This window comes from Nocardioides astragali (assembly GCF_024436375.1).
Lineage (GTDB): Bacteria > Actinomycetota > Actinomycetes > Propionibacteriales > Nocardioidaceae > Nocardioides > Nocardioides astragali.
In genome coordinates this window covers 168,395-224,450 of the sequence record NZ_JAFMZM010000002.1, presented here as the reverse complement: position 1 = coordinate 224,450, position 56,056 = coordinate 168,395, and the positions used below count along the sequence as shown (strand labels likewise).

Genomic DNA, 56,056 nt, shown 5'->3' with positions numbered 1-56,056 from the left:
GCACGGACCCGCCAGTTCCTCCGTGCTGTGGTGGACCGACAGTGACCGAGACCGTGTGGGGAGCCGTAGCACAAGGGATCGTCATGACGATCCAACTGACCGTAGCGGGATTCGCGATCGGGGCGGTGCTCGGTGTTCCCATCCTTGCGCTGCGGATGTCACCCCTAGCGTCTCTGCGCTGGTCAGCACGAGCCTTCATCGAGGTGACGCGAGGCGTCCCGATGATCGTGTGGCTCTTCTTGATCTACAACGGTCCTACCCAGTTCGACCCAGCGCTGGGCAGCGTATTCACCTCTTGGGTGTCGGCTGTGGCGGCATTCGGCCTGGTGTCCGCGGCTTACATGGCGGAGATCTATCGCGGCTCCCTACGGGCGATCAAGCAAGGCCAGTACGAGGCGAGTCGGGCACTCGGCATGTCCTCGGTGGACACGGCTACTCGAGTCATCGGCCCTCAGATGATCAGAGTCGCTGTGCCGGCATCAGCCACCTACGCGATCGGATTGTTGAAGGACTCGTCCCTCGCCTCCACGATCGGAGTCTTTGAGATCACCTACTACGCGAACACGGTGGCCAGCACTTCGTCGTCGGCGACGCCGTACTTCGTAGCCGGAGCGTATTACGTCGCGCTGACTCTTCCCTCCGCTTGGGGGGCCCGACGGCTAGAGGCCCGCCTCCGTCGAGGAGTTGCCCGATGAGCACCCTGTGGAGCGACCTCGTCACGTACGCCGATCCCCTCATGGAAGGTCTGTGGGTCAGTCTGCAGCTCACCTTCATGACCCTCGGCCTGGGTCTACCCGGCGGATTGGTGCTCGCCATAGCTGCCGCGTCGCGGTCACGGGCGATCGGGATGGTCGCTACGACTCTTGTCGAACTGGGGCGAGGCACGCCGGTGTTGGTACTTCTGCTGTTGGTCTACAACGGCATCCCGCTTACCTTGCCAGCCTTCGTCGCTGCCTTCATCGCTCTCGCAATCAGCACTGCTGCGTACAGCAGCGAAATCATTCGTGGTGGTTTGCAGGCAGTTCCGGAGGACGAGGTGGAGGCAGGTCAGGCACTGGGCATGAGCAGAGCGCACGTGCTTCGTGACGTCATAGTTCCACAAGGGCTCAGGATTGCCATGCCCCCTCTGGTCGGCTTTTGCATCATCATGTTTCAAGCGACTTCACTGGCATATGTCATAGCCGTCCGCGAGTTGACAGCTCAAGCGAAGTCGATCGCGAACGAGACCTTTCATTACTTCAATCTCTTTCTCTTGGCCGGGGCGCTGTATGCCGCTCTCAGCATCTCCGCCAGCGTGCTGAACCAACGCGCGGAGAAGAGGTTGAACCGCCATGCATGACAGCCGATACAAACAATTGGAGACGCAATGAGAGACCGAATCATTCTAAGAACCAGCGCAGCGGTCTTCGGACTGGCCGCACTCACAGCATGCGGGTCATCGCCGGGCTCGAGCGCTGGTTCGGGAGGGGGATCATGCACCCCGGCCCACGAGGGACTGACGACGGTGGTAGACGGCACGCTCACCACGGCCACCTACAACTTCCCCCCCTTCGTCCAGGTGGACGGCACCAACGTGGGTGGCCTCGAGGGAGAGCTGCTCTCTCGAATCGCAGAGATGGAGTGTCTCAGCCTCACGGGGAAGCCGCTCGATACCGGTTCGGTGATCCCGGCGACGCAAACGGGCCGCGTCGACATCGCCTCGGGGAACTGGTGGTGCACCCAAGAGCGCGCCGACGTCATGTCGTTGTCGAATCCCGTCTATATGGATCAGTTCGGCGTCATCTCGACTGACGGGACCGACACCTTCGACGAGCTCCAGGGCAAGGCGCTCGGCAGCGTTGACGGCTACAACTGGAACGAGGACCTCAAGGCTATCTACGGGTCCGACCTGCGCCTCTACCCCAACCCGACAGCCATGTACAACGATCTCAAGTCTGGTCGAATCGATGCTGCCGTCGACTCCTCGGGGTCCGCGGCGTACGCAAATGAGCAGCAGGGCAGCCCGTGGGAAGTGGCCGTGCCGGCGCCTGACGAACGAGTGGTCTCGAGCCTCGAGCCACCGCAGGTGTGCTTCCCGATGTCCGCCGAGAACGAGGCGCTGGTTCAAGCCGTGAACGACAACCTCGAATCGATGCGCGAAGACGGCACCATCGCCGAGCTGCTCGAGAAACATGGGTTGGATCCGTCAGCGTCCGAGGTGGGCGATCTGCGTTTGATCGGGTGATAGGCCGGGGGCACGCTCGGCCCGGTAGGACTACCGGGTCGAGCGTGTTCCCGTCGCCCGACCGGCTCCGACATCACCGGCGCTCGCTCCCGGATGACGCATCAGCCCCTTGATTGAGCCTTGCCACGCCTTAGCGGCTCGCCGACCCCGCCCTCACAGAAAGACCCGCTATGAGCGAACAGACGCGTGACCCAATGGAACATTTCGACGATGGTCGCATGCGTCAAGAGCGACTTGAGCGCGCCCAGTCAGGCCTCCGCACGCACGGGCTCGCTGCCGCACTCCTGTTCGATCCGAACAACGTCAGGTACGCGGGGTCCATCGGTGTAGCGGTTGTCGAGAACTTGCACGTGCCCTCCCGCTGGCTGTTGCTGCCCGCAGATGGCGTCCCGATCCTCTGGGAGTACGAGGATGCCTTCCATCTCGCCGAGGACCGGTACGTGGGCGAGGTGCGCCGGGCACCGGGTTGGACGTTCTTCGGTTCTGGAACGAACTCAGCCGACAACGCCAAGGTCTTTGCGCTCGAGATCGCCGATGCGCTCCGAGAGTTCGGCCTCAAGGGCGAGCGGCTCGGCGTCGACAGGACCAGCGCCGTCGCATTCTTGGCGCTCCAAGAGTGCGGCCTCGTCGTTGCAGACGCGCAGGGCGCCATCGAGGAGGCGCGTGCGATCAAGACCGAGGACGAACTACGCCTGCTGCGACGTAATGCGGATGCGTGCGATCGCGCGGTGCTCGCCATGCGCGAGCGAATCAAACCGGGCATCACGGAGAACGAACTATGGGGCGGCTACATGGGTGACGCGCTCGCTGCGGGTGCTGAGTACGCCGAGACAAGACTTCTAGCGTCCGGGCCGCGCACCAACCCGTGGATGCAAGAGGCCTCGGACCGAGTCGTGGAGCCCGGGGACCTCGTCGCCATGGATACCGACCTCGTGGGTGCCGACGGCTACCTGACCGACTACTCGCGCACGTACTTGTGCGGAGACGTACGGCCCACTGCCGAACAGCGCCACCTCTACCAGGTGGCCTACGATTTCGTCCACGAGTCGATGGGCACGATCCGACCAGGTGCTTCGTTTCGCGAGCTCGGCGAGGAGCTCGCGGGCCGGATGCCAGCGCGGTACAGGCAGCAGCACTACCCCTTCATCGCGCACGGATCTGGTCTGGCCGACGAATGGCCAGCCATCAAGTTCGACAATCACCACGATGGCGAGGTCTGTGCCGGCATGTCACTCAGCGTGGAAGCCTACGTTGGGGCAGTGGGCGGGCAGCACGGAGTCAAGCTCGAGGAGCAGATCATTGTCACCGACGGTGGCGCGGAAGTCATCTCACGAGCGCCTCATGAGGAGCGACTGCTCGGATAGTCCGTGTTAGCTTCTCGGCACGTTCGCCACCTCCGCATTGGCCCGTGTCCAACGACTGGGAGTGGTTCGGCCTCCTGCGCCCTGGTCCGCCAGTAGGCGGTCTGCGCAAGGAACGTCGCTGGGCCATCACCAGCGAGTCGTCAAGATGGCCTCAGCGCCGATGACCAAGCTGCCCGCGGCCGGCATCGAGCACCGTCTCACCGGCGCGGTTTCGTACTTCGACGCAGCCGCCCGGCTAGGGCGTGACGATCTCGAGGTGAGTGCCTTGTTGCGTGTTGTCTCGGGCGACCGGCACCTAGCTTGATCTCTTGACGGCAACGCAGGGGTCAGACAGACAGCCCGCGATGGCGAGTTTCATGAAGCAAGCTCGCGGCTCTTCCCGGACAAGGTCGGCGTACACCGCGCGTTCACCGCCACCGATCGGACATCACACCCCCGCCCTCTCGCCTCAGTCCCGTCGCGACCACCGCGATCGCTGACCGGCGTAGCGCCCAACGCGCTCACCAAGTCCCTCGCACCCCATGCACTTCCGGTCCGGGTTTCGGCGGACGAAACCTGGTGAGGTCTCGCTGGTGGCCCTGATGACGGGCCGCCGCCCAACGTCCGAGGCGCCGGAGCTGTCCGATCGGCGCTCGCTCGAGTTGCTTATCCCCGCCTGTCGACAAGCGACGACGGCTAGCGCCGAGACACCACGGAGGAGAACCCGCCATGAAGGACGACACCGATAGTTCAGCGCAACCGACGCTCTGGGGAGAGGCGCCCGAGCCCCGGGCCACGGGCGCCCGCTCACGGGGTGCCGCCCGTCCGCATCGTGCGGCTGCTGAAGCCGGCGAGCTGTGGACGGTCGAGGAGGTCGCCGACTACCTCGGCGTCCCGAAGCAGACCGTCTACTGCTGGCGCACCAGCGGTTACGGGCCGGCCGGTTTCCGGGTCGGCAAGCATGTGCGCTGGCGGGCGTCGACGGTGATCGCGTGGACGCTCGAGCTCGAGCGTCAGGGGTGACCGAGCAACACGAGCCCGTGCGGTCGTGCCCGCGATGCGGTGATGTCATCGTCGACGTCCTGCCGAGGTTGCCGGGTCGACCGCGGCGGTGGTGCTCGGCGAAGTGCCGCCGATCAGCATCCGAAGAGCGACGAGCCGCGGCGGCCGGCGCGATCGCCACGCGCTACGTCCAGGTCGAGGTCTCTCTCGACGACCACGTGCAAGCGGTGCTGGCGTCGCCGGCCGCGTGCCGGCGCGTCCTGCGGGACCTGCGCGAGAGGTCTGACGCCGGACAGCTCGGCGATGCGCGGTGGAGTCCCGTGGCCGAGGAGCTTCAGCGCACCCGTGTGCAATCCCGTCCCACCGTTCGGTGGGGTGCGCGGTGACGGTCACCCGACACGAGCAAGCAGCCCCCGTGTGTCCGTCCCGGCAGCTAGCGTGATCAGTCTCGGAGGTTCATATGGCCAGCATCAGCTCGACACGCGCCGCTGACGGCAGTCCTCGCTACGTCGTCAACTACCGCGATCCCGAAGACCGCCAGCGGCGGAAGTCCTTCCGCAAGAAGGCGGACGCGGAGGCGTTTCGCAACACCGTTGAGGCGGACAAGCTTCGCGGCACTTACCTCGACGTCAACGCGGGCCGCGTGACCTTCCGCGACTTCTCCGGCGACTGGCTCGCGAGCAGGACCTTCGACCACACGACCTACGAGGCGACCGACCTGCGGCTTCGGGTCCACGTCCTGCCGGTCATTGGTCACCTCCAGCTGAGGCAGATCAAGCCGTCGACCATCCAGGGTCTGATTCGGACAATGGATCTCTCGGACACCTACCGCCGCGTCATCCTGGCCAACATCTCGGCGATCCTTGGCGCCGCGGTCGACGACAACTTGATCGCGAAGAACCCGTGCAACGCGGGCTCGGTCAGGCGGCCGTCCGTGGTGCGCCGCAGAGTGGTGCCTTGGCCGGCGGAGCAGATCAGTGCGATGCACGATGCCCTCCCGGAACGTTATCGGCTCGCGGTCACGCTGGGCTCCGGCTTGGGACTGCGCCAGGGCGAGATCTTCGCCCTCTCCCCCGCCGACTTCGACTTCCTCGCGGGCACGGTCGAGGTCCAGCGTCAGGTGCGGATCCTCGCCGGCAACAAGCTGGTCTTCGCTCCGCCGAAGGGTCGCAAGACGCGGACCGTCCCCCTGCCGTCGAGCGTCGCAGCCGAGGTCAACTCTCACCTGGCCCAGTTCCCGCCGGTGCGCGTGAGCCTGCCGTGGCTGACGCCGGGAAACGTGGAACGCGTAGACGTTCCGCTCCTGCTGACGACACGCGAGAGATCAGCGCTCAACCGCAACTACTTCAACAGCAGGCTGTGGCGGCCCGCGCAGAAGCGAGCCAACGTTGAGCCGAACCGTGACAACGGCTGCCACGCCCTGCGGCACTGGTACGCGTCGGTCCTGCTCGACGCGGGTGAGTCGATTCGAGCCGTCTCGGAGTACCTCGGCCACAGCGACCCCGGCTTCACGCTGCGCACCTACACGCACCTGATGCCGAGCAGCTCCGAACGCACCCGCGACGCCGTCGACGCTGCCTTCGCAACAGCACGGGACAGCATCAGCAACGTCGGCTAACGACCACAAGCGGACGCACACCGGTCGCTTGTTACACGCTCGGTACATGGAGCCTCTCAGCCGCAGAGTTTTCCCAGTTCGGAGGGGCGCGTAAGCGTCTACTACGACATCTGAGTCACGTTTGGCGCTGACCTGCGGGTTCACCCCTCATCAGGCGTCTGACCTGCGAAACGTCCCTGGACAACTCCGTTGTCCAGGGACGTTTTCAGTTGCCGTGTGACATCGAAGTGACATGAAAGGGCCTGAGCGCGGTTCCCGTGTGCAGGTGCCGGAAGGCTGACACCACGTGACTCTCGGCCCTGTCCAGAGCGTCGGCGCGGCGTCATCGTGAAGGCATGACCGTAGGACGTCCCAAGATCGGGATGGAAGAACGGACCTCGCGTCGGAGGGTCAGCTCACCCGCCTTCACTGTGGTGGCGGCGGGTCTGCTTGCCGTGCTGGCGGCGTACGCCTTCTCACTCCTGACTGGTTCGCTGAGCGAGTCAGTGGTGATGCCTGTCGGCGCAGCAACCTTCGTGTTGGGAGTGCTCCTGTGTGCGTGGGCACCCCACCGGCTTGGGCTGGGCCCCGGAAGGACCCACAAGCACGTGGTTCTTGTCGTCGTGAGCATCCTGGCAGTGGCAACAGTCGTCGGTGCCTTCCGGATGACCGGATCGACCGCGCCGTACGACGCGACCGTGGGCGAGTTCGTTCTCGTGCCGGTCGGCGAGGAGCTGCTCTTCCGCGGCTTCCTGCTCGGCGCACTGCTGGAGCTGTTCCGCCGTCGCCACGTGGGTTCTCACTCCCCCGCGTGGGCGGTCCTGATCAGCGCCGCCGCGTTCGGCATCGGTCATCTCGGAAACCTCGGATACGTCGACACCGCCTTCGTGATCCTGCAGGTCTTCGTCGCCTTCATCTTCGGCGTCGTCGCCGGGCACGTGCGCGTGCGCACAGAGAGCATCGTGGGTCCCGTACTGATGCACGCGACGATGAACGTCGTCGCGGTGATGTGAGGTTCCGGCGTGCCGTGCGGTACGTGCCCCGTCACCCGAACGCACTGAACTTGCGTCGCCGATCGGGGCGTCATGGGGACGAGATGGGCACTACGGCCACCGGGCACCTGGCGTGTTCCACGACTCTGGTCGCGATCGAGCTGTGCCTGATACGGGACAACGCGCCGTCCTCGTGCCTTCCCACGACGAGCAGGTCCATTCGGGAGCCCTCACGGACCAGGCAGTCCGCTGGATGACCCTGGGCCCAGGCGTACCTCACTCGCACGTCTGGGAACTCCTCGCTCAGGCCCGCCACCTCCTCTGCCACCAGCGGGCGCTGCCTCTCGATGTCGATGGGGCGGTCCGACGGGTAGACCCCCGATGCTTGCGGGCCCCACGACGAGTGCTGCACCGTCAGCGGCAGGCGACGAAGGGATGCCTGTCGGAAGGCGAATCGGAGCACCTCACCCAACCCGCGCGCGCCGTCAACCCCGACCAGCACGCCCTGCCTCGCCCGCATTCCATCGGCTGGTCGATAGATGACCAACGGGCATCGAGCACCACGAGCGAGCGTGACTCCGACTGACCCCAGCACCAGGCTGCCGACCGGTCCCCGTCCGTGAGAGCCGAGCACCAGCATGGCTGCGGCCCCGGACAGCCCCACGAGCAGGTGCCGCGGATCCGTGATCTCGAGCGCCGTGTGCACCTCGACGCCGCTGTCGCGCTCTTCCACCTTCGCCCGTGCGGCCCCGAGCAGCTCGTGTCCGCGAGCGCGGCGTACGTCAGCTCCGACCTGGTAGTCGAGGCCGGTCCGATCGAGCCATCCCTCCTCCTCGTGCGACACGGCGTGCGCCAGCACCAAGGGTCGGTGTTCGACAGCAGCCTGGTCGACGGCCCACTCGAGGGCGTGCGCTGCTGAAGGAGAGCCGTCTACCCCGACGACGATCGAGCTCGGACGAACGCTGGCCGTGTCCATGACTTCTACTGTCCCCCTACTGGCGTTGACCCTCGACGTACGGGGGCAACCATGGGTGAAGGAGGGGGCCAGACACGGAGATCCTCAGGTGGGATCTGCTCGGGAGCCAGACAGGTTTGGACAGCCGGAGCACGTGGTCGGGCAGGGAGTCATCTCCATGTCCGCGTCGCGCCCACCGCCTAGGAGGTTGCTCCCTGAGCCACCGTCCACGACGTCCCGGCCAAGACCGCCAGAGCCAGGGCAAGAGCCACGCCCCGACTCTTGCGTGTCGCACGGTCGTCACTCCGCCATTCCCTTGCATCCTGTGCGCCAGTCTCAACCGGCGTGGTTGCCGGCAACGGGCTTGGCCCGGGGCTGCTCGCCCTCTCGGCTGAGCTCGCGGTACTGCTCGGCGGCCAGGTAGCGCCGCATCGCAGCGGTGATCGCGGTGGCAGACGAGGTCGACGGTCGGGCGGCGACAGCGTCTCGCGCCTCGCTCGTGGCTCGTCCCTTGTCGTTCGACGGCTCTCTCATTTCGTCATCCTCCTGAGGCCGGCATTTGTCACGCCCTTGCGAGGTGACGAGGATCCGGAGCCGTTTGACACGGTACGGGAGTCTTGGCCGGTGCCGGGGCGTGCCCAGCGCGTGCTGCCATCGTTCCTGTCATGCGGACCCTCGCCGCCTCTACCTCCAGCAAACGCCCCTGGCCAGTTGATGCACAGGGCCGACCTGCCCCGGGTTCGACAGGCCTAGGTCCCGGGTCAAGTCCGGAGGATCTGTGTTCGGGACGCGTTCTGTCTGTCGGTCGAAGGTGTGCCCGTCGTCGGCGCGAGGTCACTCATGCTGGGCGCGCACCACTCGGTTCGAGGACGCTCCCCCACTGGACGTGCTGATCCACCCGGGGGTCGTGTGCTCTCGGAGCGCATCGCGTCCTGGACTTGCACCCGCGACGACAGGGCCGACGGCACACGACGCTATTGACGTCGTCCTCGAAGGCGACGCCGTGCGGCAGCTGGACGAGGGAACGGTCTGCGGCAAGGTCGCCATCACCGTGTGCCCCCGCCCCCGCGGCTCGCTCTGCGTCACGCAGCGTCAGGGTGGTTCAGACGAGATCGCGGAATGCGACGACGACCAGCGTCGTACTGATGGTGATCGCCAGGAGCCACCAACCGCTGAAGAACAGCGCGAAGAGCGCCAGGGACAGGGCGCCGCCGCCGAGCCCCACGACCGACCACCAGTCCTGGTGGCTCAGCAGCCCCGCACCGCTCGCGGCGATGAGGAGTCCAGCCACGACAGCGAGCGCCACGGACACTGCGCGCGCTTCACCGAGCAGCCAGGAGCGGCTGGTGTCCATGGGCGCGGCAGCGCTGGGACGAGGCGTCCAGATGACGATCGTGAGAAGCCCGTGTGCGACCAGGAGGACGCCGAACGCCGTTCGCCACATCGCGACCCCCTCATGCGGGGACGTGCGTCACGGACGACGCGCGGGTGGGCGCCGTGGGGGCACCCCGTTCGGCTCGGAGGAGGAGGACGAAGGCGACCAGCATCAGCGGCGCCCATATCCACAGCACCCCGCCGAATGCGAGCTGTCCGACGTGGAACCCGATGACGGCGACGAGCCCGATCTGTGTCCTACGCCCGCCGCTCAGGATCAGGGCCCCCGCGGTCGCCTCGGCCACGATCAGCAGGGTGATGAAGAACTCCGTGTTGGGAACCACGAGCGATTCCCAGGTGTCCCGGACGAACGTGAACGGAGACGTGTCCGCGAAGCCTGCGTAGTAGTCCGTCCCCAGCACGAGGTAGAGCGCGTTCACCCCTGCGCCGAAGACGACGAGGAGGATGCCGAGGGCCCATCGGCCCACGAGCATGGCACGCGGACTCCGGCCGGCACGCAGGGCGGCGACGAACGCCACGCCGCCCAGGACGAGCCACATGATCTTCTCCATGCCTTCCTCCCTCATCTCGCCTCAGGGCTCGCCACCCGCGGCATGTCGCTGCTCACCTGGGCCGCTGGTGGTCGACGCGCCCGTCGGGCACGGCAGTAGCCATCCAGGTGGCGAAGTGTGACGGATCCCGGCGCTCGACCTCGTCGAGCAGCTTGCTGCGCTCTTCCAGTAGCGCCAGCCGTCGCGACATAGGCAGGTCAGCGCGGGTCACCTCGGCCGTCGTCCACTCCCAACGACGAAGCAGATCGCACGTGGCGGGCATCTCTGGAGGACCGCTCGTGCGATGCGAGGACCGCCTCAGGAGGTACGAACGGACCGATCCTAGGACGGCAGGAGAGGTCACGAGGATGACCGAGCCGATCAGGGCGCCAGTGCGCCCCAAGGTGGCCACCAAGGCGTCTGCGGCCACGGCGCCGAACCCCGCCCACATCACGCCACGTCGTGCCCAGAGCCACCGGTCGGCGCGCCCTTCGGCGATGACAAGGGCAAAGAGGCCCCCCAACAAGGCCATCACCAACCCCATCGCCGCCATCCGCAACCATCCGTACGCGATGGCGTCGAACAGTGCGGCGGGCGAGATGATCACGGCTGCTGTCGTTGCCCACAGGTAGCGGTAGAGCCTCATGGTGCCTCCTCCGGCACGAGTCTCGGCTCCTCTTGGAGGAAGCCAGACTTCCTATCCATCCACCTCCACGATGGCTTGGTCCGCTGCCCGGTAACAGAGGCAACCGACCGAGCCGGGCAGGGCCCGACGACCCTGTTGGGAAGGACCTTCTGCCCTGTGCGAGAGATGCATCCGCGCGACACATCGTGAGGCACGCGGTCGCGGCGCGCGCGGCGAGCTCTCGTCCCTCTACCAGACGGGAAAGCGGACCGGGGCGTCCTGCTGGTCACCTCCCGTGTGCAGAGCGGCCGGCACGACACGCGGCCGCACGACGCGCTCACCGAGCCCCCGGCAACGGCATCAACGACGCCCCGGCGCTGGCGGCGGCCGACGTGGGGCTGGCGATGTGGTCGGGCACCGACGTGGCCACGGTGCCCGTCGACGTCACCCGCTGCACGTCGAGATGGCCCAGGACCAGCAGGAGAAGGGGCAGTACAAGCCTGCCGTCGACCTTGCTGGGAACGTCGTGGACACCCAGACGGCCGAGATCGAGAAGATGAAGTCGCTCCTCGGCTCCTGAGGCCACGAGCCTCTGCGCCTCGATCCAGACCACCGAGCAGGGCGGTCACCCCCGATCGGCGACCGCCCTTCGCTGCCGGCGGCGCCTTGGACCGACCGTGAACCTGCGGAGGTGATGCCGAGGACCTCAGAGGGGCGGAGGCACGACAGCGACGCAGCAGGGCGCTGTCTCGACGAGCCTCGTGGTCACATCGGGGTCGAGGACTCGGAGCACTGATCGTCTGACGTGGGTGCCCACCACGACGGTGTCCATGTGGGCCGCCGCATGCGCGAGCGCCTCGCCTGGGAGTCCCCGTTCCAGCCGGAGTGACACCTCGACGGACGGGTGGCGGCGACCGAACTGCTGCGCAACGGCGTTCAGCTGTGCCCAGAGAACCTCGTGACCGGGCTCGTCCGCGGAGATGCTTCCGACAGATGGACCGTCGGCGAACGTGCGGACGAGAGTCAGCGGCATCTCTCTGAGGGCGGCTTGGCGATAGGCCCAGTCGACGGCTGGTTCCGAGTGCCGTACGCCGTCGGTGCCGACCAGGATTCCGCGACCGCCGGCGTCGGCCTCGTGAGGACGGCGTACGACGACGGGGCACCTGGCGTGCTGCGCCAGAGCGACCCCGACAGAGCCCAGCAACAGGCTCTTGACCGGTCCGCGCCCACGAGATCCGACGACCAGGAGGTACGCGTGCTCGGAGACGTCGAGGAGCACCGTGCGTGGATCCCCCCGTACGACCCCTGACCGGATCTGAGGCAGATGGTGTCGCTCCTCGACCACAGCGCAGGCCTGCGCCACGACGTGGAACCCATCAGCAGGCACGGCGGTCGCGAGGGTCTCGGAGGCGATGCCTGTCGCGATGTTCCTGTCGGGGGCAGCATGGATGATGGTCAGTGGCCGACGGGTGAGGACCGCTTGGTCCGCGGCCCAGTGGAGCGCAGCGACGCTGGCAGCTGATCCATCGACGGCCACCACCACTGCGCCCGCTGCCTGCTCCCGGACACCCATGTCGTCCACTGTGTGCGCGGCCTCCACCGGGCACAAGGTCTGGGTCCCGCCGCACTGTCGCGGCGCCTGCGCGCAGAAGGGGCTCTCCGCCCCTTCGGGCTATCCGTCTACTCGGATGCGATGGCGCGCAGGATGTCGACCTTGCTGGCACGCCGAGCGGGTCCGATCGCGGCGAGCACGCCCACGGCGGCAGCGATCACGAGGTAGGTGAGGAGCGACAGCGTGGGCACGGCAAGCGTGGAGACTCCCTCGGCGACCAGGGACCGGCTCAAGGCGATGCCGGTGACGAGGCCGAGCGCGATGCCCGTGACGGCTCCCAGCAGCGAGATCAGGACGGACTCGCGGCGTACGACCGTCCTCACCTGCCGGCGGGTCCCACCCACCGCCCGCAGGAGGCCGAGCTCGCGCGTCCGCTCGACGACGGAGAGCACCAGCGTGTTCACGATGCCGAGGATCGCCACCACGATGGCCAGCAGCAGCATCGCTGTCACGATGCCCAGCAGCTGGTCGACCGAGTCCTGTGCCTTCTGCGTGATGTCCGACGGGTCGTTGACGGTGACGTTGGGGTAGTCGACGAGCGCTGCCTCGATCGCGGCCTTGGCCTGGGCGGGGTCTGTGCCTGACGTGCTGTTCATCAGGATCGCGCCGTCGAGCGGCGCGGTCACGTTGGCCGTGAAGTCGGGGATCGTCATCAGGTAGTTGGTGTTGATCAGACTGCCCTTGTTGAACGTGCCGCCGATGGTGAGGGCGATGTCCCCGGTCTCCGGGAACGTGACGGTGACCGTGTCGCCGACACGGACGCCGAGGTCCTCAGCGGCAGTTGTGCTGATCAAGATGCTCCCCGGCTCGAGCGCATCGAGGCTCCCGCCCTGGATGCCGAGGTCGATGACGCGATCCAGCCCGTCGGTGTCCATCGCGGTCACCAAGGCGGACCGGCCGTCGACCTGCGCAGCACTCTCGCGGAGCTCCACGACGTCAGCCACGTCCTTTCGGGCACGCAGGACGTCCGCGACGGAGGGACTGATCCCCAGCCCGGCTCCAGCCGGCTCGAGGATGAGGTCCGACCGGTTGCCGCCACTGACGGCCTCCGAGACCGACTCCTTGAGCGACGTCGCGGTCACCGTCACCGCGGCCACCACCGTCAGGCCGATGGTGAGTGCGAGCGCAGACGCCGCAGCGCGCCGCGAGTTGCGGGCGATGTTGCGGGCCGCCAACCGCCAGCCCCCGCCCCGCGGTCCGTGGTCGGCGAGGCGCGCCATCCCCCGCGTCAGCGTCGGACCGGCAACGACCAGCCCCACGAAGGTGATCAAGGTGGCGAACACGGTCGCCCACCGTTGGTTGCCGACGACCGCGCAGACGGCGAGCGCCGCGATGCCGGCGCCGATGACGCCCCATCCGGCAAGACGCCGAGCACGCGAGACCGGGCCACCGGCCGGCACGGCGTTGCGCAGGGCCTCCATGGGAGACACCCTCGTGGCCGCCCACGCCGGAGCGATCGCGGCGACCAGGGTGACCAGCAACCCGACGGCCAGCGCAGCCATCACCGTTCGAGGCTCCACGGCGGGCGACGTGGTCGGCATCTCCACGCCGATCAGCTCGAGCAGCGAGCGGATGCCTGCCGCCAGCGCGACCCCGAGCGCCAACCCGATGGCACCCGACACCAGACCGATGGCGGCCGCCTCGAGGAGGACACCCTTCAGCACCTGGCGCCGGGTCGCTCCCACTGCGCGGAGCAGCGCGACCTCCCGCCGGCGCTGGGCGACCAGCACGTTGAACGTGTTCCAGATGACGAAGGAGCCGACCACGACGGAGACGCCGGCGAACACGAGCATGATCGTGGTGAAGGCGCCCATCGAGTCGCGCACGGACGCCGTGCCGTCCTCGGCCACCTGCTCGCCCGTCAGCACCTCGACATCCTCGGGGAGGATCTCCGCGACCCGGTCGCGCAGCTCGCTCGCCGACACGCCGCCCTCGGCCATGACGTCCACCTCGTCGACGACACCGACCTTGCCGAGCACCTTCTGTGCCGTGGGGAGGTCGAAACCCGCGAGCGTGGCACCCAGCAGGCTGTCGGTCTCGCCGAAGCCGATGATCCCCACCAGCCAGAACGACCGCCGACCATCCCTGAGCACGACGTCGACCGAGTCACCGATCTCGTAGCCGGCCTGCTTGACGGTGCGGGCGTCGAGCGCCATCTCGTGGATCCCGGACGGCGTACGGCCCTTGCGGAAGGTGGCCGCTCCGGCCAGACGGGGGTCGTCGGTCAGGCTCGTTCCCAGCGTAGGAGCACCACCGGGCTGCATCGGCTCACCGTCCTCGTCCAGGACGAGCGCGAAGCCGAAGACCGATCCCTCTGCCACGGCGACCCCCGGAACCTCGCCCACCTTCGCCACCAGGCTCTCGTCGAGCGGGCGGACCTGTCCGCCAGTCGCCGCGAGGTCGGCGGCGTAGGCGGCCTCGGACCTCACCACGACGTCGGTGCCGGACGTCAGGCCGGCGTAGAGCTCGCCGAAGGCCTTCACCATCGTGTCGGAGAGCACGAACGTGCCTGACACGAAGGTGACACCGACGGTGACGGCCATGATCGTCAGGAAGAGGCGCAGCTTGCTGACCAGCAGGTTGCGGAGCGAGACCCTGAGCATCGTCAGCCACCCAGCCGACCCATGATGGCGAGGACGCGTTCCTTGCTCGGGTCGTCCAGCTCGTCGACGATGGCACCGTCAGCCAGGAACACGACGCGGTCGGCGTACGCCGCGGCCCCGGGATCGTGGGTCACCATCACGACCGTCTGCCCGAGGTCGTCGACGACGGACCGGAGGAATCGCAGCAGCTCGGTGCTGGCCCTCGAGTCGAGCGCACCCGTCGGCTCGTCGGCGAAGACCACGTCGGGCTGGGAGATCAGTGCGCGCGCCACAGCGACGCGCTGCTGCTGACCACCGGACAGCTCGGACGGCCGGTGCGCCATTCGGTCGGCGATGTTGAGCTTCGTGACGACTGTCTCCAGCCAGGCGGGATCCGGGTCGCGCCCGGCCAGGTCGGCCGGCAGCGTGATGTTCTCCTCGGCAGTGAGCGTGGATAACAGGTTGAAGGACTGGAAGACGAAGCCGAGGCGGTCGCGTCGCAGGATGGTTCGCTGCTTCTCCGTCAGAGAGGCCAGGTCGGTCCCGCCGATGAGTGCCTGACCGCTGGTCAAGGTGTCGAGGCCGGCCAGGCAGTGCATGAGCGTTGACTTGCCGGACCCTGAGGGACCCATGATGGCGGTGAACCGGCCCGGCGGGAGCTCGAGGCTGACGTCGTCGAGGGCAGTCACTGCGGTGTCGCCCGAGCCATAGATCTTGCAGGCGTGGCGGGTGCTGGCGGCCAGCTCCGTGCGACCGCTGCTCACCTCGGTGAGGGCAGCCGGGAGCGCCGATCGGACTGATTCCGTGGTCATGCCTCAACCCTGCCGCCCGAGCAGGCCGGTGCGCAGAGGCGAAGTCCCCTCTCCCGCGGGACCAACGACGCCCCTCGCCGTCAGTCGAGCAGGACGCGTTCTCCGTACGACGGGACGACCGCCAGCCACCCCAGCTCGGCGGAGATCCTCGAGGCGAGCGCATCGGCTGAAGCGGGCTCACCGTGGACGACGTAGACGGTGCTGGGCGGACGGGGGGCTCGGCTCAGCCATTGGATGGTCTCGTCGGCGTCGGAGTGCACCGAGAAGTCCGGTACGTCGACGATCTCGGCGCGCACGGGGACGTAGCGGCCGTGGATCTTCACCTGCCGTGCACCCTCCAGGAGCTGGCGCCCGCGTGTCCCGTCCGCCTGGAAGCCGGTGATGACGACCGTGTTGCGACGATCCGGCAGCTGGTGAGCGAGGTGGTGGACGACTCGTCCACCCGTGGCCATCCCGGACGCGGAGATGATGATGCTGGGGGTACGCGGCCTGTTGAGCCGTTCGGAGGCCGCTACGTCGCGCGCGGCCTGGACCCCGCGTACGCCCAGCCCGGCCATCAGGTCACGTGCCTCCCTGCGGAACTGGGAGCCGCCGCGAGCGGCGGCGCTCCGGTACACGTCGAGGGCCGCCAGCGCCATGGGGCTGTCGACGAAGACAGGGATGTCAGGGATGGATCCCTGCTCCCTGAGGCGCCTGAGCTCCAACAGGACCAGCTCGGTGCGGTCGACCGCGAACGCCGGGATCAGCACGCTGCCTCGCCGCTCCACCGTTCGACAGATGGCGTCGGCGAGCAGCTGGGGATCCGCCGGAGGGTGCCTGCGGTCTCCGTACGTCGACTCGACCACGATGGTGTCGGACGGGGGCGGATCGGCGGGCGGTCGCAGCAGAGGGTGGTGCGCACGCCCGAGATCGCCGCTGAAGAGCACCCGGTGCTCCCCCATCTGAACGCCGATCGTCGCCGAGCCGAGGATGTGGCCCGCAGGTCGGAAGGTGGCGGCGACGCCGGGGGCGAGCTCCACCGCCCTGTCGAAGTCTGCGCAGGTCATTAGACCGAGAGCCCGCTCCACGTCCTTGTTGTCGTAGAGCGGAAGAGCGGGGTCATGCCGCGAGAAGCCCGCGTCGTTGGCATACCGCGCATCCTCCTCCTGCAGGTGCGCGCTGTCCCTGAGGACGATGGCCGACAGATCGGCGGTCTCGCGAGTGCACGACACCCGCCCGGAGAAGCCGTCGCGCGCCAATCGAGGCAGGTAGCCCGTGTGGTCCAGGTGGGCGTGGGTCAGGAGCACGTGGTCGAGCGTGTGAGGATCCACCGGGAACGGGTCCCAGTTGCGTCGTCGGAGGGACTTGAGCCCCTGGTAGAGGCCGGCGTCCACGAGCACCCGGCATGCCGGACCGTCCAGGAGGAACCGGCTCCCCGTGACTGTCCCCACCGCCCCCAGGAACGTCATCACCGGGCGCTCGTGGCGTCTGGGCTGTCCCACAGCCTGGTTGACCATCACGGACCTCCTCGTCCACTTCACTCCTGAGTCTCGGCCTCGGGGAGGTATGCCGTCAGAGGCCCTTGGGCCGACGCCGACAGGCACAAGGTCCCCGCTCGGAGGGCCGATCGACTGCTGCGGTCCGCCCCAGGGGACGCGCATCATGACGAGCAGACGTCCGGTGCTGGGCACGCGGGCCACCACGACCATCGAAGACGACCATCGAAGCGAGGAGACACCATGCACACGCGAACCTGGCACGTCGCGATCAACCTGTTCGAGGAGGAGGGGCGTACCCGCGCCGAGGCTGTCCTTCGCACTGACGTCGGCCCTGAGCTGCGCCACGAGGGACTGGCCCGACGCCACCCCGGTGATCGCGACGTCCCCGAGATCGGCGACGAGCTCGCGGTGTGCCGCGCCCTGTCGGGGCTCGGTCACGACCTCCTGGATGCAGCGCTCGCCGACATCGCCGCGAACGACCCCTCCGGCAGTTGAGCGTCCTCGGACGCCACCCAGAGGTCAGGTCTGGGGAGACAGCTCGTCGGCGACGAGTCCCCAGTCCTCGGTCTCGTGGGACGTACGGACCGGAACGACCATGACGGGGCTCTTCGCCTCGCGTAGCACCGTACGTGCCACAGATCCCAGGTGCTCGAGGAGGCGGCCGTGTCCGGCGTGCCGGCCGACGACGACGAGTGACGCGACCTGGGAGTCGTCGACGAGCACCTGCGCGGGCCACTGGTGTCGCACCTCCAGCTCGACTGACACGGTCGGATGACTGTCGCGGAAGCCGCTCGTTGCTGCTTGGAGCTCCTGCCTCTGGCCGTCCCGCCACGCGGTGGCCACCCGGTCGGTGATGATGTCGTCGTAGGCGGCGTCGAGATGCCAGGCGTGCACGACCCGGACGGGCGCGCCGGTGGCCGCGGCCCAGTCGAAGGCCGCTTCGAGCAGCTGGCGGGGGGCGCCTCCCTCGTGCACGCCGACCACCACCTCGCCCCCTGCCTTGTCAGGCTCCCACCCGGTAGGCACCGAGACCACCGGGCAGTCGCTGTGCGATGCGACGCCGTTGGCGGTCGAACCGACGAACAGGCGGCCCAACCAGTGGGAGTCCCGATGCTGGAGGACGATCAAGCGGGCTTCCCGGCTGAGCTCCACCAGCACGTGCTTCGGCGCGCCGACGAGTGCTGCAGTCCGGAACGCCGGGGAGCCGCCGGTCAGCTCCTCGAACTCCTGCTCCACTTCCTTGACGACCCACTCGGCGACGTCCCGCGCCTCCGCGTAGGTGATCAGGACACTGGGCGGAGGGGGCGGCAGCTCCGCACCGAACGCGTGCACGAGGACGACCTCCACGTTCTCGCGTCGAGCGCACTCGGCAGCGAAGAGCAGGGCCGCAGTCTCTCGTCCTGGCCCGGTGACGCCGACGACGATGGCGCCTTGAGCGATGATGTCCATGGTGACCTCCTCCTGCGTGGCGGCAGTCGCTGCCGATTCCACAATCCGCTCTCGAGCGTCCTCGGCCTAGGGTCGGAGGTCCCGGGACAGGTGGGACCGGTCGGCACTCGGCACCACGGCGAACACGCCCGTTGCATGCTCCGGCGTCAGCGGCCGGTCGTCTCCGCGCACGTGGTCGGCCTGCTGAGACCCCGCGCCAGTCGCGTTCGACCGTCCGATGCCCATCAGCACCGCACCGGTGACGGCACCGAGCCAGCCCAGCGCCAAGTCCCACACCGTGTCTGCGTAGGCCGTGCCGGCCTCGCCGGACCTGGCCAGGAAGGCGTAGTACTCCCACACCTCCCACCCCAAGGACAGGGTCATCGCCGAGGCGACGGCGAGCACGACCCGACGGGCAACCGTGGCCCCGCCGGCTCCACAGACGAGCACCACTGCGATGCCCAGCACGCCCGTGTTGAAGGCGTGCATGAAGTCGTCGAACCAGGAGACCTGGTCGTACAGGTCCAGCCGGTTCCCAAGGATGTCGGAGAAGGCGGGGAGGGTGACCAGCAGGTCCGTGGTCCACGGATACCGGCCCTGCTGGCGCCACAGCTGTGCCGCCGGCACCACCAAAGCCAGCAACGGGTAGGTCATCGCCCGTGTCCCGGGTGACTTCCCCTCGAGGTTGCCCCACGCGGGGTCGAGGCCGACCTGGACGACTGCCAGGAGCAGCAGCACCTTGGCCGCCAGATCCAGGACGGCCACCCAGGGCAGGACGCGAAGGGCCTCGCGCTCGCCGCGTTGGCCGCCGCGTGCGCCTGCCTGTGCCACGGGGGCACCTCCTGTCGGGGCGCTGCAAGGGGCTCATTCCAGCCTCTGCCTCGATCCTCTCGAACGGACGCCGCGACGCGTAGGGACGAAGGTCAGTGCCGACACAAGACCTAGGACCACCGAGACGTGACGCCCGCCTGCAGCGGAACGGCGCACGCAAGAGCACTCTGGAGGCACAAGACGCCGCATGGACCCGCGGCGTGCTGCGGAGATGGAGGAGGCGGAGATGGTCACCAAGAGCTGGGACCTGCAGGTACGCCTCCAGGAGCGCGACGGCGTCGTGCGGGCCGAGGCAGTCCTTCGGACCGACAGTGGCCGCGAGCTGCGCCACGAGGGGACCGCCCGACCGCAGCCGCACAACCCTTCTTCACCAGAGCTCGCCGAGGACATTGCGGTCTTCCGCGCCTTGACGGGCCTTGCCTATGACCTTCTCGATCGCTCACCGACGGTCAGCCCGCGCGGGACGACGCACCGACGTGCCCGTCCGTCGGCACGGATACCGTCAGCACCCCCGCGGCGTAGGACGCCTGCAGGTCGTCTCCCGTGCACCCCTTCGGGGGCGGCAGGCGACGGTGGAGGAACCTACCCGGAGCTCACCCTGGTACTCGCAAGTACTCGCAAGCCGTCCCTCAGGACGGGAGACGGCGTGCGGCCAGAACGGCAGCTTGGGTGCGGCTCTGCACGCCGAGCTTGCCCAGCAGTGCTGACACGTAGTTCTTCACGGTCTTCTCCGTGAGCGACAGGCGTGTGGAGATCTGCCGGTTCGTCAGGCCCTCCGCGACGAGTCGCAGGATCTGCTCCTCCTTGGGTGTGAGCCGCTGTGCCAGTGGGTCCTTGAGCGAGCCGGTTCTCAGACGGTCCAGAACCCGGGCCGTCACTGCCGGGTCCAGCATGGACTGACCCGCGGCAACGCGGCGCACCGCCGTGACGAGATCGCCACCGCGCACCTGCTTGAGCACATAGCCAGCGGCGCCCGCCATGATCGCGGCGAACAGGGCCTCGTCATCGTCGTAGGTGGTCAGGACGAGCGCGGCGATGGCGGGATCGACCGACCGGATCTGGCGGCACACCTCGATCCCGGACCCGTCTGGCAACCGGCCATCCAGGATGGCCACCTGGGTGCGCAACGGAGGTATACGTGCCACCGCATCGGCGGCGAGTCCTGCCTCACCGACGATCTCGATGTCCTCCTCCTCCTCGAGGAGATTCCGAATGCCTCGCCGGACGAGCTCGTGGTCGTCCAGGAGGAAGACCCTGATGGGGTCTTCCCCGGTCGACGAGCGTGGAGGCATCTCCCACATGTCTGTCACGCTACGCCGGACTGCGGTCGAACGTCCGGGCACACGTCCCCGTCACCCCCGGGTCATTCGGCCCCTTTTCTGGTCGTGGCAGCACGAGGACGTGGCACCGGCGGTGCGCTCCGGTCGTGACCCGGCCGGGCGCGTGGCAGTGGGTCGCCGTGACGGCGGGCGAGCCACTCCCTCGTCCTGAGCTCCGCCTCGCGGGCCACGTGGTCTGGCGGGCACCCGTTGAGGAGAGCTGTGCATACCGATCGGGAGAAGGAGCGCAGGACGGAACCAGCCGGCAGCTCGCTCCACTCCTCCACCAAGCGCGCTGCAGCGTCGCGCAGAGCCCGATTCGTCTCCGTTCCGGGATGAGTCATGTCGCAGCCCCGGGAGCCTGCCAGCAGCCGGACATGCACTACTCCTGACCCATGGCTGGCACGGACGACCGGGCGATCGAGGCCTGTCCCGGCGACGGCGAGCTCGGTTCAGGTCTTGGCGGGACGCCTCCATCCTGCTCCGACCCGCGCATCTCTCCCGCTTTGGGCGCTGGTGCTCATCGGTCTCACTCCTGTGTGATGAGTGCGTCGTGGTTCTCCGGAGGACCCAGGTGTCCTGCCAACCCCCCCCCGGTGGAAAAGACCGGCACGGCGTACGGCCGGCAACGCCTCCCTGACAGGACACCCGGGTGGCTTCGACCCCGGTGCATGCTCCATAGCAGTCGAGCCCTATGGGCGAGCCAAGGGACGAAGGTCCCGAGACAGCAAGAACCATCGTCCCGGGTCCGGCCCAGAGCTCGTACCGCTCAGGCGAGCCAGGTGACGAGTGCAGAGATTGCGTTGATGAGGACGAACCCCGCGGCCACGATGAGTGCCACCGTCGTGGGGAGACGGCCCCTGCCGTCTCCCAGCCGCATCGCCCGCATCCCGAAGTAGGTCGCCGCCGCGGCTGGAAGGACGAACACGAGCAGGGCCGGAGTGGCGGCGATGAGAGCGGCCCACCACGGTGCCTGCTCCTCGCCGCCGACGGGGTAGCCGAGCGCGGAGATGAGCCCCTCGCCGACGAGGAACGCCAGCGCGAAGCTCGGCACGAACCCCAGGAGTGACCACCAGGCGCGGCGGGTGGACGCGCCGGCGAGTGGGACTGGGTGGTGGGTGGCAGTCATGACAACCTCCTGAGTGACGACATGGCCGGAGCCGGTCCTGGGTGACCGGCTCCGGCATCGAACTGTTCGCGACGGTGGTCAGACCGACACGAACCCCTGGACGAGGCCGATGACAGCCACGATGGACACCAGCGCGACGACGGCAACCATGGCTTTCTCGACGGTCCCGGTGAAGACGGACCTGCCGCTCTCCTTGCGGGCCCAGACGAAGAGCGAGGTGCCGATCAGGTAGAACAGGCCGGCGATGAGGACGTACTGCCAGCCGCCGGCGTAGACCAGCCACACGGCATACGCGAGGCTCAGCACACCGATGGTGAGGTCGCGCGTACGTCCGTGCCCTCCGGCGTAGCTCTCCCCCGTCACCGCCAGCTTGAGCTGGTAGGCCGCCGACCACAGGTAGGGCAGCAGGATCAGCGAGGTGGCCAGGTAGACGAGGTCCGTGTACGTGTTCTCGTTGACCAATGTCCACAGCAGCAGGGCTTGGACGCAGACGTTGGTGAGCCACAGCGCCGTGGCCGGAGCACCGTGTCGGTTCTCCTTGGCCAAGGCCGCCGGAAGCACGTGGTCCAGCGCCGGAAGGCGCAGGATCTCGACCGCCAGCAGCACCCAGGCGAGCAAGGCCCCCAACAGCGAGATGACCAGCCCGGCAGAGATGAACCCGGCACCCCATTCGCCGACCTCGTTCTCGAGGAGTCCGGCCATGGAGGGGTCGGACAACCCGGCGATGTCGGCCTGTGCCATCAGGCCGTAGGACAGCAGGTTGACGGCGAGCAGGAGGCCGAGCACGACGAGGAAGCCGAGGACGGTCGCCCGTCCGACGTCTCTGCGACTGCGGGCCCGTTGCGAGTAGACCGCCGCACCCTCGATGCCGATGAACACCCAGACGGTGACCAGCATCATGTTCTTGACCTGGTCCATCGTCCCACCGAGTCCGGCGTCGGCACCCCAGAAGTCCGTCGTGAAGAGGCCCGCGCGGAAGCCGACTGCGGCGATCGCGATGAAGGTCAGGATCGGCACGACCTTGGCCACGGTCACGACCGCGTTGGCGAAAGCGGCGTTGCGGACACCGCTGAGCGTCAGCGCGTGCACGACCCACAGGAGCACCGAGGCGCCCGCGATCGCAGCAACGGTGGTCCCGCCCTCGAAGCTGGGGAACCAGTAGCCCAGGGTGGACATCAGCAGCACGAGGTAGGCCACGTTGCCGACCCAGGCGCTGATCCAGTAGCCCCAGGCCGAGGTGAAGCCGACGTACTCGCCGAAACCTTCCTTGGCGTAGCCGTAGACACCGCCGTCGACCTCCGGCTTGCGCTGCGCCAGCGACTGGAAGACGAACGCCAGCATCAGCATGCCGACGCCGGTGATGACCCAGCCGATCAGCAAGGGACCGGCAGCAGCGCTGCCGGCCATCTGGGAGGGAAGGGCGAAGATGCCGCTTCCGATCATCGAGCCCACGACCAGTGCGGTCAGTGCGGGCAGAGCAAGTCCTACCCGAGGACCTGCGGGCGCGTCGTCAGGGGCTCGGACCGCTCGGGTGCGGTCCATCGCCAGCTTCATCTTGTGCCTCCTTGGCTCACGAGGAGACGACATCTCCTCCCTCCCGACTCTCGTCCGCCGACAACCCGCGGGTCAGGGCCGCTGGTCCGGCCGACGTGAGTCCTTCGGCCCGCGCCACCACGCCGGCACCACGGCCATCAGCCCAGTGACCCGGGACCTTCGGCACTCTTGCCCGGCACCTCGAGGCGTGAGGCTGGAGACGTCCCTCACGGAAGGAGAGGTCATGACGCTTCACGTGGACTCCGAGGTGGGCCGGATGAGGCAGGCGATCCTGCACCGACCCGACCTCGAGCTGAAGCGGCTCACCCCCACGAACCACGACGACTACTTGTTCGACGACGTGTTGTGGGTCCAGCGCGCGAAGCAGGAGCACGACGCGTTCGCCGAGGCGCTGCGCGACCAAGGGGTGCAGGTGCACCTGCTCGACCAGCTACTGACCCAGACCCTGGCGATCCCGGACGCGAAGAAGTACGTGCTCGAGGAGTCCTTCGACGAACGCGTCTACGGCCCGATGGCCCTCGACAGCCTCCACCGGGCGTTCGCCGCCATGGACGACGTCGAGCTCACGACGTACCTGATCGGGGGCATGACCAAGCGCGAGCTGCTCGAGCGGGTTCCCGAGCCGTCGTCGGTGGTGGTGCAGGCGCTGGGCCTCGACGACCTCCTGCTCCCACCACTGCCCAACCATCTCTTCACCCGCGACACCTCCGCCTGGATCTATGACGGTGTCTCGGTCAACGCGATGCGCAAGCGAGCCCGGATGCGCGAGACCATCCACTACGAGGCGATCTACCGGTGGCACCCCCACTTCGCCGAATCGGCCCATCAGGTGTGGGCGGACGGCAGGGCCAACGGCGCGGGCACCACCGAGGGCGGAGACATCCTCGTCCTCGGCCGCCGGGCCGTCCTGATCGGGATGAGTGAGCGTACGACGCCCCAAGGTGTCGAGCGACTGGCCAGACGTCTGTTCCGCGCCGGCAGCGCGCACACGATCGTCGCCCTGTCCATGCCGAAGGCCCGCGCCTTCATGCACCTCGACACCGTGATGACCATGGTCGACCGGGACACGTTCACCAAGTACGACGGCCTCGGGATGCTCCCGGCGTACACGATCGAGCCCGGCGACGACGAGCACGAGCTCAAGGTGACCGCACATCGTCCGGAGGACATGCACCAGGCCATCGCGGAAGCGATGGGGCTCCCGTCGATCAACATCCTCACCGCCACCCAGGACGTGCAGTCCGCCGAGCGTGAGCAGTGGGACGACGGCTGCAACGTCCTCGCCGTCCGGCCCGGGGTCGTCGTCGCCTACGAGCGCAACGTCACCACCAACACCTACCTCCGCAAGAACGGCGTGGAGGTCATCACCATCCAGGGCAACGAGCTCGGGCGGGGCCGCGGAGGCCCTCGCTGCATGACCTGTCCGATCGAACGAGAAGGGATCTGAGCACCATGGCGTTCAACCTGAGGAACCGCAGCTTCGTCAAGGAGCTGGACTTCACCCCCAAGGAATGGAAGTTCCTGCTGGACCTCGCGGCCGAGCTGAAGGTCGCCAAGTACGCCGGCTCAGAGCAGCCGCGGCTCACCCGCAAGAACATCGCGCTCATCTTCGAGAAGACCTCGACCCGCACGCGGTGTGCGTTCGAGGTGGCGGCGTTCGACCAGGGAGCACGAGTCACCTACCTCGATCCGGCCGGGTCCCAGATCGGACACAAGGAGTCGATGGAGGACACCGCCCGCGTCCTGGGTCGCATGTACGACGGCATCGAGTACCGGGGATCGGCACAGGCCAACGTCGAGACGCTCGCCACCTACGCCGGCGTGCCCGTGTGGAACGGCCTGACGGACGAGTGGCACCCGACGCAGATGCTCTGCGACATGCTCACGATGCGCGAGCACTCCGGCAAGCACGACGAGGACATCGCCTTCGCCTACCTCGGTGACGCCCGCAACAACGTCGGCAACTCGCTCCTCGTGGCGGGAGCGATGATGGGCATGGACGTGCGGATCGTCGCCCCGAAGTCGCTGTGGAACCACTCCGAGGTCATCGCCGACGCACACCGCATCGCTGAAGAGACTGGCGCCCGCATCCAGCACACCGAGGACGTCGAGAACGGGGTAGCCGGTGTCGACTTCCTCTACACCGACGTCTGGGTGTCCATGGGCGAGCCCAAGGAGACATGGGCCGAACGCATCAACCTGCTCAAGCCCTACCAGGTCACCATGGACGTCGTGAAGGCCACGGGCAATCCCAAGGTCAAGTTCATGCACTGCCTGCCCGGTTTCCACGACCGCCACACGAAGGTCGGCGAAGACCTGTTCCAGGAGACCGGCATGGACGCCCTCGAGGTCACCGACGAGGTGTTCGAGTCCCGCCACTCCATCGTGTTCGACCAGGCCGAGAACCGCATGCACACCATCAAGGCGGTGCTCGTCGCCACGCTAGGAGGCTGACGTGCGCATCGTGGTGGCCCTGGGAGGCAACGCCCTCCTGCAACGGGGCCAGAAACCGGACGCCGAGCTGCAGGAACGGAACGTGGACCGCGCGGTCGCGGCGCTGGCGCCCATCGCACGTGAGCACGAGCTGGTGCTCACCCACGGCAACGGACCGCAGGTCGGAGTGCTGGCGCTGCAGAGCGCCTCGGACCCGCACCTGACCACGCCCTACCCGTTCGACGTCCTCGGGGCGCAGACACAGGGGATGATCGGCTACTGGCTCCTGCAGTCGATGCAGAACCACCTTCCCGGGCGGCAGGTGGCCGCCATCATCAACCAGACCCTGGTAGAGGCAGCGGACCCGGCCTTCGACGATCCCACCAAGTTCGTCGGGGAGGTGTACACGCAGGAAGAGGCCCAGCGTCTGGCGGCCGAGCGCGGCTGGGCGGTCAAGGCCGACGGCACGGGCTGGCGTCGGGTCGTCGGGTCCCCACGCCCCCAGCGCGTGGTCGAGACCAGGCTGATCCGCCTGCTGCTGGAGAGCGGCGCGGTCGTCGTGTGCGCCGGCGGCGGAGGCGTGCCAGTCATCCGCGACGAGAGCGGCCGGCTCCGCGGGGTCGAGGCGGTCGTGGACAAGGACCTCACCAGCTCGGTCCTCGCCGAGGCCCTGGACGCCGACATGCTGCTGGTGCTCACCGACGTGCCGGCCGTGATGACGGACTACGGCACGCCCCAGCAGGCGCCGATCACCCGGGCCACACCCGCCGGGCTGCGCAGCCACGGCTTCCCCTCCGGCTCGATGGGCCCCAAGGTCGAGGCGGTCTGCCGCTTCGTGGAGCTGACCGGCGGCGCAGCTGCGATCGGGTCGCTCCAGGACGCCGCCGCGATCCTGCGGGGCGAGGCCGGAACCGTGGTCACCGCCTCGGGGAGCTACCCGGATCCGCCGGCCGAGGGGTCGTAGCGCACATCTCCGCGTACGTCCAAGGACCCACGACGAGGGCCTTTGGGCCCTGCCGGGCGCGCCCGTGCGGTGGACAGGATGGAGGTGGAGGTGAGGGTGATGTTCACCATCAGAAGTCTGGGCGGTATCGCCCTGCTCCTTGCAGGGAGCACATGGTTGTGGATGACCCCGGCGTTCGCTGGGAAGGGAGTGTCCACCTCGGGAACGTTGTGGACCACCACGAGGGTCCTGTCCCTCGTGACGGTGGCCATGTTCTGCCTCGCGACGTGGGGTCTGTTCGCCCGGTACGAGCGGTGGGAAGCCGTGGCGCTCGGATCAGCTGCTGTGGGGCTGGTCGCGGTGATCGTCTACTGGCTCGCCGCCCGGGGTGGCGGAGAACCGGTGGGGACGGCGACGTGGAATGCCTTCGTGCACGTCCTCATGGTCGTCGGCATCATGGTGCTGCTCCTCGTGCCCACGCTCGAGCGCTGGGTCGATCGTCACGTGATGGGTGCCTGAGCCACGGTCGTTGGAGCTCAACTGCTGCCCGGTGACACGAATGGGTCATGCGCCTGCGGGAGCTGACGGGCAACATGGACCTATGTTCGAGGTTCGCCTGGCTCCCGTGGGTCTGGATCGCCTTGCCCAGCTCCTGGCGTCCGAACGGGCGCGCCGGCTGGAAGCCGCCGCACTTCGGGCGCAGGAGCAGCTGCGCGGCCGCGTCGTGTGGAACGTCAATGCGACGGCGACAGGGGGCGGCGTCGCCGAGATGCTGCAGGTGCTGGTGGCCTACGGACGCGGCGCCGGCGTCGACACGCGCTGGCTGGTGCTGGACGGGGATCCGGAGTTCTTCACCATCACCAAGAGGCTCCACAACTTCCTGCACGGCTCGTCCGGCGACGAAGGGAGCCTCGATGACCGTGCACGGAGCCACTACGAGCAGGTGCTGGCTCGCAACCTCGACGAGCTCCTCCAGCGTGTCCACCCGCAGGACATCGTGATCCTCCACGACCCGCAGACTGCCGGACTCGTGCCTGGCCTCGTGGCTGCCGGCGCACACGTCGCCTGGCGTTGTCACATCGGACGCGACACCGCGAACGAGCTGCATGACCTGGGCTGGGCATTCCTGCGGCCGTACATCATGGCGGCCCACGCGTTCATCTTCTCCCGGCGCGAGTACGTGCCCGCATGGGTGCGTGATGACCTGGTGTGGGTCGTACCTCCATCACTGGACCCGTTCAGCGCTAAGAACGCGGACCTGGACCCTGAGGTCGTGAGCACCACCTTGCACGTAGCCGGCCTCGTGAGCACGTCGTCTCCCACGTCCGTCACGGAGTTCGACCGGCGGCGGGAAGGCCATGGACGCGTGCGCCACCGTGACAGCCTGATCATCGATGGTCCACCCGTCCCCGGGGATGCGCGGGTCGTCCTGCAGGTGAGCCGATGGGACCGCCTCAAGGACATGGAAGGGGTGCTCCGAGGCTTCGCCGACAACCTGTCGGGACTCCCTGACGACGCTCATCTCGTCCTCGCGGGGCCAGACGTGACAGGCGTGACGGACGACCCTGAAGGCGGCGAGGTCCTGGCTTCCTGCCTCGAGCTGAGGGTGTCGATGGACACGTCCATCCGACGCCGGATACACCTGACCGCCCTGCCCATGGACGACGTCGACGAGAACGCTCACCTCGTCAACGCGCTGCAAAGACATGCATCGGTCGTGGTGCAGAAGAGCCTGGTCGAGGGATTCGGGCTCACGGTCACGGAGCCGATGTGGAAGAGCCGCCCCGTTGTCGCGTCCGCGGTCGGCGGCATCCAGGACCAGATCGACCACGGAGTCAACGGTCTCCTCCTCGATGACCCCTACGACCTCGACGGCATGGTGAAGGGCGTCGACACCTTGCTGCGCGACCCCGAGACGGCGCAGCAACTGGGAGAGCGTGCGCACCGAACGGTGCTGGACCGCTTCCTGGGCGACCGCCACCTCCTGCAGTACGGCGAGCTGTTCGCCAGCATGATCGAGGCGTGAGAGCCCACTCCGCGCGGCGGTGCCGTTGAGCCCCTACTTGAGCAGGGTGCCGGCCGCCTCCAGCGTGAGATCGGGCGTCAGGCGCACGTGGCCGGGCGGGACGATCCGGACCGGGCAATGGCTGTGCATCAGCACGCTCCTCGCCGTCGCACCGAGGTGAACGCTGGGGGGAGCACCGTGCGCACGACGGACGAGGACGACCTCGTCGGCCTCGGCGGACGCTTCCACCAGCGAATGGGCCGGCTGGTCGTGCGCCGTGCGGAGCTCCACGTCGACGTCGGGACACTGCGTCCGCCAGGCCGACAGCATCTCCTCGATCTCGCGGCCAACGCGCGAGTCCCAGTCCTCGTAGGCCCTGGGGTTGGCGATGAGGTCCTCGTAGCCGGCCGGCATCTTCCACGCGTGCAGCACCACGAGGCGGCTTCCTCGCTGATGGGCGACCGAGAAGGCCTCGGCGAGCAGCTCGTCGGACTGTTGGCGATGCTTGACCCCGACCAGCACGACGCCCTTGGGCTCATCCGGCCGCCACGTCTCTGGCACCGAGACTGTGGGAACTGGTGCACTGGCGGCAACAAGCGTCGACACGTTCCCTGTGAGGAGACGTGCGACCACGGAGCGACGATCACTGCCCACGACCACAGCTTGTGCATGGCGCTGCGCCGTCAGGGTCGCCACGATGCCACCCTTCCGGACGAACGCCTTGACCGGTACGGCATCGAACGGCTCGAGCTGATCCATCACCGAGCGCAGGACGGACCGTCCCGCCTCCATGAGGTCCTCGGGCGGCAGCGCATACCCGGGCGTCATCGGTATGTAGGTGGGAACCACGTGGACGATCTCTACGCCCACGCCGCAGCGAGCAGCCTCGCCGCGGGCGTACCGCACGGCATTGACGCTGGCAGCTGTCCCATCCACGCCCACGACCACGGCGTGCGTCGAGCGGGTGGCGCTCCTCGTGTTCGTCATCGTCCTGACCTCCTGGCTCGAAGCCGTACCTCTCGCTTCTCCATCGTGGTCGCGGTGGCGGCGCCGGGGCAGGGCACAAGGAACCTCGCGGCCGGGACCAACGGCCCCAGAGCTCGGCCCTCTCGGACGAGGCAAGGGCTTTCACTCCCCTACTCAGGCACAAAGTCCCTGTCAGCAAGCGCGGGTCCGATCGACCATGGACACATGACGCCAGGTCAGCAAGCCCCCGCGCTCGACGTGCTCACGTCGGACGGCCGACCGGCACGCATCCGCGCGGTGGCGGACACTGACCGGGACGGGCTTCTCGTCCTTCACGAGGAGATGGACGCCGAGACGCAGCGGCTTCGGTTCTTCACGGTCAGCAAGACCGCAGGCCGTCACTACGTCGACCACGTGCTGGCGCACGATCCAACGACGATCGCGAGCCTGGTGGCCACGGTCTCCGGGGACATCGTGGGCCTGGCCACCGCCGAACGAATGTCTGACGACACGGCCGAGGTCGCTCTGCTCGTGGCCCGTTCTGAGCGGGGACATGGACTCGGCACGCTGCTCCTCGAGAACCTGGCTGCCGCGTGTCGGCAGCTGGGGATCCGGCGGTTCGTCGCGGACGTCCTGCCGGAGAACAGCAGGATGTCCCAGGTGTTGCGCGATGCCGGCTACACGATCGAGCGCAACATCGAACCCGGCGTCATGACGTACGAGCTGAGCACCGAGGCCTCGGAGACGGCCCGCCGTGCCACCGAGACGCGCAGGCGCCTCGCCGAGGCCCGTTCACTGGAACGCGTCGGGCTCACAACCGCGCTGATCGACCCTCTCAGGATGAGGAGGTGTCGACGATGACCGGACGACCCGCCGGATCGACATCGCTCGCCGTCCTCGCGTCCGTGGGGGGCATCCTGGTGGCAGCCGCGACCTGGTCAGCGCTCACCGGCGAGGCCGAGCTTGCCCTCGACCTCGGCGCAGGTGGCGCTGCGGTCGCCGTGCTGACGGTGCTCCTCGCCGCGGTACGCCGTCCTCCGGACATCGACGTGGGGGTCGTCGCCGGAGAGCTCACGGTGCGATTTCACCGCTGGGACGTGCTGTGGAGCCTGCGTCGCGAGGTGCGAATCCCACTCGAGCAGATACGCAGCGTCAGGGTCTGTCGACCGGAGAGCCTGTTGCGCGGTTGGTGGCACCGGCGTCTAGGCACCGTGGTCCCCGGGATCATCAAGGCGGGCTGGTTCGGCGGCGCTGGCGGGCGCGAGCTGTGGGACGTCCGCACAGGAGCCGAGGTGATCGACGTGTGCCTGGCGGCAACCCGGCCCATGTCGCGACTGGTCCTCCAGGTTCGGGACCCGGACGCTCTGGCACGAACACTGACCGCGGCTCTCTCGGTCGTCCGCATCCGCGAGCTGGACGTTCTCATGGGTGAAGCCCGGCTTGGCGAGCACGAGCGATGAAGGGCACGCCCATCCTGACAACGGCACCTCATCTGAAGGCCGACCAGCAAGCCAGCCATCCCAGCGGTCGGGGCCACGTCGCGCGACGGTGGGCTGGACGGCTCCTCGCCTCGGCCCTTGGTCTGCTCTTGCTCGCAGTAGGCGTGGGACTTGGCCCACGCCACTACGCCGAGCAAGGCATCAGCTCCCTGGCCGTGACGGGCTTCGTCCTCATGGTCCTGGGAGTCGCCCTCTCGGGATGGAGCGCTTGGCGCATCCTCCGGTCGGCTCGGCGCAGGTGGTGGGTGGCCGTCGTCGCGCTGTTGTCCCTCGCCACCTACCTGATCCTCTGGACCCTGGGTCAGGCGGTCGCCGCGTCGTACGCCCCACGCCCGACTTTGGGCGAGCAGACCCCGGCCGACGTCGGGGTGTCCTACCGCGACGTCACCTTCTCCAGCAGCGACGGGGTGGAGCTGGCCGGATGGTATGTCCCGACCCGGGACGGCGCTGCCGTCGCCCTCATGCACGGCGCCGGGTCCACGCGCTCGGCAGTGCTGGCACATGCGGCGGTGCTGGCCAAGCATGGCTACGGCGTCCTGCTCTTCGACGCGCGCGGGCACGGCGAGAGCGCCGGCAGAGGCATGGACTTCGGGTGGTACGGCGAGGCCGACGCCGCGGGCGCCGTCGACTTCCTCACGAGGGAGCCCGGGGTCGATCCACGACGCATCGGGCTCGTCGGCATGTCGATGGGAGGTGAGCAGGCGATCGGCGCTGCCGGTGAGGACGACCGCGTGGCCGCGGTGGTGGCCGAAGGGGCCACCAACAGGGTGGCGGACGACAAGGAGTATCTGGCTGCGTACGGTGTGCGGGGGGAGGCACAGCAGCGGATCGACGTCGTCACCTACTGGTTGACCGCTCTGTTGAGCGACGCGCCCGAACCGGCGCCACTACGCGAGTCGATCTCGATCGCAACCACCCGTCCGGACCCCACGGCCTTCCTGCTCATCACGGCTAGCCAGGAACCCGATGAAGCCTTGGCAGCCGACCACATGCAAGGACCGGCCGACGACCTCGTCACGGCCTGGTCCGTGCCCGGCGCGGGCCACACCCGAGGACTGAGGGAAGCACCGGCCGACTGGGAGGATCGAGTGGTGACGTTCCTCGATGACGCACTCGAGGGAGAACGCTGAGGAGCGCACTCGATCTCCCTGGCTTGCCGAGTCAGCTCGCTCATGGACGTGCGGCGGGTTCGTACACGGTCGACCACCAGTGCCGCCCGCGAGTCGGTGAGCGCCGCCAACCCTGTCTGACGAGCTCCGCGTCCAGCTCTGCCAGCCGATCATGCGCCACGTCCGACCAAGCGTTGGGCTCAGTCTCGTTGTCCAGGTCCTGGAACCGCATGACGGGAAACGTCGCCCCGACGCAGACGTGAGCCTGACGATCATCCGGTGCTCCGCGGGGCCGCGCGACGAAGCGGAACTGAGCGCTCCCGAACGTGCCGGTGAGCGTGTTGGCGAGCGCGGCCAGCCATGAGTGCTGGCCCAGCTCCTCGAGATGGATCTCCACTGTCGTGCGTGCGTCGATGCTGTCGACACCCGCCGAGTCGCTACGAGTCATCACATCTCCTTCCTCTGTCGAGGCAGTCCGGGCGACAGCACGACCGTGGCTCGCCTTCGTGTCTCTGTCGTCAGCCTGACGCCCCGTGGTGAGGGACGGCAGGGTCGATCGGTCTGTTCAGGAGGACTGAAGGTCCTCAAGCCCCTGCGGCCGGACTAGGGTGCGAAGCGATCGTGATGAAGGAGGCTTCATGACCGCCCGGCCGGTGCTCGTCCTGAACGCGGGGTCGTCGTCCCTCAAGTACCAGGTGGTCCGTCCGGACACAGGCCGGTCGCTGACCCGAGGGCACGTGGAGCGTCTCGGTTCGGATGAGTTCGCAGAGGCGCTGCGCACGCTCAGCGAGGAGCTCGCGAGAGAGGGCATCGACCAGACGTCGCTGGCAGCGGTCGGCCACCGTGTGGTCCACGGTGGGCAGCAGTACGTGTCCGCAACGCTGGTGGACGACGACGTGCTGGCGGGCCTGGAGGAGCTGGTGCCCCTGGCGCCGCTGCACAACCCGCCGGCCATCGCCGGCATCCGTCAGGCCATGGCGGCGTACCCCGGGCTGCCGCAGGTGGCGGTCTTCGACACGGCGTTCTTCGCGGACCTTCCCCCGGCCGCGGCGACGTACGCCATCGACGCCGAGCTCGCGCACCGACTCGGCATCCGGCGCTACGGCATGCACGGCATCAGCCACGAGTACGTCGCCCAGGCGGCCGCCGACTTCCTCGGACGGCCCCTCGGCAATCTCGACCAGGTGATCCTGCACCTGGGCAACGGCGCCTCCGCCACGGCTGTGCGCGCCGGCCGATCGGTGGAGACGTCGATGGGCCTCACGCCGCTGGAGGGCCTGGTGATGGGGACCCGCGCCGGCGACCTCGACCCCGGGGTGCTCCTCCACCTGATGCGCGTGGGCGACCTGGACCTTGATGAGCTGGACGACCTGCTGAACCACCGTTCGGGACTGCTTGGGCTCAGCGGGATCCAGGACTTCCGGGACCTCGTCACGGCCGTCGACGGCGGTGACGCGTCGGCGCGGACTGCGTACGACGTGTACTGCCACCGCCTGCGCAAGTACGTCGGCGCCTACCTCGCGGTGCTCGGCGGTGCCGACGTCATCACGTTCACCGCAGGCACCGGGGAGAACGTCGCCCGGGTGCGGCGCGACGTGCTGGCCGGTCTCGACCGCCTGGGGATCAACATCGACCCCGAGCGCAACGACGTACGCGGGGGCCCGGCCCGCATCTCGACGGACGACTCCCCTGTCACTGTGCTGGTGGTCCCCACCGACGAGGAGCTCTCGATCGCCCGCCAGGTGGCTGCCCTGCTCTCCTGAGGGCTCGCTCAGTTGTGGTCGGCCGCGGTGTCTGGTTGCGCGGTGGTCGACGGCGAGGAGGTGCGCTCCGGACTGGCCTCTGCCGACCACGCCCAGTCACGGACCTCGGGGAGGTCCTCACCGTGCTCGCGGGTCCAGGCGCGAGCCCGGCGGCGGGTGTCCACCATCTGCTGCCGCAGGCCCGCAGCCCGTTGACCCAGGCCGGGGACACGGTCGATCACGTCCATGACGAGGTGGTAGCGGTCGAGGTCGTTCATCATCACCATGTCGAACGGCGTGGTGGTCGTGCCTTCCTCCTTGTAGCCACGCACGTGGATGTTCGCGTGGTTGGTGCGTCGATAGGTCAGCCGGTGGATCAGCCACGGATAGCCGTGGTAGGCGAAGATCACCGGCTTGTCGGCAGTGAACACAGTGTCGAAGTCCCGCGCTGACAGCCCGTGCGGGTGCTCCGTCTCGTCCTGTAGCCGCATCAGGTCGACCACGTTGACGAACCGCACCCCGAGCTCGGGCAGGTGCTCGCGGAGCATCGACGCCGCTGCGAGCGCCTCGATCGTCGGCACGTCCCCCGCGCAGGCGATGACGACGTCGGGGTCCCCGTCGGTCGTCGAAGCCCAGTCCCAGATCCCCAGCCCGCGGGCACAGTGCAGATCGGCGGCCTCGGCGTCCAGCCAGTCGAACGTCGGCTGCTTGCCCGCCACCACGACGTTGACGTAGTGCGTGCTGTCGAGGCAGTGACGCATCGTCGACAGGAGCGTGTTGGTGTCCGGTGGCAGGTAGACGCGCACCACCTCCGCCCGCTTGTTGACGACGTGGTCGATGAAGCCCGGGTCCTGGTGCGAGAACCCGTTGTGGTCCTGGCGCCACACGTGCGAGGTGAGCAGGTAGTTCAACGACGGGATCGGGGGACGCCACTCGATCGTTCGCGTGGTCTTGAGCCACTTGGCGTGCTGGTTGACCATCGAGTCGACGAGGTGGATGAAAGCCTCGTAGCAGCTGAAGAGCCCGTGTCGACCGGTGAGGAGGTAGCCCTCCAGCCACCCCTGGCACGTGTGCTCCGACAGCATCTCGACCACCCGGCCCTGGCGTGCCAGGTGCTCGTCGACCTCGAGGAGCTCGCCGGCGAAGACCTTGTCGGTCACCTCGTAGACGGCGTCCAGACGGTTGGACGCCGTCTCGTCCGGGCCGAAGATGCGGAAGTTGTCCGGGTTCTCGCGCACCACGTCGACCAGGTAGTGACCCAGCACCCGGGTCGCCTCGTGCACCGAGACCCCCGGGGACTCCACCTCGACCGCATGGGTGCGGAAATCGGGCAGCCGGAGCGGACGCCGCAGCAGGCCGCCGTTGGCGTGCGGGTTGGCGCTCATCCGGCGCTCCCCGTGCGGCGCCAGCTCTCGCAGCTCCGGGACCAGCCGTCCGGCGTCGTCGAAGAGCTCGTCCGGCCGGTAGGACCTGAGCCAGGTCTCGAGCAGCTCCCGGTGCTCGTCGTTCTCCCGCGTGCCGGAGAGTGGCACCTGGTGCGCGCGCCAGGTCCCCTCGACCTGGACCCCGTCGACCACGCCCGGTCCCGTCCACCCCTTCGGGGTGACGAGCAGGACCATCGGCCATGGTCGCCGCTCGAGGTCGCCGTCCTCCCGCGCGGCGGACTGGATCTCGCGGATCCGGTCGTGCCCCTGGTCGAGCGCGGCGGCGAGCTGTCGGTGCACATCGTCGGGATCGTCACCCTCCACCGTCAGCACCTCGTGGCCGTAGCCCCTGAGCAGGTCGAGGAGCTCCTCGCGCGGGATCCGCGCCGGGATCGTGGGGTTGGCGATCTTGTAGCCGTTGAGGTGCAGGATGGGCAGCACTGCGCCGTCGTTGACCGGGTCAACGAACTTGTTGGCGTGCCACGACGTCGCCAGTGGACCGGTCTCGAACTCACCGTCGCCGACCACGGCTGCGACCACGAGGTCAGGGTTGTCCATCGCCGCGCCGTAGGCGTGGGACAGCACGTAACCCAGCTCTCCGCCCTCGTGGATCGAGCCGGGTGTCTCCGGCGCCACGTGGCTCGGCACCCCGCCAGGGAAGGAGAACTGGCGGAACAGCTCCTGCATGCCTCTCGCGTCGTCCCCCACGTGGGGGTAGACCTCGCTGTAGGTGCCCTCCAGCCACGCGTTGGCCACGGCGGCCGGCCCTCCGTGGCCGGGCCCGGCCAGGAAGATCGCGTCGACGTCACGCTCGCGGATCAGCCGGTTGAGGTGCGTCCACAGCAGGTTGAGACCTGGAGTGGTCCCCCAGTGACCGAGGAGACGCGGCTTGATGTCCTCGCGCTCCAGCGGCCGCTCCAGCAGGGGGTTGTCCATCAGGTAGATCTGGCCGACAGACAGGTAGTTCGCGGCCCTCCACCATGCGTCGAGTGCGGCGACCTGGTCGTCCGTGAGCCGTTCGTCCACCATCGGTGCTCCTCCGCTCGTCATCAGACGGCGGCGGACGCCGCCGTTCGTCACGCTACGCGCCCTGAACAGGAGCCGGTCAGATCTCCTCGGGCACCATCTCGATCGCCCCGCACGGACACTCGGCGACACAGATGCCGCAGCCCTTGCAGTAGTCGAGATCGATGGCGTAGCTGCCGGGCATGCCGAGGCTGACCACCGCGTTGTCGGGGCAGACCGCGACACAGTTGTCGCACGACAGGCACGTGCCGCACGACATGCAGCGGCGCGCCTCGTAGAGCGCGTTGTCGACATCGAGCCCCTCCACGACCTCCTCGAACGTCGACTGCCGGCGGACGAGCTCCAACCGCGGCCGATGGGCGCGCGGCGCATCCTCGTAGTACCAGGTGTTGAGCATGTCGAAGGCCGCGAGCTCCCGTGGCGGCTCGGGCGCGGGGGCCAGGCCGGCGAGCCAGACATCGATGCGCTCGGCCGCCACGCGACCGTGCCCGATGGCGACGGTCACCGAGCGGTCACCCGGCGTCACGTCGCCGGCGGCGAAGATCCCCGGCTGCCCGGTCATCATCGTGGGGCTCGTGTGCACCACGCCACGGGCGAGGTCCACCTGCTCGATCCCGGTGAGCAGTGACAAGTCCGACTCCTGACCGAGGGCGAGCACGACCGAGTCCGCCGCCAGCACCTCGGTGCGTCCGGTGGGTTGCGGGAACCCTGTCTCGTCGAGCTCCATCTGCTCAACGACGATCGAGGACTCCTCGACCTCGCCGATGGTGGACAGCCAGCGGAACCGGACGCCCTCCTCCTCGGCCTCCTGAACCTCGCTCTCGTGCGCTGGCATCCTCTCCCGCGTCCTGCGGTAGACAACGAGCGCGTCGGCGGCGCCGAGCCTCCTCGCCGTCCTCGCTGCGTCGATGGCGGTGTTCCCGCCTCCGTAGACCGCCACCCGGCGACCCAGCAGGGGTCGCTCCCCCGCCTCGATGCCATGGAGCACGGTGACGGCGTCGAGCACGTGAGCGGCAGAGCCGGCCGGGATGTAGGCCCGCCGGCCCACCTGGGCCCCGATCGCCACCAGGACGGCGTCGAAGTGCTCCGCCGCCATCGTCCCGGCGAGGTCGTCGACACGGACGCCGAGCTCCAGGCGTACGCCCAGGTCGAGGATGCGCTGCACCTCCGCGTCCAGCACCGACCGGGGCAACCGATAGCGCGGGATCCCCCAGCGCATCATCCCGCCGGGCCGGGACTCGGCCTCCCTGACAGTCACGTCGTGCCCGAGCCGGACCAGGTGGTAGGCGGCCGAGAGCCCGGCGGGGCCTGCACCGACGACCAGCACCCGGCGTCCCGTGGGAGCGGCGACAGCTGGCAACGACCAGCCCAGCTCGATAGCCCGGTCGCCCAGGAACCGTTCGACCGAGTTGATGCCCACGGACTCGTCGAGCTGCCCCCGGTTGCAGCTCGTCTCGCACGGGTGGTAGCAGACCCGGCCCATCACGGCCGGGAACGGGTTGGTCTCGACGATGCGGCGCCAGGCGCGCTCGTAGCCGGCGTCGCCCTCCTCGGCGTCGTACAGCCAGTCGCGCACCGCCTCCCCCGCGGGGCAGGCGTTGCCGCAGGGCGCCTGGCGGGTCACGTACGTCGCCCGCTCGGTGCGCCACGAGCCCGTGAGGTCCGACCTGCTGGAGCCGGGCCCGAGGGTGATCGCGAAGGGCAGCTGGGGCTCAGCCATGGGGAACCACCTCATTCTCGGCCGCAAGGCCGTACCTGACGATGTTGCGGTCGGCGCCCGCCTGGATGCGGGCGACCACGTCGGGACGTCCGGGCTCGCCGAACAGGTGCGCGAAGCGCCCCTGGAGAGTGAGGTAATCCTCCACCGGGACCCGCTGCCGGATCGGGGTGGTCGCCGTGACTACCCCGTGCTCGGCCTCGAACACCGGGAACAGGCCGCTCTGCGTGGCCAGCCGGGCCAGTCGGATCGTGTCCTTGGACGCCGACGCCCACCCGAGCGGGCAGGGCACCAGCACGTGCAGGTAGCGCGCGCCGTGCACCGACATCGCCTTCTCCACCTTGCGCTCGAGGTCGCGCAGGTCCGCCACCGTGGCGGTGGCCACGTAGGGGATCTCGTGCGCCATGGCGATCCGCGGGAGGTCCTTGCCCTGTCCGAAGACGTTGCCCGGCTCGACCCCCACTGGCTTGGTGGTGGCGGTGCGCGCGGCGGGCGGTGTCGCCCCCGAGCGCTGGACCCCGGTGTTCATGTAGCCCTGGTTGTCGTAGCAGACGAAGAGCACGTCGTCGTTGCGCTCGAACATGCCGGACAGGCACCCGAGGCCGATGTCGACCGTGCCGCCGTCCCCGGCCTGCGCCACGACCCTGATGTGCTCGCGGCCCTGGGCCTTCAGCGCTGCGGCGATGCCGCTCGCCACGGCGGCCACGTTTCCGAAGAGCGAGTGCACCCATGCCAGCTGCCACGCGGACTCGGGATAGGGGGTCGAGAACACCTCGAGGCAGCCCGTCGCGTTGGCAGTCACGATGTTCCCCTCCGCGGCCCGGATCGCCGCATCGAGCACGAACCGCGCTCCCAGCGCCTCGCCGCACCCCTGGCAGGCGCGATGGCCCGAGGTGATGGCGTTCGCACGCCCGGGATCCGCCTGGACGGAGCGTTCGTCCGGGTCGAGCAGCCGGTTGCCGGCCGCGAAGGTGCCGATCTGGTAGAGCTTGAGGTCGGTGGTCGTCATCACGACTCCTTCAGCAGCGATGGTGTGGAGTCGCGGCCCAGGAGGGCCTCGTCGAGGTCGAGGAAGTGGAGCCGGTCAGGATCGACCTTCCCCCCCAGCACCGCGGCGAGCAGGGCCTGCACGCTGGCGCGCGTCACGGCTCGTCCGCCCAGACCGGCGACGACGTCGTACACGGGCGCCTCGGAGGCCGACAACGTCAGCCGGACGTCCTGCCCCAGCATCGTGCCCGAGCCGACCGAGAAGGCCCGGTTGAGCACGATCACCCGCTCGACGTGCGCCAGGGCCGACCGGACCTCGTCCAGCGGCCAGGGCCGGAAGCACGTCACGGTCACCGCACCGATGCGGACCCCCTCGTCACGCAGCTGGTCCACGACGTCCTTGACCGAGCCGAGCACCGAGCCCATCGCGACCACGGCCGTAACGGCGTCGTCCATGCGGTAGGTGCCCACGAGCCCTCCCGAGCGACGACCGGTGGCGCGCTCGAACTCCTGCGCGACCACCGGGATCTCGTCGAGCGCACGCAGCTGCTGCTCGGCGGCGAGGTACTTCACCTCGGTGAAGGCCTCGGGTCCGACCATCGCGCCGATCGTGACCGGTGCCGCCGGGTCAAGTACCTGCCGCGGCACGAAGGGTGGGAGCAGGGCGTCGACGACGTCCTGCTCCGGCACGTCGATCTCCTCGACCGCGTGGGTGAGCACGAAGCCGTCCATGCAGACCATGACCGGGAGCGAGAGGCGCTCGGCGAGGACGAAGGCCTGGACGTGCAGGTCGACTGCCTCCTGGTTGGACTCGGCGAACATCTGGATCCACCCGGCGTCGCGCTGCGACATGGCATCGGAGTGGTCGTTCCAGATGTTGATGGGCGCGCCGATGGCCCGGTTGGCGACCGTCATCACCACGGGCAGCCCGAGCCCTGATGCGTTGGGGAGTGCCTCGGCCATGAACAGCAGTCCCTGGCTGGCGGTGGCCGTGTAGGTGCGCGACCCGGCTGCCGAGGCACCGATGCAGGCCGACAAGGCACCGAACTCCGACTCGACCATGAGGTACTCGCAGGGCGCGAGCTCACCCGTGCGCACCAGGTCGGACAGGGCCTCGACGATGTGGGTCTGGGGAGAGATGGGGTACGCCGCGACCACCTGCGGTCGGCACCGGGCGACCACGTCGGCCACTGCTCGCGAGCCCTCGACCTGCCTAAGCACGGATCCCACCCCCGATGGCGAGGCGGACGTGGGCGTGGGCGAGCCGCGCGACCTCGGCGTTGGCCTGCCCCACCTCGCCGCCGAACCGTTGTCGGATGGCGTCCTGGACGGCGGCCAGGCTGACCACCCCGGTCAGGGCGGCGAAGCCGCCGAGGAGAGCAGTGTTGGGAAGCGCCCGGCCGAGCACCCGCCGCGAGAGGTCGGTCGCCGGGACCGTCACGAGCCGGCCGGGATCCAGACCCGACACCAGGTCGTCGATCCCGAGCTCCGGGAACGGGCGGGAGCTGTTGACCAGCACGAAGCCGCCCGCCGGGATCCCGGCCAGCACCGGCACGAGGCGCATCAGCGTGGGGTCCTGGACGATGACCGCATCGGGCTCCGACACCGGGTCGTGTGCGCGGATCGGCAGGTCATCGATCCGGCAGAAGGCGACCACGGGCGCACCGGTGCGTTCCGAACCGAAGCTGGGGAACGCCTGGGCGTGCAGGCCCTGGTCGAACGCCGCGACCGACAACGTCTCGGCGGAGGTGACCGCACCCTGCCCGCCCCGTCCGTGGATCCGTACGCTGAACACCGGTCTCAGTCCTCCCCCACCGACGCGTGGTGGCGCAGCCGGTGGCGCGCGAGCGGTGCCTCGGGCATGCGCCTCGACGGATCGTCGAACCAACGGATGGTCTCCATGGTGTTCCTCTCCGATCGGTGTGGTGAGGGCCCGGCGGTGACCGGGCTCAGGGGGTGTCGGACGAGCTGCCGACGAGGCGGGTGATGTCGGCGAGGCGGCACGTGTAGCCCCACTCGTTGTCGTACCAGCCGAAGACCTTGGCGAAGCGTCCCGAAGCCTGCGTCAGGCTGGCGTCGAAGACGCACGACGCTCCGTCGCCGATGACGTCGGTTGAGACGAGCGGACCGTCCTCGTAGCTGAGCAGGCCGGCCAGCGGTCCTGCCGCGGCCGCGGCCGAGAAGGCGGCATTGATCTCCTCGGCGATCACGTCGCGGCCGAGCAGCACCCCGAGGTCGACCAGGGAACCGTCCACCACGGGTACCCGCAGCGCCACTCCGTCGAGCCGGCCGGCGAGCTCGGGGAGTACCTCCCCGACCGCCTTCGCGGCACCCGTCGTGGTCGGGATGATGTTGACGGCGGCCGATCTTGCCCGACGTGCGTCCTTGTGGGGGCCGTCGAGGATGTTCTGGTCGCCGGTGTAGGCGTGCACGGTGGTCATGAACCCCTGCTCGACACCGAAGGCGTCGTGGAGCACCTTGACCATCGGCGCCACGCAGTTGGTGGTGCACGATGCGTTGGACACCACCCGGTGCGCGGCACCGTCGTAGACCGCGTCGTTGACACCCATCACGATCGTGGCGTCCACGGACCTGCCCGGGGCCGAGATGACCACGCTGGCGGCTCCGGCGCGCAGGTGTCCGGCCGCCAGGTCCCGGGTGCGGAACTTGCCGGTGCACTCCACGGCAACCTTCACGTTCTCCTGGGCCCAGGGCAGCTGCTCGGGGTCGCGGAACGAGGAGACGGACACCTTGCGGCCGTCGACGACGATGACGTCGCCGTCCACCTCGATCTCCCCCGGGAACCGGCCGAAGGTGCTGTCGCGGCGCAGGAGCGTCGCCAGCGTGCGGACGTCCATGAGGTCATTCACGGCCACCACCTCGAGATCGTCGGTCTGTGCGGCGCGACGCAGCAACGCCCGTCCGACCCTGCCCATGCCGTTGATCCCGACCCGGATGCTCATCGTGGTGCCCTCCCTCGCCGCCGCGGTCGCGGAGGTCTATGCCTCACGTTCGTCCGGGGGCGGGGAGACCCACAGGGTCGAAGGTCATCGTCGCGCGGGCCCTTCGTCAGGCATCCGCCAGCCCCGTGCACAAGGTCCCGGGGGCACGGGACCTACGGCCGCAGCGTGGGGTCCCCGCGATTCCTACGCTCGGAGCATGAGACGACCCACCACCCTCGACCGGCTCGTTCATCCCGTCCGTTGCCCCGCCACGGTCAGCCACCATCCCGCACACCCTCGAGAAGGAGCTTCATCATGAAGGCACTCGTCTACGGCGGCCCCGGCCACCGTTCCTGGATCGATGTCCCGGACCCCGCGATCAAGGAGCCCGAGGATGCCATCGTCCGCGTCGACGCGGTCACCATCTGCGGCACCGACCTGCACATCCTCAAGGGCGACGTCCCCGAGGTGGACTCGGGACGCATCCTCGGCCACGAAGCCGTCGGCACCGTCCTGGAGATCGGGGACCAGGTGCACGGCATCGCGATCGGGCAGCGCGTGCTGGTCTCCTGCATCTCCGGGTGCGGACGCTGCCGCTTCTGCAAGGAGGGCCGCTACGGCCAGTGCCTCGGCGGAGGCGGCTGGGTCCTCGGTCACACCATCGACGGCACCCAGGCGGAGCGCGTCCGAGTGCCGTTCGCCGACCACTCGCTGCACGTCCTGCCCGACAACGTGAGCAACGAGGACGCGCTGATGCTGGCCGACATCCTGCCCACGTCGTACGAGATCGGGGTCCTCGCCAGCCACGTCGGGCCCGGCGACACCGTCGTCGTCGTCGGCGCCGGCGCCATCGGACTTGCCGCCCTCGCCACGGCTCGGCTCTTCAGCCCTTCGCAGGTGATCATGGTCGACCCCGCAGCGTCACGTCGGGAGCACGCCATGACGGCAGGCGCGGACCACGCCGTCGGCTCGGACGCCGAAGCGGAAGCACTGGTCCGAGAGCTCAGCGCGGGACTGGGAGCGGACGTCGCCATCGAGGCCGTGGGCGTGCCCGGCAGCTTCGTGCTCTGCACCGCACTCGTCCGGCCCGGCGGCCACGTCGCCAACGTCGGGGTCCACGGGAGTCCCGCGACGCTCCACCTCGAGAGCCTGTGGATCAAGGACATCACCATCACCACCGGCCTGGTCGACACCCGCACGACACCGCTGCTCCTCCGCCTGCTCAGCGAGGGCCTGGTCGACGTGTCAGCACTGCTGACCCACCCCTTCGGCCTCGACGAGATGCAGGACGCCTACGACGTCTTCGAGCGCGCCGGTGAGACCGGCGCCCTCAAGGTCGCCCTCTTCAACCCCGACGCTGTCTGAGCCTCCCGCGACTCGTGGTGGCGCATCGAGGACCGATCCGCCACCTGCGCAGGTGCCGATCGCGCGCTCGCGCGTCCCGGCACTGGGCGATGAGTAGGTGACGGGGAGCTACGAGCTCACCGCACCACGGCGACGGGGCAGTGGGCTCGGTGGAGCACCTCGTGGCTCACCGAGCCGAGGAGCATGCCGCTGAACGCGTTGAGTCCGCGCGAGCCCACCACCAGCAGTGACGCGTGACGCGAGGTCCCGACGAGGGCGTCGGCCGGGGAGAGGGCGTAACTCTGGTTCGAGGTCGATGTCGGGATTCTCTGTCGCAGCCGCGGCCACGGACCTCGACAGCTGCTGCTCCTGGTCGGCCAGGAACGCCCCCAGGGCATCGGGCAGCTGTCCCTTGCCGTCCAGGTGCACCGGACGGGTCCTGGCGGCACGCACCGCCGAGACCTTCTCGCCGGTGACCCGGGCACGTCGGCAGGCGAAGTCGAGGGCTGCCTCACTGCCTGCAGAGCCGTCGAGCCCGACCACGATGCGGTGGGCGGGGCCCTCCGTGGGACGGACGACGACGACGGGGCACGGGGCGTGCCGGGCGAGGTGCTGGCTCACCGAGCCCACGAAGAACTCCCCTGCCCGGTTGTGTCCGCGGCTCCCCAGCACGAGGAGCGACGCGTCATGAGCCAAGGCGGTCAAGGTGGGCACCAACGCCCCGCGCCTCAGGGTGATCGTGTTGTCCTCGATGCCGGCCTTCGTCAGCACCTGTTGGGCGCGCTCCGCCACCTCCGGCCAGTAGTCCTCGGGCCACCAGGCGACCCCCGGCAGGGCGCCGAGGTCTTCGACCACGGCCACCTGCACGGGCACGTGCTCGAGAAGGGCAGTCTGCGCCGCCCACTCGAGTGCAAGGTCAGCGTCAGGGGACCCGTCGTAGCCAACGAGGATGGTTCCAGTGATGTCGTCCATATTTGGATCCTGGACCGCCCGTCTCCCCAGCGGCAGGGTCCTTGGACCCGCGCTGCCGGGCCTTCCGTCGGTTGCGCCAGACCATCGCCCGAGCGCTGACGGTCGGTCGAGGTGCGAGGTGTGCTCGGCGGCGTCCACGACAGCACTGGGGCGCTGGTGACGAGGTAGGTCAGTGACGTAGCCGGTGTCCCCTCCGTCGCAATGAGGCGGTGGCACAAGCAGGGGCAGAAGTACCTACCCGCACGGGTCCTTGGCCTGTGTGCGCCGCCGCCGGCCGTACCTAGCGTGGAAGCGAGGCTCGAACGATGGAGGAACGATGAGGAAATTGGTCGTCCTGGGCGCCGGCACGGCCGGGACCATGATCGTCAACAAGCTCCGCCGTCGGCTCGGCATGCAGGAATGGAGCATCACAGTCGTCGACCAGGACGATGACCACCACTACCAGCCGGGCTACCTGTTCATTCCCTTCCGCACCTACGCCCGGGGCGACATCGTCCGACCCCGACATCACTCAATGGTCGACGGCGTCCAGCTCGTCGTCGGGGAGGTGGATGTCGTCGACACGAGCACGAAGCGGGTCATGCTGACCGACGGCCGCGAGCTCGACTACGACTACCTGGTCGTCGCAACCGGGACCACACCGCGACCCGACCAGACCCCCGGCATGGTCGGGTCCGAGTGGCGTAGGAGCATCTTCGACTTCTACACCCTCGATGGCGCGGAAGCGCTCGCCGAGGCGCTGTCAGCGTTCGATCGCGGTCGGCTCGTCGTGCACATCACGGAGATGCCGATCAAGTGCCCAGTTGCCCCGTTGGAGTTCACCTTCCTGGCGGAGGCGTGGCTGCGCGAGAAGGGCATCCGGGACCGGGTGGAGGTGGTGTTCGTGACTCCCTTGGACGGCGCCTTCACCAAGCCGATCGCGTCCGAACGGCTCGGCTCGATGCTCGAGGAGCGAAAGATCAGAATCGAGTCCGACTTCATCGTCGAGCGGATCGACGAAGAGCGGAAGACGCTGGTGTCGTACGACGAGCGGGAGGTGCCGTTCGACCTGCTGGTCACGGTTCCGCTCAACATGGGTGCGGACTTCGTCGCCCGCTCGGGGCTGGGCGACGAGCTCAACTATGTGCCGGTCGACAAGCACACGCTCCTGTCCGTCGAGCACGACACCATCTTCGCCGTCGGCGACGCCAGCAACATCCCGGCCTCCAAGGCAGGCTCTGTGGCGCACTTCGCCGTGGAGGTCTTCGTCGACAACTTCCTCCAGCACGTCGCCGGCTCGCCGATGACCGGTTCGTTCGACGGACACGCCAACTGCTTCGTCGAGTCTGGTGACCACAAGGCCCTGCTCATCGACTTCAACTACGACACCGAGCCCCTGCCCGGCCGCTACCCGTTGCCCTACGTCGGGCCGCTGAGCCTGCTCGAGGAGACCCGCACCAACCACCTCGGGAAGCTCGCCTTCCGGTACATCTACTGGAACGTGCTGCTTCCCGGTCGTCCAGTCCCGCTCCCCTCGCACATGTCGATGGCGGGGAAGCACACACCGAACAAGGAGGCATGAGCCATGCCCACCACCACCATCGACGGCCACACCATCGAGGTCGACGACGAGGGCTTCCTGCTCGATCCCCACGAGTGGACCGAGTCACTGGCCACGTGCCTCGCCGCCCAGATCGGCATTGACCTCACCGACGAGCACTGGAAGGCGATCCGGTTCCTGCGCGACGACTTCGCCGAGCAGGGCGAGACCGCGACCCTGCGCAGGGTCAGCGTGGTCGGCGGGATCCCGACCAAGTCGCTGTTCCAGCTCTTCCCGCAGAAGCCGGCCAAGAAGCTCGCCTACGTGGCGGGCCTACCCAAGCCGCACGGATGCGTCTGACGACCAAGACCAGGAGACGAGAGACATGACCACCACACAGCCCACCCCGATCGTGCCCGCCTTCGCAAACGTCGACACCGATCGAAAGCTCGCCATCATCTGCTCCAAAGGCAACCTCGACATGGCCTATCCCGGACTTGTGCTGGCCAACGCCGCCCTCGGTGAGGGCGTGGAGACGCACCTGTTCTTCACCTTCTGGGGCTTCGACATGATCAACAAGAAGACCATGGCCGACCTCAAGTTCACCATGCTCGGCAACACCGCCACCCACATGCCGCAAGCACTGGGGGGCCTCCCCGGCATGACGGCCATGGCGACCCACCAGATGAAGAAGTCGATCGAGGCGATCGGAGTGCCCGAGGTGCCGGAGTTCCTGCAGCAGATCGTCGATTCCGGCGGTCACCTCTGGGCGTGCCGGATGTCGGCCGACATGCAGCACCTGGAGGAGGACGACCTCTACGACGCGGTCGAGGCCATCATCAGCGCAGCCGACTTCATCGAGATCACAGCCGGCGCGCAGCTGCTCTTCATCTGAAGAGGGATCGGCACAAGCTCGGGAAGGAACCGCCGTGTTCTCCGTACGTGTGCACGGTCGCGGCGGCTAGGGCGCCGTCATCGCTGCTAGCTGCTGTCCATCGCCGCGTTGACGAGGGCCGCCAGGCATAGGCCTTCCCCACGTTTGGCTCGGAGCGCAATGCAGCATCGACGACACCGGCGCGATCCAGATGGTCCCGGAGGAGATTTGAGCTAGCGAGTGGGACAGATACGCAGTCCCGGGGCTTGGTCACCGGTCAGCAACCGGCGCATGAGCACGATCTCCTCGCGCTGCTCGTCGCGGATGGCGGCAGCGAGGTCCGCCACCTCGGGGTGCTCGACGTCACCACTGAGCAGGAGGTGCTGCGAGCTCATGATCGCCATCATGTGGTGGCGCACCATGTCGGTCAGGAACGCCCGGTCGAGCGCGTCGCCGTCCAGCCCGCTCAGGTCCCTCATCATCGGCTGATAGCCGGGATCGCGGGCGGGACGGTCCGGATACCAGCGGTCCAGCCACCCTTCCATCAGGCGGACCTGCGCGCGCTGCGACGCCACGATGTCCTCTCCGAGCTGTCGCACCTCCGGTCTCTCGGACCGGCGCAGCTCCTGCGCTGCAGCGATCGCCTCGAGGTGGTGCGGGACCATCTCGGCGAGGTAGGCGTACTCGCTGGTCGCCCACATGCCGTTGCCCGAGTCGCCATGCATGTCGTCGCCACGCATGTGTACGAGGCCTCTGCTGTGATCGCTCGTCCAGCCGTCGCTCCGCCAGTCGAGGACGGGCGGGGCGACGAGCATCACCACCACCACGAGGAGAGCCCCCCACAACGACGAGGTGAGCGCGACGATCTTCCAGGTCCGGTTCATGGCAGACCTCCTTTCCCGCCAACCGTGTCCCGCGTGCGCGTGGGTGGACAGGGCAGTAGGTCTCGTGTCACACCAGCCGAACGTCCCGACGCACGGCGACGTTTGCACCTGCCCCGGGATCTCGCCCAGGCGTTCGCTGGCAGTAGGAGGTCTCGACCATGTCTACCGAGGAAGTCGTCCCTGCGTCCGCCAGCGTGGACCTCTACTGGCTGCCACTCGGCGCCGGCGACAACACCCACTGTGTCCGAAGCAACGGTCGGATCTTCGAGTGGGTTGCCGCGCACTGCCAGCACCGCGACCCCCGCGACCTCTACCACGCCGCACTTGACGTTCGCACTGTCCGGGGCCGGTTCATCATCGAGATGGCTCCGGTGTGGAGCACCGACGCCCCTGATCGCGGGGTGGTGGGCGAGGGCCCTGTGGGATTGAGGTGCCTCGAACGGTCCCGGATGTTCCGCTACGAGGTCCGCTGCTGGCGCGACGGGGCCATTCCCGACGTCGCCGAGGCCGTCGGGAGTCCTCAGCGGCTCAGCGCTGATCCGTCGCAGGCCGATCAGGTGGTCTCCCTCACCCCTACCTTCCCGACCGCCACGTGGGGTCGTGATGAGCTCGGTACGGGTGACATGTGGAACTCGAACTCCCTCGTCTCCTGGCTCCTCGCGATGTCGGGCCACGACATGGATTCGCTCGGCCCGCCCGCACACGGCCGCGCGCCCGGCTGGGAGGCCGGCCTGGTGGTCGCAGGAAGGAGCAGGCGTCATGACGCTCGATGCGCATGACCAGCGGATGCCGAACCATCCCGATGTGCCGCCGCGAGGCCGCGGCGCCCTCGGTCCGACGATCGGGCTGACCTGGTTCCTTGTCGGGCTCATCGCATCCGCGGCGCTGATCGGACTCCTGGTGGACGACGTCTACACGGGCGCGGAGGCCACCGCGGAGATGCTGCGCGCCTACGATCTGGTCACCGTGCTGGTGGTGGCGCCGGCCCTCGCCGGCGCGGCGCATCGCGCGTGGCGCGGCTCGGCGGTGGCGCACCTCGTCGTCGCCAGCCTGATCGGGTACGTCGTCTACACCTACGCGTACTACCTGTTCGGCACCGGGTTCAACGACCTGTTCCTCCTGCACGCAGCCATCTTCGCGACGGGACTCGTCGCGCTCGGCCTGTCGCTGACGTCGCTCGACCTCAGTGCGCTCGCCACCCGCTTCGGCGCCCGGACCAAGGTGCGCACCGTTGCCGGGATCCTCGGACTGCTGGCCGCAGCACTGGGCGGCATGTGGGCCTATCTCGCCATCGACAACGCCATGACCGGCGACGTACCGACGGGGAGCAAGCTGGTGGAGACGGACACAGTCGTTCATCTCGGGATGGCACTGGACCTGACGCTGCTCGTACCCCTCTACGCCGCCGCAGCCCTTCTGCTGTGGCGGCGTGCGCCATGGGGCTATGCGCTCGCCGGCCTGGCCCTCCTCGCCGGCGTCCTGCACCAGCTCAGCTATGTGGTGGCGATGCCGTTCCAGGTCGCTGCCGACGTCCCCGGCGCTGTCGCCTACGACCCCGGCGAGCCCGTCATCGTGCTGCTGTACGTGACCGGGCTGGTCCTGCTGCTCCTCGGGCCACGGTCTGGGAGGGGAGGAAGTCATGACAAGGATCGAGCAGGCCATACCCAACCGGGACGGACCCCGCCCCACCGCACCTCTTCCGGGGCTGTCGGCGGCGCCTGAAGAACGCTCGACTCACAGGTGAACGAGATGATCCGAACATCCACGATGGGCAGCGCAGCCGGGCTGGCTGCGGCCTACACGACGCTCCAGGTGCTCGGCCGGCGAGCCGGATCTATGCCGCAAGAACGTGCCGCGCGCCTTCCCGGAGACGAGCTCGTCCCACAACCACAGATGGTGATGAACCACGGTCTCACCATCCACGCGCGGCCCGGGGAGATCTGGCCTTGGCTGAGCCAGATGGGATGGCACCTGGGCGGCTACTACACCCCGCACTGGGTGGACACACTGCTCTTCGCCGACAACTGGGAGAGCCTCGAACGACTCGACCCACAACTGGTCAGGAACCTCCGCATCGGTGACATCATCCCGGACGGAAGGCCGGGCACCGCGTACTTCCGCGTCGCTCTGGTCGAGCCGCCGGACCTGCTCGTGCTGAGGTCGCAGACCCACCTACCACCGGGGTGGAACGAGAGGTACGACGCGCGGATCACGTGGACGTGGACCGTCCACCTGACCGAGCTGCCGGACGCCTGGACCCGAGTGCATCTCAGAGTGCGCGGACGCATGAGTCCGTGGTGGCTCACCGCGCTCTACATCGCCACCATCATCCCGGCGGACTTCGTCATGGCGACGGGAATGCTGCGTGGGCTCAAGAGTCGTGCCGAACAACGACCGACACCGCACGAGTCAGGGCGGGAACCACTCCGTCCTGAGCTGTACCTCGCCAGTGACAAGTCCCCCGCATTCAACCCACCGAGCGTGTGACGCGGCGGCCGACCGCCTGCTGCATCGCGGTCACCGCACCGGGCACGACGGCGAGACAGGTCAACAGGGCGAGTTCGCCGGTTCCGACGGCACGCGTCCCGAGCAGGTCCTGCACGGGCGACCACGTCACTGCGGCCAGCTGGAGAGCCACCGCGGCGAGGACCGCTGCCTCCAGGCCGCGGCTGCGCCAGCCCAGCCCGCGGCGCGGGGCTCGGAGCGCCAGCGCCAGCCCGAGCTGTGCGAGACCGAGGGTGAGGAAGACCCAGGTCTGCACCGACTGCTCGCGGGAGGCCGCCAGCAGTCCGGCCGCCAGGCTCACGGCTCCGATCAGCGCCCCAGCCACCAGGATCTGGCGCACCAGCCCGCCTCCCAGGACCGACCGCTCGGGCGAGGGACTGGGCCGGTGCATCGTGCTCCGGTCGAGCGGCTCGCTGCCGAAGGCGACACCCGGCACCCCGTGGGTGAGCATGTTGATCCAGAGGATCTGGGCGGGCGCGAGAGGAAAGCCCAGGCCCACGAACGGACCCAGCAGGATGACGGCGACCTCGGCGAGCCCCCCGGCCAGTGCGTAGCGCAGGAAGCCGCGGATGTTGGCGTAGATCCGCCGCCCCTCCTCCACGGCGTGCACGACGGTGCGCAGCTGGTCGTCCGCCAGAACGAGGTCGGCTGCCTGCCGGGCGACCTCCGTACCCCTGTCCCCCATGGCAACCCCGAGGTCGGCCCGCCGTAGGGCCGGTGCGTCGTTGACGCCGTCACCGGTCATGGCCACGACGTGCCCGCGCGCCTGCCAGGCGTCGATGATGTCGACCTTCTGCTCGGGTCGCGTACGCGCGTAGACGGCGATCGACTCGACCTGCTCGACGTGCTCGCCCCGGGCCACCGCATCGCCGGAGACGACCTGGGCACCGTCAGTGGCGATGCCCACCTCGACCGCGATGGCGCGAGCTGTGGCCGGGTGGTCACCGGTGATGAGGATGGTCCGGATCCCGGCGTCGTGACAGGCGCTCACGACGCCGGCGGCTTCGGCGCGCAACGGGTCGACGATCCCGACCAACCCCACGAGCTCATGGACGACGACATCCTCTGAGGCCACACCATCCGAGACCTCGTCCCGTGCGCACTTGAGACGGTCGACCACGGCGAGCACCCGGTAGCCACCATCGGCGAGGTCGTGCGCGACGCGACGGGCCTCGTGCACGTCGGGCGAGCCCGCAACCAGGTCCAGCACCACCTCGGGGGCTCCCTTGACCACCTCCAGGAGACAACCGTCCTCGTGGCGATCGACCGTCGTCATGCGCTGGCTCTCGCTGTCGAAGGGGACCTCGTCGACCCGCGTCCACGCGTCTCGCAGCGTCGGTTGCTCGACGCCTCCCTTTGCGGCAGCGACGAGCAGAGCGGCCTCCATCGGGTCCCCGACGATCCGCCAGTCGTCAGGTCCGTCCCGGAAGATGCGCGCCTCGTTGCACAGCGCCAGGTCCCGCATGAGCCGAGCGGCTTGCCCTGCGCTCGGACCCACGATGTCACCGGCCACCTCGTAGCCCCGACCGCTGACCGTGCTCATGCCGAGCGGTGTCCAAGCCCGCTGCACCGTCATCCGCCCCTCGGTCAACGTGCCTGTCTTGTCCGACGCCAGGACCGAGACCGAACCCAGCGTCTCCACGGCCGGCAGCCACCGCACGAGAGCGGACCGCTTCGCCATGCGGTGCGCTCCCATGGCCAGCGCCACCGACACCACGGCCGGCAGTGACTCGGGCACGGCAGCGACGCCCAGGCTGACGGCCAGGATCAGCGCATCGGCGATGCTGTCGCCGCGGACGACCCCGAGCACCACCACGAGCAGCGCGAGGCCGGCGGTCACCGTCACGAGCTGCCGCGAGAGCCGGGCGAGACGCTGCTGCAGCGGCGTAGGGCGCAGTCGGGTCTGGGCGATGAGCGCCGCGATGCGTCCCAGACCGCTGTGTGCGCCGGTGCGCACCACGACGCCCGTCCCGCGCCCGTGGGTGACGACAGTGCCTGACAGCAGCTCGTCACCGGCGCGCCGGGAGACCGGCAATGACTCCCCCGTCATCGACGCCTCGTCCACCTCCAGGGACACTGCCTCGAACAGCCGCAGGTCCGCCGGCACGACGTCGCCGGCTTCGAGGCGTACGACGTCGTCCACCGCCACCAACCGGGAGCTCAGCTCCTCCCACCCTCCGTCCCGCCGAACTCGTGCCCGAGGTGCCGAGACCCGCTCGAGTGCGGAGATCGCGTTCTCGGCACGTACCTCCTGGACGACCCCGATCGCGGTGTTGAGGACCACCACGGCTGCGATGATGACGCCGTCGGCGACGTCCCCGAGGACCAGGACCACCACGAACGCACCGATGAGCAGCAGGATCATCGGATCGGCGAGCTGCGCCAGGACCCGTCGCGCCAAGGGCACCGGCGGGGCCGAGGGCACCTCGTTGGGCCCCAGCTCCGCGAGCCGGGTCGCGGCCTCCGCTGACGTGAGACCGTCCTGCGGGCGCGCACCGGTCACGGCGCGAACCTTCTCGACGCCCGGTCCGTGGCGACGGGATCCGGGACCTCGTCCCTGCTCATGGCGCTCCTCCGGGTCGGCCTTCCACGAGCCTCGACGCAGGAAAGGTCCTGGGACAGGGTCGAGCGTCGGTACGGCTCAGGACCAAGGTCCCACCATCGGCATGCCTGGGCCAACGGGGGCGCTCAGCCGCGACCGTCCGCCGGGGCCGAACGTCCCCTCCGGTCCATGACCCTCGGCCCTGCCTCGACCACCGTCGTCATCGCAGGCTGGTGACATGGACACCGATCTCACGACCCGTGCAGCAGTCATCGTCGGCTACGACGGATCCCTCGGCGCGGAGCTCGCCCTCGACTGGGCGTACGACCACGCCCAGGCGGAGCAGCGGCCACTCGAGATCTTCCACGCGACGGGTTCCTCGATCCGTGCTGGGCAGCCAGTGGCCTTCGCCCGCGCCTCGTCGGCGACGGACCCACGTACGTCGAAGCGGCATCACACCCTCCTCGAGGAAGCGGCCCACCGCGTCCACACACCAGGAGGCATCGAGGTGCGCACGGTCCTGCACCACGGTGGAGCGAGGGCAGGACTGGTCGGTGCGTCGCGCGACGCGGCCGTGGTCGTCGTCGGGGCGACGGGGCTGGGGGCCGTCGAGTCCGTCTTGCTCGGATCGGTCGCTCAAGGCGTTGCGAAGGAGGCGCGCTGCCCGGTCGTCATCGTGCGGCGCTCACATGCCACCGGGCTGCGCTCGGTCCTGGTCGGCACGGACTGCGACCCGCGCTCGGACGCCGCGCTCGCGTTTGCGTTCCGCGTCGCTGGGAAGAGATCGTGCCCCCTGACCGTGCTGCGGTGCTTCTGGGACGTCACCCGCCCCGTCGGGGACGTGGCGCCGGACGAGCAGGGCTACGACGAGGAGCGCGGCGAGCTGTCGGGGGCCATCGCATCGCACGTCGCCCGCTACCCAGAGGTGGACGTACACCTGACCCTCTCGCGCGGGTTCGCCGACCGCCGGTTGATCAAGGCGACACACGACCACGACCTGGTGGTCATCGGGCATCACAAGATGCCACTCCTCGACACGGTGGTGTGGGGCAACGTCACTCCCGTGGTCGTGCGCGAGGCGGTCGGGGACGTAGCAGTGGTCCCGGCCGACGTCGGCGATGACGACCACGCCTGATGCACCAGCTGGTTGGCCGGCGAGGGCGCCAGGACTCCGTCGCGGCGCAGGCCTGACGACCGCTGAGGTGGTCCTGCGGCAGCACCGCGACGGCCTGAACCGACTGCCGGAGCCGGTGCGTCCCGGCGCTTGGAGGATGTTGGCAGGTCAGCTCACCCACCTCCTGGCCGTGCTTCTCTGGGTCGCGTCAGGCCTCGCCCTGCTGGCCGGGATGCCCGAGCTCGCAGCCGCGATCGTCGTCATCGTGCTCTTGAATGCTGGCTTCGCGTTCTGGCAGGAGTACCGCGCTGACCAATCCACCGAGCGCCTGCGTGCCTTGCTCCCGGCCTTGACCCGGGTCCTGCGCAACGGCGCATCTGCCTCGGTCGGGGCCGACCAGCTCGTCGTCGATGATGTCGTCCTCCTCTCCGCCGGTGACCGGGTGGGGGCGGACGTCGTGGTGCTGGCAGCGAACGGGTTGTCAGTGGACGAGTCCCTGGTCACGGGAGAGAGCGGGGCCGTGCCGCACGGACCGGGCGATCGCCTGCTCGCCGGAACGTTCGTCATGGACGGAGAGGGCCGTGCCATCGTGAACGCCACAGGGCAGGACACCACCCTCGCCCGGATCTCGTCGTTGACGGGCCAGGCAGATCGTCCGCCGAGCCCTCTCACCCAACAGCTGGACCGGGTGGTCAGGATCGTCGCCGTCCTCGCAGCAGTGACCGGTGTCTCGTTGGCTGTCGCTTCCATGGTGCTGGGACTCGGGACAACCGAGGCGTTCCTCTTCGGCGTCGGCGTCTCGGTGGCACTGGTGCCGGAGGGCCTGCTGCCGACGGTGACACTCTCCCTCGCACGAGGGGCCCGCGAGATGGCGAGGGACAACGCGCTCGTGCGACGCCTGGACGCGGTCGAGACCCTCGGTGCCACGACCTTCATCTGCACGGACAAGACGGGGACGATTACCCAGAACCGAATGAGCGTCGTCGAGGTGGTCACACGCTGGGGGCCGGTGACGCTCCACGGGTGTGGCTACGACCCCGTGGCCACCATCAGCGGCAGCGAGAACGCGCGGGTGCTGGCCGTGGGCGCTGCCCGTTCGGCGCTCGCCTGTGTCACTGGACGCACGGTGCAGCGCCACGACTCCTGGGTCTCGGACGGCGACCCGATGGACGCCGCGGTGCACTGCCTGACGCTGCGACTCGGAGTGCCGCAGGCACCGGACCACGGGACCCGACGTGCCTACACCGCGGACCGGATGCTCAGCTCGCACCTGTCCGACGGGGTCGTCTCCGTGCTGGGTGCCCCGGAGGCCGTCCTGGGGAGGTGCCGCGACGTTCCGGTCGACAGCGCGGAGCGGCTGGAGGCCCTGACCGGCGCAGGGCGGCGCGTCCTGGCTGTGGCTACGGGTACGTGGTCGGGCGAGGTCTGCGACGACATGGAGCACGACCTCCACTTCCTGGCCCTTCTTGCCCTGCAGGACCCACCGCGTCCCGACGTCGCAGAGGCTCTGGCTCGGTGCCGGGCTGCTGGCATCCGCGTTGCCATGGTGACCGGCGATCACCCCAGGACTGCCCGCACCATCGCCGAGGAGGTGGGGCTGCTGGCCCCCGGAGGCGTGGTGCTCGACGGACGCGCGCTCCCCCACGACGACGCCCGTCTCGCCGAGATCCTCGACACCCCGCACGGCGCCGTCGTGGCCAGGGTCGTCCCGCAGGGCAAGCTCCGAATCGCGCGGTGCCTCCGCATGCGCGGGCACGTGGTCGCGATGACGGGCGACGGCGTGAACGACGCTCCCGCCCTCCGCGAGGCCGACGTGGGGGTGGCGATGGGCGCCAGCGGTAGCGACGTGGCCCGGGAGTCCGCCGACCTCGTCCTGCTCGACGACCACTTCGCGACCATCGTGCGTGCGATCGAGCAGGGGCGCGCGACGTTCCAGAACGTGCGCCGCTTCCTGACGTACCACCTGACCGACAACGTGGCCGAGCTCGCGCCCTTCGCCGTGTGGGCGCTGTCGGGCGGCAGCTATCCCCTGGCACTGGCGGTGTTGCAGGTGCTGGCACTCGACATCGGCACCGACATGCTGCCGGCCCTGGCGCTGGGT

Annotated in this window: 55 protein-coding genes and 1 pseudogene (2 of these 56 cut by a window edge); 30 read left to right on the top strand and 26 right to left on the bottom strand. The window is 68.8% G+C overall.

The features are described from left to right. The 9 genes from J3P44_RS06190 to J3P44_RS06150 form a co-directional block, all read left to right on the top strand. Nucleotides 1-45 carry the end of an amino acid ABC transporter ATP-binding protein gene (locus tag J3P44_RS06190; protein ID WP_255889382.1) on the top strand. 726 nt of this gene lie to the left of the window's left edge, so only the last 45 of its 771 coding nucleotides appear in the window; its start codon lies off the left edge, out of view; it ends in the stop codon at nt 43-45. Next, on the top strand, nt 42-695 hold the full coding sequence (locus J3P44_RS06185) for an amino acid ABC transporter permease (RefSeq protein WP_255889381.1): 654 nt from the start codon (nt 42-44) through the stop codon (nt 693-695). The genes J3P44_RS06190 and J3P44_RS06185 overlap by 4 nt, the downstream gene beginning before the upstream one ends. Next, the gene (locus J3P44_RS06180; RefSeq protein ID WP_255889380.1) at nt 692-1,339 is read left to right on the top strand and encodes an amino acid ABC transporter permease; all 648 of its coding nucleotides are present in this window, start codon (nt 692-694) and stop codon (nt 1,337-1,339) included. Before J3P44_RS06185 ends, J3P44_RS06180 begins: the two co-directional genes overlap by 4 nt. 165 nt (nt 1,340-1,504) lie before the next feature. Next, on the top strand, nt 1,505-2,224 hold the full coding sequence (locus J3P44_RS06175) for a substrate-binding periplasmic protein (RefSeq protein ID WP_255889379.1): 720 nt from the start codon (nt 1,505-1,507) through the stop codon (nt 2,222-2,224). A gap of 170 nt (nt 2,225-2,394) precedes the next feature. Continuing rightward, nucleotides 2,395-3,588, top strand: a complete 1,194-nt coding sequence (locus tag J3P44_RS06170; RefSeq protein WP_255889378.1) for a M24 family metallopeptidase — start codon at nt 2,395-2,397, stop codon at nt 3,586-3,588. A gap of 160 nt (nt 3,589-3,748) precedes the next feature. Beyond that, nucleotides 3,749-3,892, top strand: a complete 144-nt coding sequence (locus J3P44_RS06165; protein WP_255889377.1) for a hypothetical protein — start codon at nt 3,749-3,751, stop codon at nt 3,890-3,892. Between the two features lie 404 nt (nt 3,893-4,296). After that, the gene (locus J3P44_RS06160; protein WP_255889376.1) at nt 4,297-4,590 is read left to right on the top strand and encodes a helix-turn-helix transcriptional regulator; all 294 of its coding nucleotides are present in this window, start codon (nt 4,297-4,299) and stop codon (nt 4,588-4,590) included. 439 nt (nt 4,591-5,029) lie between these two features. Continuing rightward, on the top strand, nt 5,030-6,187 hold the full coding sequence (locus J3P44_RS06155; RefSeq protein ID WP_255889375.1) for a tyrosine-type recombinase/integrase: 1,158 nt from the start codon (nt 5,030-5,032) through the stop codon (nt 6,185-6,187). A gap of 335 nt (nt 6,188-6,522) precedes the next feature. Continuing rightward, nucleotides 6,523-7,179: a CPBP family intramembrane glutamic endopeptidase gene (locus tag J3P44_RS06150; protein WP_255889374.1), complete on the top strand. Its 657-nt coding sequence runs from the start codon at nt 6,523-6,525 to the stop codon at nt 7,177-7,179. 70 nt (nt 7,180-7,249) lie between these two features. On the opposite strand, the gene J3P44_RS06145 is transcribed toward J3P44_RS06150, so the two are convergent. The 5 genes from J3P44_RS06145 to J3P44_RS06125 all read right to left on the bottom strand — a co-directional run bounded on the left by J3P44_RS06145 (nt 7,250) and on the right by J3P44_RS06125 (nt 10,684). After that, a complete protein-coding gene (locus J3P44_RS06145; RefSeq protein WP_255889373.1) occupies nt 7,250-8,134 on the bottom strand; it encodes a universal stress protein in 885 nt (294 codons plus the stop codon). A gap of 315 nt (nt 8,135-8,449) precedes the next feature. Continuing rightward, nucleotides 8,450-8,647, bottom strand: a complete 198-nt coding sequence (locus J3P44_RS06140) for a hypothetical protein (RefSeq protein ID WP_255889372.1) — start codon at nt 8,645-8,647, stop codon at nt 8,450-8,452. Between the two features lie 568 nt (nt 8,648-9,215). After that, a complete protein-coding gene (locus J3P44_RS06135) occupies nt 9,216-9,557 on the bottom strand; it encodes a hypothetical protein (RefSeq protein ID WP_255889371.1) in 342 nt (113 codons plus the stop codon). Nucleotides 9,558-9,567: 10 nt separating this feature from the next. Beyond that, nucleotides 9,568-10,059, bottom strand: a complete 492-nt coding sequence (locus J3P44_RS06130) for a hypothetical protein (protein WP_255889370.1) — start codon at nt 10,057-10,059, stop codon at nt 9,568-9,570. Nucleotides 10,060-10,111: 52 nt separating this feature from the next. Next, entirely contained in the window at nt 10,112-10,684 is a 573-nt protein-coding gene (locus tag J3P44_RS06125; RefSeq protein ID WP_255889369.1) for a hypothetical protein, read from the bottom strand. 442 nt (nt 10,685-11,126) lie between these two features. On the opposite strand from J3P44_RS06125, the gene J3P44_RS25890 reads away from it, so the two are divergent. Continuing rightward, complete coding sequence (locus J3P44_RS25890; protein WP_465264252.1) at nt 11,127-11,243, top strand: hypothetical protein; 117 nt, start codon at nt 11,127-11,129, stop codon at nt 11,241-11,243. Nucleotides 11,244-11,369: 126 nt separating this feature from the next. Here J3P44_RS25890 and J3P44_RS06115 read toward each other — a convergent pair whose 3' ends face one another. The 4 genes from J3P44_RS06115 to J3P44_RS06100 all read right to left on the bottom strand — a co-directional run bounded on the left by J3P44_RS06115 (nt 11,370) and on the right by J3P44_RS06100 (nt 17,165). Beyond that, nucleotides 11,370-12,236, bottom strand: a complete 867-nt coding sequence (locus J3P44_RS06115; RefSeq protein ID WP_255889367.1) for a universal stress protein — start codon at nt 12,234-12,236, stop codon at nt 11,370-11,372. A 107-nt stretch (nt 12,237-12,343) separates the two neighbouring features. Further along, nucleotides 12,344-14,878, bottom strand: coding sequence for an ABC transporter permease (locus J3P44_RS06110; protein WP_255889366.1), 2,535 nt, complete (start codon nt 14,876-14,878; stop codon nt 12,344-12,346). A 2-nt stretch (nt 14,879-14,880) separates the two neighbouring features. Next, the gene (locus J3P44_RS06105) at nt 14,881-15,669 is read right to left on the bottom strand and encodes an ABC transporter ATP-binding protein (protein ID WP_255889365.1); all 789 of its coding nucleotides are present in this window, start codon (nt 15,667-15,669) and stop codon (nt 14,881-14,883) included. An 80-nt stretch (nt 15,670-15,749) separates the two neighbouring features. Further along, nucleotides 15,750-17,165 (bottom strand): MBL fold metallo-hydrolase RNA specificity domain-containing protein, encoded by a 1,416-nt coding sequence (locus J3P44_RS06100; protein ID WP_255889364.1) that lies wholly within the window; start codon nt 17,163-17,165, stop codon nt 15,750-15,752. A 222-nt stretch (nt 17,166-17,387) separates the two neighbouring features. Between J3P44_RS06100 and J3P44_RS06095 the strand changes: the two genes are divergently transcribed. Then, complete coding sequence (locus J3P44_RS06095; protein WP_255889363.1) at nt 17,388-17,642, top strand: DUF1876 domain-containing protein; 255 nt, start codon at nt 17,388-17,390, stop codon at nt 17,640-17,642. A 24-nt stretch (nt 17,643-17,666) separates the two neighbouring features. On the opposite strand, the gene J3P44_RS06090 is transcribed toward J3P44_RS06095, so the two are convergent. After that, nucleotides 17,667-18,596, bottom strand: coding sequence for a universal stress protein (locus J3P44_RS06090; RefSeq protein WP_255889362.1), 930 nt, complete (start codon nt 18,594-18,596; stop codon nt 17,667-17,669). A 66-nt stretch (nt 18,597-18,662) separates the two neighbouring features. Then, a complete protein-coding gene (locus J3P44_RS06085) occupies nt 18,663-19,406 on the bottom strand; it encodes a DUF2238 domain-containing protein (RefSeq protein WP_255889361.1) in 744 nt (247 codons plus the stop codon). Between the two features lie 187 nt (nt 19,407-19,593). On the opposite strand from J3P44_RS06085, the gene J3P44_RS25765 reads away from it, so the two are divergent. Continuing rightward, nucleotides 19,594-20,142 carry a dsRBD fold-containing protein gene (locus tag J3P44_RS25765; RefSeq protein WP_372496496.1) on the top strand — a complete coding sequence of 183 codons (549 nt, stop codon included), beginning with the start codon at nt 19,594-19,596 and terminating at the stop codon, nt 20,140-20,142. Here J3P44_RS25765 and J3P44_RS06080 read toward each other — a convergent pair. The 3 genes from J3P44_RS06080 to arcD all read right to left on the bottom strand — a co-directional run bounded on the left by J3P44_RS06080 (nt 20,036) and on the right by arcD (nt 23,408). Beyond that, entirely contained in the window at nt 20,036-20,698 is a 663-nt protein-coding gene (locus J3P44_RS06080) for a response regulator (RefSeq protein WP_255890005.1), read from the bottom strand. The genes J3P44_RS25765 and J3P44_RS06080 overlap by 107 nt on opposite strands. A gap of 796 nt (nt 20,699-21,494) precedes the next feature. Beyond that, complete coding sequence (locus tag J3P44_RS06075) at nt 21,495-21,854, bottom strand: hypothetical protein (RefSeq protein ID WP_255889360.1); 360 nt, start codon at nt 21,852-21,854, stop codon at nt 21,495-21,497. A 78-nt stretch (nt 21,855-21,932) separates the two neighbouring features. Beyond that, nucleotides 21,933-23,408: an arginine-ornithine antiporter gene (gene arcD, locus J3P44_RS06070; RefSeq protein ID WP_255889359.1), complete on the bottom strand. Its 1,476-nt coding sequence runs from the start codon at nt 23,406-23,408 to the stop codon at nt 21,933-21,935. A 223-nt stretch (nt 23,409-23,631) separates the two neighbouring features. On the opposite strand from arcD, the gene J3P44_RS06065 reads away from it, so the two are divergent. The 5 genes from J3P44_RS06065 (at nt 23,632) to J3P44_RS06045 (ending at nt 28,810) form a co-directional block, all read left to right on the top strand. After that, nucleotides 23,632-24,855: an arginine deiminase gene (locus tag J3P44_RS06065; RefSeq protein WP_255889358.1), complete on the top strand. Its 1,224-nt coding sequence runs from the start codon at nt 23,632-23,634 to the stop codon at nt 24,853-24,855. A 5-nt stretch (nt 24,856-24,860) separates the two neighbouring features. Then, nucleotides 24,861-25,862 carry an ornithine carbamoyltransferase gene (gene argF, locus J3P44_RS06060; protein WP_255889357.1) on the top strand — a complete coding sequence of 334 codons (1,002 nt, stop codon included), beginning with the start codon at nt 24,861-24,863 and terminating at the stop codon, nt 25,860-25,862. 1 nt (nt 25,863) lies between these two features. Continuing rightward, nucleotides 25,864-26,805 carry a carbamate kinase gene (arcC, locus tag J3P44_RS06055; protein ID WP_255889356.1) on the top strand — a complete coding sequence of 314 codons (942 nt, stop codon included), beginning with the start codon at nt 25,864-25,866 and terminating at the stop codon, nt 26,803-26,805. Between the two features lie 189 nt (nt 26,806-26,994). Beyond that, nucleotides 26,995-27,303: a hypothetical protein gene (locus J3P44_RS06050; protein WP_255889355.1), complete on the top strand. Its 309-nt coding sequence runs from the start codon at nt 26,995-26,997 to the stop codon at nt 27,301-27,303. An 82-nt stretch (nt 27,304-27,385) separates the two neighbouring features. Further along, on the top strand, nt 27,386-28,810 hold the full coding sequence (locus J3P44_RS06045; RefSeq protein WP_255889354.1) for a glycosyltransferase: 1,425 nt from the start codon (nt 27,386-27,388) through the stop codon (nt 28,808-28,810). A gap of 33 nt (nt 28,811-28,843) precedes the next feature. On the opposite strand, the gene J3P44_RS06040 is transcribed toward J3P44_RS06045, so the two are convergent. Continuing rightward, on the bottom strand, nt 28,844-29,776 hold the full coding sequence (locus J3P44_RS06040; RefSeq protein ID WP_255889353.1) for a universal stress protein: 933 nt from the start codon (nt 29,774-29,776) through the stop codon (nt 28,844-28,846). A 204-nt stretch (nt 29,777-29,980) separates the two neighbouring features. On the opposite strand from J3P44_RS06040, the gene J3P44_RS06035 reads away from it, so the two are divergent. The 3 genes from J3P44_RS06035 to J3P44_RS06025 all read left to right on the top strand — a co-directional run bounded on the left by J3P44_RS06035 (nt 29,981) and on the right by J3P44_RS06025 (nt 32,384). Continuing rightward, complete coding sequence (locus J3P44_RS06035) at nt 29,981-30,616, top strand: GNAT family N-acetyltransferase (RefSeq protein WP_255889352.1); 636 nt, start codon at nt 29,981-29,983, stop codon at nt 30,614-30,616. Continuing rightward, on the top strand, nt 30,613-31,215 hold the full coding sequence (locus J3P44_RS06030; protein ID WP_255889351.1) for a hypothetical protein: 603 nt from the start codon (nt 30,613-30,615) through the stop codon (nt 31,213-31,215). Before J3P44_RS06035 ends, J3P44_RS06030 begins: the two co-directional genes overlap by 4 nt. 143 nt (nt 31,216-31,358) lie before the next feature. Next, a complete protein-coding gene (locus tag J3P44_RS06025; RefSeq protein WP_255889350.1) occupies nt 31,359-32,384 on the top strand; it encodes an alpha/beta hydrolase in 1,026 nt (341 codons plus the stop codon). A gap of 40 nt (nt 32,385-32,424) precedes the next feature. Here the strand turns inward: J3P44_RS06025 and J3P44_RS06020 are convergent, their stop codons facing one another. Next, nucleotides 32,425-32,811 carry a hypothetical protein gene (locus tag J3P44_RS06020; RefSeq protein ID WP_255889349.1) on the bottom strand — a complete coding sequence of 129 codons (387 nt, stop codon included), beginning with the start codon at nt 32,809-32,811 and terminating at the stop codon, nt 32,425-32,427. 190 nt (nt 32,812-33,001) lie between these two features. Here J3P44_RS06020 and J3P44_RS06015 point away from each other — a divergent pair, with 190 nt between their 5' ends. Beyond that, the gene (locus J3P44_RS06015) at nt 33,002-34,126 is read left to right on the top strand and encodes an acetate/propionate family kinase (protein WP_255889348.1); all 1,125 of its coding nucleotides are present in this window, start codon (nt 33,002-33,004) and stop codon (nt 34,124-34,126) included. Nucleotides 34,127-34,134: 8 nt separating this feature from the next. Here the strand turns inward: J3P44_RS06015 and J3P44_RS06010 are convergent, their stop codons facing one another. The 6 genes from J3P44_RS06010 to gap form a co-directional block, all read right to left on the bottom strand. Further along, complete coding sequence (locus J3P44_RS06010) at nt 34,135-36,558, bottom strand: phosphoketolase family protein (protein WP_255889347.1); 2,424 nt, start codon at nt 36,556-36,558, stop codon at nt 34,135-34,137. Nucleotides 36,559-36,634: 76 nt separating this feature from the next. Then, entirely contained in the window at nt 36,635-38,275 is a 1,641-nt protein-coding gene (locus tag J3P44_RS06005; protein ID WP_255889346.1) for an NAD(P)-binding protein, read from the bottom strand. Then, nucleotides 38,268-39,281, bottom strand: coding sequence for a thiamine pyrophosphate-dependent enzyme (locus J3P44_RS06000; RefSeq protein ID WP_255889345.1), 1,014 nt, complete (start codon nt 39,279-39,281; stop codon nt 38,268-38,270). Before J3P44_RS06000 ends, J3P44_RS06005 begins: the two co-directional genes overlap by 8 nt. Continuing rightward, nucleotides 39,281-40,480 carry a pyruvate ferredoxin oxidoreductase gene (gene porA, locus J3P44_RS25415; protein ID WP_255889344.1) on the bottom strand — a complete coding sequence of 400 codons (1,200 nt, stop codon included), beginning with the start codon at nt 40,478-40,480 and terminating at the stop codon, nt 39,281-39,283. The genes J3P44_RS06000 and porA overlap by 1 nt, the downstream gene beginning before the upstream one ends. After that, nucleotides 40,473-41,054: a 2-oxoacid:acceptor oxidoreductase family protein gene (locus tag J3P44_RS05990; RefSeq protein WP_255889343.1), complete on the bottom strand. Its 582-nt coding sequence runs from the start codon at nt 41,052-41,054 to the stop codon at nt 40,473-40,475. Before J3P44_RS05990 ends, porA begins: the two co-directional genes overlap by 8 nt. A 154-nt stretch (nt 41,055-41,208) precedes the next feature. Continuing rightward, nucleotides 41,209-42,222, bottom strand: coding sequence for a type I glyceraldehyde-3-phosphate dehydrogenase (gene gap / locus J3P44_RS05985; protein ID WP_255889342.1), 1,014 nt, complete (start codon nt 42,220-42,222; stop codon nt 41,209-41,211). A gap of 294 nt (nt 42,223-42,516) precedes the next feature. Between gap and J3P44_RS05980 the strand changes: the two genes are divergently transcribed. Next, nucleotides 42,517-43,566, top strand: a complete 1,050-nt coding sequence (locus J3P44_RS05980) for an alcohol dehydrogenase catalytic domain-containing protein (protein WP_255889341.1) — start codon at nt 42,517-42,519, stop codon at nt 43,564-43,566. 116 nt (nt 43,567-43,682) lie between these two features. Here the strand turns inward: J3P44_RS05980 and J3P44_RS25760 are convergent, their stop codons facing one another. Together J3P44_RS25760 and J3P44_RS25755 are read right to left on the bottom strand one after the other, a co-directional pair. Continuing rightward, entirely contained in the window at nt 43,683-43,943 is a 261-nt protein-coding gene (locus J3P44_RS25760) for a universal stress protein (RefSeq protein ID WP_372496520.1), read from the bottom strand. Beyond that, a pseudogene (locus tag J3P44_RS25755) lies at nt 43,927-44,517 on the bottom strand (universal stress protein); the annotation flags it as partial. The gene J3P44_RS25760 and the pseudogene J3P44_RS25755, both read right to left, overlap by 17 nt. 316 nt (nt 44,518-44,833) lie before the next feature. Between J3P44_RS25755 and sqr the strand changes: the two are divergent. The 3 genes from sqr to J3P44_RS05960 are packed head-to-tail and all read left to right on the top strand — an operon-like array spanning nt 44,834 to nt 46,931. Continuing rightward, a complete protein-coding gene (sqr, locus tag J3P44_RS05970; protein ID WP_255889339.1) occupies nt 44,834-46,078 on the top strand; it encodes a type III sulfide quinone reductase, selenoprotein subtype in 1,245 nt (414 codons plus the stop codon). Nucleotides 46,079-46,081: 3 nt separating this feature from the next. Beyond that, nucleotides 46,082-46,396 (top strand): TusE/DsrC/DsvC family sulfur relay protein, encoded by a 315-nt coding sequence (locus tag J3P44_RS05965; protein ID WP_255889338.1) that lies wholly within the window; start codon nt 46,082-46,084, stop codon nt 46,394-46,396. A gap of 25 nt (nt 46,397-46,421) precedes the next feature. Continuing rightward, the gene (locus J3P44_RS05960; RefSeq protein ID WP_255889337.1) at nt 46,422-46,931 is read left to right on the top strand and encodes a DsrE/DsrF/DrsH-like family protein; all 510 of its coding nucleotides are present in this window, start codon (nt 46,422-46,424) and stop codon (nt 46,929-46,931) included. 212 nt (nt 46,932-47,143) lie between these two features. Here the strand turns inward: J3P44_RS05960 and J3P44_RS05955 are convergent, their stop codons facing one another. Beyond that, on the bottom strand, nt 47,144-47,794 hold the full coding sequence (locus J3P44_RS05955; protein ID WP_255889336.1) for a DUF305 domain-containing protein: 651 nt from the start codon (nt 47,792-47,794) through the stop codon (nt 47,144-47,146). A 158-nt stretch (nt 47,795-47,952) separates the two neighbouring features. Here J3P44_RS05955 and J3P44_RS05950 point away from each other — a divergent pair, with 158 nt between their 5' ends. The 3 genes from J3P44_RS05950 to J3P44_RS05940 are packed head-to-tail and all read left to right on the top strand — an operon-like array spanning nt 47,953 to nt 50,281. Continuing rightward, on the top strand, nt 47,953-48,573 hold the full coding sequence (locus tag J3P44_RS05950; protein WP_255889335.1) for a hypothetical protein: 621 nt from the start codon (nt 47,953-47,955) through the stop codon (nt 48,571-48,573). Continuing rightward, nucleotides 48,554-49,516, top strand: coding sequence for a hypothetical protein (locus J3P44_RS05945; RefSeq protein ID WP_255889334.1), 963 nt, complete (start codon nt 48,554-48,556; stop codon nt 49,514-49,516). The genes J3P44_RS05950 and J3P44_RS05945 overlap by 20 nt, the downstream gene beginning before the upstream one ends. 27 nt (nt 49,517-49,543) lie before the next feature. After that, on the top strand, nt 49,544-50,281 hold the full coding sequence (locus tag J3P44_RS05940; RefSeq protein WP_255889333.1) for a hypothetical protein: 738 nt from the start codon (nt 49,544-49,546) through the stop codon (nt 50,279-50,281). On the opposite strand, the gene J3P44_RS05935 is transcribed toward J3P44_RS05940, so the two are convergent. Further along, complete coding sequence (locus J3P44_RS05935) at nt 50,262-52,904, bottom strand: cation-translocating P-type ATPase (RefSeq protein ID WP_305122145.1); 2,643 nt, start codon at nt 52,902-52,904, stop codon at nt 50,262-50,264. The genes J3P44_RS05940 and J3P44_RS05935 overlap by 20 nt on opposite strands. Nucleotides 52,905-53,079: 175 nt before the next feature. On the opposite strand from J3P44_RS05935, the gene J3P44_RS05930 reads away from it, so the two are divergent. Next, the gene (locus J3P44_RS05930; protein WP_255889331.1) at nt 53,080-53,976 is read left to right on the top strand and encodes a universal stress protein; all 897 of its coding nucleotides are present in this window, start codon (nt 53,080-53,082) and stop codon (nt 53,974-53,976) included. Beyond that, nucleotides 53,960-56,056 carry the 5' portion of a cation-translocating P-type ATPase gene (locus J3P44_RS05925; RefSeq protein ID WP_255889330.1) on the top strand. It continues 576 nt past the right edge of the window, so 2,097 of the gene's 2,673 nt are visible here — the first part of the coding sequence; its start codon is at nt 53,960-53,962; its stop codon lies off the right edge, out of view. Before J3P44_RS05930 ends, J3P44_RS05925 begins: the two co-directional genes overlap by 17 nt.

Bases quoted from the DNA above. Each gene is read 5' to 3' on its own strand.
- J3P44_RS06010 (WP_255889347.1), bottom strand. From the start codon at position 36,558: ATGGTGGACGAACGGCTCACGGACGACCAGGTCGCCGCACTCGACGCA.
- J3P44_RS06165 (WP_255889377.1), top strand. From the start codon at position 3,749: ATGACCAAGCTGCCCGCGGCCGGCATCGAGCACCGTCTCACCGGCGCG.
- J3P44_RS06045 (WP_255889354.1), top strand. From the start codon at position 27,386: ATGTTCGAGGTTCGCCTGGCTCCCGTGGGTCTGGATCGCCTTGCCCAG.
- J3P44_RS06100 (WP_255889364.1), bottom strand. From the start codon at position 17,165: ATGGTCAACCAGGCTGTGGGACAGCCCAGACGCCACGAGCGCCCGGTG.
- J3P44_RS06125 (WP_255889369.1), bottom strand. From the start codon at position 10,684: ATGAGGCTCTACCGCTACCTGTGGGCAACGACAGCAGCCGTGATCATC.
- J3P44_RS06090 (WP_255889362.1), bottom strand. From the start codon at position 18,596: ATGGACATCATCGCTCAAGGCGCCATCGTCGTCGGCGTCACCGGGCCA.
- gap (WP_255889342.1), bottom strand. From the start codon at position 42,222: ATGAGCATCCGGGTCGGGATCAACGGCATGGGCAGGGTCGGACGGGCG.
- J3P44_RS05965 (WP_255889338.1), top strand. From the start codon at position 46,082: ATGCCCACCACCACCATCGACGGCCACACCATCGAGGTCGACGACGAG.
- J3P44_RS06155 (WP_255889375.1), top strand. From the start codon at position 5,030: ATGGCCAGCATCAGCTCGACACGCGCCGCTGACGGCAGTCCTCGCTAC.
- J3P44_RS06000 (WP_255889345.1), bottom strand. From the start codon at position 39,281: ATGACGACCACCGACCTCAAGCTCTACCAGATCGGCACCTTCGCGGCC.
- J3P44_RS25890 (WP_465264252.1), top strand. From the start codon at position 11,127: ATGGCCCAGGACCAGCAGGAGAAGGGGCAGTACAAGCCTGCCGTCGAC.
- argF (WP_255889357.1), top strand. From the start codon at position 24,861: ATGGCGTTCAACCTGAGGAACCGCAGCTTCGTCAAGGAGCTGGACTTC.
- J3P44_RS06145 (WP_255889373.1), bottom strand. From the start codon at position 8,134: ATGGACACGGCCAGCGTTCGTCCGAGCTCGATCGTCGTCGGGGTAGAC.
- J3P44_RS05930 (WP_255889331.1), top strand. From the start codon at position 53,080: ATGGACACCGATCTCACGACCCGTGCAGCAGTCATCGTCGGCTACGAC.
- J3P44_RS06095 (WP_255889363.1), top strand. From the start codon at position 17,388: ATGCACACGCGAACCTGGCACGTCGCGATCAACCTGTTCGAGGAGGAG.
- J3P44_RS06065 (WP_255889358.1), top strand. From the start codon at position 23,632: ATGACGCTTCACGTGGACTCCGAGGTGGGCCGGATGAGGCAGGCGATC.
- J3P44_RS06020 (WP_255889349.1), bottom strand. From the start codon at position 32,811: ATGACTCGTAGCGACTCGGCGGGTGTCGACAGCATCGACGCACGCACG.
- arcD (WP_255889359.1), bottom strand. From the start codon at position 23,408: ATGAAGCTGGCGATGGACCGCACCCGAGCGGTCCGAGCCCCTGACGAC.
- J3P44_RS05955 (WP_255889336.1), bottom strand. From the start codon at position 47,794: ATGAACCGGACCTGGAAGATCGTCGCGCTCACCTCGTCGTTGTGGGGG.
- J3P44_RS05960 (WP_255889337.1), top strand. From the start codon at position 46,422: ATGACCACCACACAGCCCACCCCGATCGTGCCCGCCTTCGCAAACGTC.
- J3P44_RS05950 (WP_255889335.1), top strand. From the start codon at position 47,953: ATGTCTACCGAGGAAGTCGTCCCTGCGTCCGCCAGCGTGGACCTCTAC.
- J3P44_RS06110 (WP_255889366.1), bottom strand. From the start codon at position 14,878: ATGCTCAGGGTCTCGCTCCGCAACCTGCTGGTCAGCAAGCTGCGCCTC.
- J3P44_RS25760 (WP_372496520.1), bottom strand. From the start codon at position 43,943: ATGCCCTGGGGGCGTTCCTGGCCGACCAGGAGCAGCAGCTGTCGAGGT.
- J3P44_RS25765 (WP_372496496.1), top strand. From the start codon at position 19,594: ATGGACCCGCGGCGTGCTGCGGAGATGGAGGAGGCGGAGATGGTCACC.
- J3P44_RS06080 (WP_255890005.1), bottom strand. From the start codon at position 20,698: ATGCCTCCACGCTCGTCGACCGGGGAAGACCCCATCAGGGTCTTCCTC.
- J3P44_RS06135 (WP_255889371.1), bottom strand. From the start codon at position 9,557: ATGTGGCGAACGGCGTTCGGCGTCCTCCTGGTCGCACACGGGCTTCTC.
- J3P44_RS05940 (WP_255889333.1), top strand. From the start codon at position 49,544: ATGATCCGAACATCCACGATGGGCAGCGCAGCCGGGCTGGCTGCGGCC.
- J3P44_RS06105 (WP_255889365.1), bottom strand. From the start codon at position 15,669: ATGACCACGGAATCAGTCCGATCGGCGCTCCCGGCTGCCCTCACCGAG.
- J3P44_RS06040 (WP_255889353.1), bottom strand. From the start codon at position 29,776: ATGACGAACACGAGGAGCGCCACCCGCTCGACGCACGCCGTGGTCGTG.
- J3P44_RS06170 (WP_255889378.1), top strand. From the start codon at position 2,395: ATGAGCGAACAGACGCGTGACCCAATGGAACATTTCGACGATGGTCGC.
- J3P44_RS06030 (WP_255889351.1), top strand. From the start codon at position 30,613: ATGACCGGACGACCCGCCGGATCGACATCGCTCGCCGTCCTCGCGTCC.
- J3P44_RS05945 (WP_255889334.1), top strand. From the start codon at position 48,554: ATGACGCTCGATGCGCATGACCAGCGGATGCCGAACCATCCCGATGTG.
- J3P44_RS06160 (WP_255889376.1), top strand. From the start codon at position 4,297: ATGAAGGACGACACCGATAGTTCAGCGCAACCGACGCTCTGGGGAGAG.
- sqr (WP_255889339.1), top strand. From the start codon at position 44,834: ATGAGGAAATTGGTCGTCCTGGGCGCCGGCACGGCCGGGACCATGATC.
- J3P44_RS06015 (WP_255889348.1), top strand. From the start codon at position 33,002: ATGACCGCCCGGCCGGTGCTCGTCCTGAACGCGGGGTCGTCGTCCCTC.
- J3P44_RS06130 (WP_255889370.1), bottom strand. From the start codon at position 10,059: ATGGAGAAGATCATGTGGCTCGTCCTGGGCGGCGTGGCGTTCGTCGCC.
- J3P44_RS06180 (WP_255889380.1), top strand. From the start codon at position 692: ATGAGCACCCTGTGGAGCGACCTCGTCACGTACGCCGATCCCCTCATG.
- J3P44_RS06140 (WP_255889372.1), bottom strand. From the start codon at position 8,647: ATGAGAGAGCCGTCGAACGACAAGGGACGAGCCACGAGCGAGGCGCGA.
- J3P44_RS05980 (WP_255889341.1), top strand. From the start codon at position 42,517: ATGAAGGCACTCGTCTACGGCGGCCCCGGCCACCGTTCCTGGATCGAT.
- J3P44_RS06005 (WP_255889346.1), bottom strand. From the start codon at position 38,275: ATGGCTGAGCCCCAGCTGCCCTTCGCGATCACCCTCGGGCCCGGCTCC.
- J3P44_RS06075 (WP_255889360.1), bottom strand. From the start codon at position 21,854: ATGACTGCCACCCACCACCCAGTCCCACTCGCCGGCGCGTCCACCCGC.
- J3P44_RS06035 (WP_255889352.1), top strand. From the start codon at position 29,981: ATGACGCCAGGTCAGCAAGCCCCCGCGCTCGACGTGCTCACGTCGGAC.
- J3P44_RS06115 (WP_255889367.1), bottom strand. From the start codon at position 12,236: ATGGGTGTCCGGGAGCAGGCAGCGGGCGCAGTGGTGGTGGCCGTCGAT.
- J3P44_RS06150 (WP_255889374.1), top strand. From the start codon at position 6,523: ATGACCGTAGGACGTCCCAAGATCGGGATGGAAGAACGGACCTCGCGT.